Here is a 57,671-nt window from a genome sequence, read left to right on the forward strand (position 1 = left end):
ACACCACAGCACCGGCAGCGCCAACACTAATTGAAGATAGTGCTGATCATAAATTACTTGCTGGAGAAGCAGATACTATTAAAGGCACTGCAGGAAGAGATGCTACTAAAGCGGTATTATTTGATCAAAATGGAGATCAAATAGAAGAGGTTGATATTAATGATGGTAGTTTCCAAATTGGTAGTGCAGCTTTACTAGATGGTACTTATCAAGTCAAAGTTAAAGATGCTGCGGGCAATCTTAGTGATGCGACATCTATTACGATTGATAAGAGTGTTCCAACAGGCAAACCAGTAGTAACAATTGTTGGTGATGGTAATGATGCGGATACGGTTATTGATCGTGACGAATTAGGTGTGGGCGCTGATGGGCAGTTAAATCCGGTTACTGTTGAAGTGAGTTTAGCTGGTATGCAAAACGTGAAACCGGGTGATAAGTTAAGTGGCGTGATTCTCTTAGGTAGAACACCTTCTTATTTGGGTGGTGATAAATTGGGTTATAGCTTAACTGAAAATGATATCACTAACGGCAAAGTATCATTCACTGTGCCAGTAACAGATGGGTTCACTGGAAAATTAGTGGTTCAAGGCGTAAAAGTTCAGGATGCGGAAAAACAATCTTCAGCGACTGCGGATAGAAAAGAAGCTGCTCTTGATCTTGGAGCTGATCCGACTGTTGGTATGAGTTTTAGATCCGATACAGGTATTTCAAGAAGCGATAATATTACGACTAATGGTGAATTAGTATTGGCTGCACCGCAGGGATATACGATTGATCGAGTAGTGGTTAATAACGCAGAAGTGAGTCTGACAGGCAATAGTATCACCTTGTCTGAGGGAACTTATACGGCAGGTAATATTCAAGTTACGGTGCGTAATACCACAACAGGTCGTATGGAAACAGTTTCTAATACAGATACTTATGTAGTGGATACGACAGCGCCGGATGCCCCTCGTATTAATGTTGAAGCAGGTCGTGATAGTTCTATTTCTTTACCAGAGAATGCCGTCATTGGCGATGTGGTTGATGTTAATATCACGCAGTCAGGTAAACAACAAGCGATTTATGTGCAATATCGTAAGACTGATTCAGGTTGGGAAGTGGCAACATTTAAACCGGCTGATTCTGGTTTAAGTAGCGCACCAGCAGCGAGTGGTAATACGATTACTATTTCACAAACTGTAGCACCAGCTGGCTCAACAATTGCGGCAAAAGTAACTGATTTGGCAGGTAATGGTTCAGCGGGTAAAGATGGTAGCAATTCATTTGTGGAAGCAGAGGTTCCATCATCGGATTCGGATAATGATGGTTACACTAATGAGGAAGAAAGTCGAGCGGGGTCAGATCCTGATCAGGCTAGTTCAACACCAAAAACGTTAGCAGAAGATGCTTATAACAAGGCAAAAGCAACTTATGATGCATTTGAAGCGAAAAAAGCAGGATTTGAGAAAGGTGGTTTTACTAAGGATGAGGTTAGTGAGTTAGAAAAATTGCTATTCCCATTAGACGGTGAAAAAGATAAAGCATTAGCTGCGGCTAATTATGTTCACGATAATCATGGCAAAGCTAATTTAATAGATAAAATCAACAAATTAACAGATACTGTGCCTGAAGTAACCAATGATGCTGATTCTACTTGGTCAAATAATAGAACAGAAATAATTTATAATTATCGTAAAGACAGTCCTAATAATACAGAACATTTAACTTTAGATGATTTGGCTAAAAAAGATGGCGGTGTGTTTGTTATTCCGGCATCTCAGTTAGTGATTAAAGATCCTGATGTGGAACCAGGTTATACACCGAAACTGAAACCAATGAAAGATTGGGTTCACACTCTGCCGGGTAATACTTCTGTGGGTTTCTCTGAGTATAGAGTGGATGAGAATGGTAATCTTGAAATTAAGATTGATGCAGAAAAAGTAAAAAATATCAGTAAGACTCAAAATGAAACGTATAATCTTACTGCGGAAGATGGTACACCATTAACATTGTATGTTTCCTTTGAGAACGAAAATAAGTCTGGTACATCAGTTCGCTTATTCTCGGTTAATGTGAAGGATGATGTGTTTCCAATAGAAGGCTATGTAGCAAGTAATGGTGTTACAGATGATACTCAATGGAAGGACATTTCAGTCGCATTGGCAGCAACAGGTAATGATCTTGCAAGCTGGAAAGTCAAATTGGAAATCTTTGATGATCAGAATCCTGACAGTCCAGTATGGACACAAGAAAAAGGTGGTATTACTTCAAGCTCTAAGGAGGTGAGCTTTGATGCAAGTGGTGCTCCTATTAAGGATGGTGGTAGCTATACCTTAAAAGCAACAGCATTGAGTAATAGCGAGAAAGCGAATACTGTTAAAGAACATATAACAGTAGATACTACGCCACCGGAAGTAACATCTAATTTGACAACAGATTCAGGAGGCAATTTAAAACTTCATGTTGAGTTAAAAGAGCCGGTGAAATATTTTATTTACGATGGTAAGGTTGAATCTGATCAGATTTCGTTTGCTGGAAAGCAAAATTATAGTAGTGCAAAAGATTTACCTTCGATGGATGTAACCTTTGATCTAGGTTCAACACCGAAAACTTATATCTTCTATGATCAAGCTGGTAATGCAACAGGTGTGGTAGCACCAGAAGTGAAAGTAAAACGTTTAGGTCGTTTAACCACTAATATGAATCAAAATGAAGGTCCACGAAACAATATGAGTGATGATAATGAAGACCAATGGAAGGATACCGGTCCAGACGGCTTAACAACGTCAGCAGGCGATAATATCATTATTGTAGCGAAGCAACCTAATGGTAATTTCTTCAGTGGCTTTATTGATGGTGGAACGGGCGATGGTTATAAAGCGACGTTACAAACCTATGATGGTAATGACTATATTTATGCTTTCGGTATCGGAGGTCATACTGATGTGATTACCGGAGGGGGTAACGATAGATTTGAATTGCGTTATGGTCTTTCAGGTTGGGGACAAAAAGGGAATTTCTCTACTGGTTCATTTGATGGGGCTCAACGTATTTTGATGGGTGAGGGAAATGACACTTTCAAAATTCGTGGTTCAATGATCGACCTACATTCTGATTATGGTGATAATTCATTCGCATTAACTACAGCTAAAGTAGATATGGGCACAGGGCATGACACTATTGAAGTTGAAAGCACGATCAAGGGCGATGGTGATGCTGGGCGCAATTACTCTAACTATTTCAATCTTGGTAGTGGGGATGATGTGATGCGAGTTGGTAAGAATATTACAGACACGCAAACTTCTGCTACACCAAGCACAACTCACGCTTCAAATATTATTGATTTAGGTACTGGAAATGATACTTTGATAGTAAAAGGAAGTGTTGAACAACATACTCTTATCCTTTCTGAAGGAGGAAATAATAATATTTCTATTGGTTCAGGGGGATCGTTAGCGAGAAAATCTATTGGTGGCAATACTGCTATTGTGTTAGGTGATGGTAACGACACTTTAACGGTGAATACAGCGGTAAACTATGAAGATGCGGATAGAAAGTCTGCTTTCTATCGAGCTTATAAAGATAGTATAAGCGGTAGCGATGTTGAACGTGCTTGGTATGCTGAAAGTGCTACACAAATAGATAAAGTAATAGAGGATGTAAAACAACCTAAGATCGATCTTGGTAATGGTAATAATACGGCAATCTTCGGTGGAAATGTGTGGCATGCAAAAATTATCACTGGAGATGGTCAGGATACTATTACTATCAAGGGTGCGCTTTCACAAACATCATTAGATACAGGTGGCAAGGATGATACTGTTACCATTAATGAATGGACGTTGAACAATAACTCAGTGATATTAGGAAACGGAAACGATACTCTGAATCTTGGTGGTGTATCACAGACATTATCATATGAAGGAACTTCACTGATTCATGGGGGCGCTGGTATGGATACCATTAATATTACTGGTAAATCGTCAGTATCAACAAGGTTAGAAATCTTTGGTAATACTGGTGGTAATAATATTGATGTTTCAGGCGTTGATGTCTTGAACTTAAATGGACACGGCACAGAAGTGATTATTGGTACTAATAATGTAGGTAATCCTAATAATGAGTTAGAACGTAATGTAATCACTATTCATGGGAATAACACTGATGCTGTGAAACTTCAAAGTGATTGGAGAGAAATTGGTTCAACGACCGGTATGAAACAGTATCAATATGGTGATATTATCATTTATATTGATGATACGATTCAAGTAACCACATTTAGTTAGTGTGTAAAATTACTATAGATTCGTATTTTTGAACTTAATGTTAAACCCATCAAACACTGTTTGATGGGTTTTTTCTTGTGTAAGAAAATAGGGAAGCCATCGCTTCCCTACAATGTTTGCTAATACTTAATTAGGCAACGGTTTTCAATAGTTCTTCTGCTGCTAAAATACCAAGTGCATTCGAAGCTAATGGGCTATCACCGGTTAATAATTTACGATCTTTATGTACTTGACCGGTAATGCCTTTGTTTAAAACTTTAACCCCTAATTTTTCTAAATTTTCTGCCACTAACCATTGTAATTTACCCGGCATATAACCGATATCCTGGTTCGCACCTTCATCTAATGCATCAGGGAATACACAAATTTCATAACCTTTAAACGGATAATCTTCCGCTTTTTCATCAACGCTTGCCGCCAATAATGATGCCGGACCGTGACATAAAGTAATAATGTGTTTATCTTGATTTAATGCCCAATTTAAAACGGATTTCACCTCTTTGCTGTGAGGAATGCCAGCTAAAACACCGTGTCCACCCGGAATAAAGACCGCAATATAAGGTGAATTTTCAGATAAGACTTCAGGCAAAATATCTGCCAGTTTTTTCGGGTTGACCAATTTTGGTAAATATTGGTTATATAAATCCATTACAGCTTTATCTTCTTCCGGCATTGCCCAAATTTCAAGTTTTACTGGATTGCCGGATAATGTTGCAACATCAATTTCAAAGCCGGCGTGGTGCATATGCAACATTGGTAATAACATTTCTACCGGATGATTTCCGGTTGAGAATAATTTACCGTTTTTCATCTCGATATAACGCTCATCGGTAGCAATCATCAACACTTTATGTTTACCACCGCTGTAGGATTTATCAAATTTAAAACCGTCAAAGTCGGTAACTTTGCTGGTGTATTGCGTTAAAAAGTAATCTGATGGGAAAAATGCGTTATGTTCCGCACGGTCAGCAACAGGTTTTTTGCTTAATTCAGTCATAATAAATCTCCAAAATAAAGTGAAATCGTTAATACTAAACAACAGTATCGTTTTGATGGTGCGTATTTTATCGTTGTATTAAGTAATAAAAAAGGAATAAAATTGGAATAAACTATTCTAAAAAAGGGAATAATAATGAATAAATTGGAAGCACTGCGTTATTTTTGTGTTGCCAGTGAAACCCTGAATTTTAGGGAAACGGCGCAACGATTGGCGGTATCGCCGCAGGTGGTGACCAGAATGATTGCTGAATTGGAAAGTTTGTTGGGCGAAAGTCTGTTTAAACGCAACACTAGAAATATTCGTTTAACCGAGTTTGGCGAACAGTTTTTGCCGCAGGCACAGCAGTTTTTATTGGAAGAAGAACGCTTGTTTTCGAACAATAAGTTGAATAAAAAAGCGATGCAGGGAATGGTGCGCATTACACTGCCGCCGTTGCCACTTAATCAGAGGTTATTAAGCGAACTGTTGGCAGCATTGGAGCCTTATCCGGACATTGTGCTGGATTGGCAGCAATCTGTTGATAAAGTAAAAGCCATTGATCATAAAATCGACATCGGTTTACGTATCTGTTTGGAACCGGAGCCGCATTGGATTGCACAGCATATTTGTACTTTTCACGAGAAAATTGTTGCTTCGCCTAAATTAATTGAACGTTTGGGAATGCCGAAAGATGTTGCTGATTTGGCACAAAATTATCCATTAAGTGGATTAATAAACCCGAAATTACAACGGATTTGGGATTGGCGAGTGAATAATGACATTCATTTTTTTCCGGCACAGACCAGATTCATCAGTAGCGATGCCGTTTATGAATTGCAAGCTGCTTTAGCCGGCAGAACTTGTACACAAATTATTTCTCCATTTTGTCAACCTTATTTGCAACAAGGGCAGTTGGTAGAATTATTCCCAGAAATAGAAAAACAGCAGTGGCATTTATACCTTTATCGTCCCTATCAAAGTTTGGTAACTGATCGTGTTACATTTGTGTTTGAGCAGTTAAAACAGAGTTTGCAACGATTATATGATAATAATGAAATTTAACTGTTTTTTAAACTATAGGCTTCGCCATTTAAGCGAAGCCCGATTGTACAGTTTATGCCATTCCTTGAGCGATATTTAAGAATAAAGTAATAATCAATGCATTGCTGATATTACTAATAAAACCGCCGATTAACGGCACAACAAAGAAAGCAATTTTTGAGTAATGATAACTTGAACAAACAGCCGTCATTGTTGCCATTGAAACCGGCACTGCACCTAAGCCGAAGCCGGAATGACCGGTGGCAATAATTGCCGCATCATAGTTTTTGCCGCAAAGACGGAACGTAATAAAGACGCAGAACAAATAACAAAGCACAACTTGCAAAGTTAAAATAATGATGAGTGGCAAGGCAAGATCCGCCAATTTCCATAATTGCATTGTAACAATGACGATAGAAACGAAAATCGCAAGTGAAATTTCACCGATAATACCAATGTTTTCATAAAGTGCTTGGTGATCACGTTTGGTAGAGTCTAACACTAAGCGTAGCACTAAACCGCCTAACATACTCATCACGTGAATAGGAATATTCACTTGTGGGAATATAGCCTTACAAAGGAAAAAGAGTGTTTGTCCAATACCGCACGCTAATAGTAGTAAAAAAGCGGCTTGACTGGAACGGCGATAACTAATGTGTGGCAATTTGCTGTTATCTTCTTGATTGATTACTTGTTCTTGGCTGATTTGCTCATTAAGTTTATGTTTTTGAATAAGTCGTCTGCCTAATGGCCCACCTAGAATACAGCCAGCGACTAAACCAAATGTGGCGGCTGCAATTGCGACTTCAATCGCACCGTTTGCCCCCATTTGTTCCGCTATTGGTGCAAAGGCAGCGGCGTTACCGTGTCCGCCGGTTAATGGAATCGAACCGGACATCAGTGCAATCAGCGGATCCATATTTAATAAAACACCTAGCCCGAGAGATAACACATTTTGCAAAATTGCCAGTATTGCAGCTAAGATACTGAAAATAAGTACTAATTTTCCCCCTTTCTTCAGCAAGGCAAAACTGGCGGCGAAGCCCATTGCGGCGAAAAAGACGTTATAAAAGAAAGTGTTGATTGTTTTATAATCAAATTTAAAGGTGAGTAGATCAAGTGAATATAAACAGGTTGTAATAATCGCAAATAATGTTCCGCCAATAACCGGTGCCGGAATACAGTATTTCTTCCAAATTGGAAATTGTTGACGGATAAATTCACCGACATAAATGGCGACCACCGATAAAGCAAGTGTCTGGAACATACCAACATTAATAGTTACCATAGAAAAGCATCTCCTTTAAAGGAATATAAGTAAAAGGAAAAATATTAATGTTAATTAAATGTAATTCAAGTGTTAATTTTAAAAAGTGTGAACTATGCCAAAAAATTTTTGAAGTTGGTCCGCTAAAATAAAGTAGAGCGACTTTCGTTCAGTCTTGGAACAGCTATTTTGATAAAGAAGGATGGAATTATGAGAAAAATTGGTGTTATCGGTTTAGGAAATGTTGGTGCTACGGTGGCTTATACGATAGTTACTAAAGGGCTGGCGGATGAATTGGTATTGATAGATAGTAAGCAGGAAAAGTGTACGGCTGAATATTATGATTTGTTGGACAGTCTGGGCAGATTGGAAAATTACACCAAATTGATAATGCAGGATTATCAGGCGTTGGCAGATGCGGATGTGGTGATTACTGCCTTTGGTGATATTAAAGCATTGGCTGAGGGAGGTGATCGTTTTCTTGAATATCATTTTAATAAAGAGCAGGCGAAACAGGTGGGTATTGCATTAAAACAGGTCGGTTTTAACGGCGTGATTATCAATATTTCTAATCCGTGCGATGTGATTACCGGATTGTTGCAATATCATAGCGGTTTATCAAAACAACAGGTTTTTGGCACTGGCACTTTTTTGGATACGGCTCGAATGCAACGTGCGGTTTCTCAAGCGTTGAGACAAAATCCGCATAATATTGAAGGTTATGTATTGGGAGAGCACGGAGAATCACAATTTGCTGCTTGGTCAACCATAACGGTGCAAGGTGAACCGATTGTAGAAATTGCTGAAAAATTATCGCTCAATTTAGCTGATTTGGATAAAGCGGCACGGGAAGGCGGATGGTTGGTTTTTAATGGTAAAAAATATACGAGCTATGCGATTGCCACCTGTGCGGTAAAATTAGCCCAAGCAGTTATTTCAGACGCTTATTTAGCTTGTCCAGTATCAGTTTATCTTGAACAGTATCAATGTTATGTCGGTTATCCAGCGGTAGTAGCGAGATCTGGGATTGTTGGGATCAGATCGCTTGCATTGACTGCAAATGAACAACAATTACTGGCAACTTCCGCTAAAATGATTGCGGAAAAAACAAGGGAAGCGTTATAAAAATAATTTAATATTAAGGATTTAAGGGGCAATTTGTGGTCTGCCCCTCAATAGCTTATAAAGTGATTTATAACGCTAAACGCAAAATCTCTTCTGCGGCTTTAATATCAATATTTTTATGTTCACCGAGATTTTCTGTTTTGTGTTCTTTGAGTTTGCTTAACACGTTTGGGAATTGGCTGTCATCAATGCCGTAAGCTGATAAGCGAGTCGGTGTTCCCATTTGTTCAAAGAACGCGCGTGTTTTCTCAATTGCGATACGAATTGCTTGTTCGCTGTCGTTGCCTTGATAACCCCAAACACGTTGAGCAAATTGTACCAATTTTTCTTTTTTAAATTCGCGTTGATGCCACATAATTGCCGGCACCACAATCGCTAATGTTTGACCGTGATCCAAACCATATTGTGCTGTCAGTTCGTGACCAATGCCGTGTGAAGCCCAATCTTGCGGCACACCGACACCAAGAATGCCGTTTAATGCCATTGTTGCTGCCCACATAATATTGGCACGCACATCATAATTTTCTGGCTCAAGTAATGCTTTTGGGCCTTCTTCAATCAAGGTTAAGAACACGCCTTCGGCGAAACGATCTTGAACTCTGGCATCGACCGGATAGGTCATATATTGTTCAAAAGTGTGAACGAAAGCATCAACAACACCGTTCGCAGTTTGTCTTGGCGGCAAAGAGAATGTTGTGGTCGGATCAAGTACAGAAAATTGTGGTTTTACAAATGGCGAGAAAAAGCCGAGTTTATCCTGCGTTTCTTTACGGCTGACCACCGCATTGCCGTTCATTTCCGAACCGGTTGCCGGCAGTGTAAGGATTGCGCCGATTGGTAATGCGCTTTTAATGACTGTGCCGTGGCTTTTCACGATCTCCCATTCATCACCTTGGAAGTTAATTGCAGAAGCAATAAATTTTGTGCCATCCAACACGGAGCCGCCACCGACAGCAAGCAGAAAATCGACTTTTTCACGGCGACCAAGCTCAACCGCTTTCATTAATGTTGAAAATTGTGGATTAGGTTCAATGCCGGAAAATTCAACAATTTCAAAACCTTTTAATGCGTCCAGTACCTGATCATAAACACCGTTTCTTTTAATGCTGCCGCCGCCATAAGTCATTAAGATTTTTGCGCCGGTAGGAATTTGGTTTTTAATTTCGGCAATTTGACCTTTGCCGAATAACACTTTAGTTGGGAGGTGTAATGTAAAATTATTCATAAATACTCCTTGATTATTAGCATCCTTGTTAGAGGAATTGAATCATAATTCTATATTATTTGTGATGAGGCTAAATTTATTACGTCTTGTGTTTGTTATGCAAGTTATAGTAACTTAAGTTTATTAGATTGCTGTTGGGAATTGAGTGAGAATGGGCGGAAAAGCGGAGCGATTGCCCCGCTTTAACAGTTATTTTCTTACGGCGATCGCTTCAATTTCCAAGCCAACATCTTTCGGTAAACGCGCTACTTCAACACAAGAACGTGCCGGAAAACTTGGGTGATTATTTTGTTGGAAGAAACGTTCGTATTCCGCATTGATAACGGCAAATTGGTTTAAATCTTTAACAAATACGGTTGTTTTCACAATATCAGACACTTTTAAACCTGCCTGTTCAACAATCGCTTTAATATTTTCCAATGATTGGCGAGCCTGCGCCACAATATCGCTTGGAATTTCGCCGGTGAGCGGATTAACCGGAATTTGTCCTGAAGTAAGCACAAGATTACCTAAATCAACCGCTTGTACATAAGGGCCAATCGCCGCCGGTGCTTTTTCTGTGTGAATAATTTTAGTCATCGTTTTTTCCTTTTTTCATTGTTAAGCTAAAGTTGCTACCATTACCGCTTTGATGGTGTGCATTCTGTTTTCTGCTTCATCAAAGACGATCGAAGCTGCGGATTCAAAAACCTCATCTGTTACTTCTAAGCCGTTCATTCCATATTTTTCTGCCATTTTCTTGCCGATAACGGTATTTTCATCGTGGAATGACGGCAAGCAATGCATAAATTTCACATTAGGATTGCCAGTGAGCGCCATTAATTTGGCATTAACCTGATATGGCTTCATTAGCTCAATGCGTTCTGCCCACGCACTTTCCGGTTCGCCCATCGAAACCCAAATATCGGTGTAGATAAAATCAACATCTTTTACGCCGGCTTCAACATCTTCAGTACAGGTAATTTTCGCTCCTGTCTGTTTAGCCATTTCAGCTACTTCATCAAGCAGCTTCTGTTCCGGAAAGAACTGCTTCGGACCGACTAAACGTAAATCCAATCCCATTAACGCTGCGCCTTCCACAAAAGAGTTTCCCATATTATTGCGGGCATCACCGAGATAGGCGAGTTTCATTTGATCAAGACGTTTACCTTTGCCGTGTTCCAACATCGTTAAGAAATCTGCCAAAATTTGTGTTGGGTGGAATTCATCGGTTAAGCCGTTCCAAACCGGCACGCCGGAATAATTTGCCAATGTTTCGACCAATTCTTGACCATAACCACGATATTGAATGGCATCATACATTCTGCCCAACACGCGCGCGGTGTCTTTCATACTCTCTTTATGTCCGATTTGTGAACCGCTTGGACCGATATAAGAAACATTGGCACCTTGATCAAACGCACTTACTTCAAATGCGGAACGGGTGCGGGTTGAGGTCTTCTCAAACACCAATGCGATATTTTTACCTTTTAAGCGCGGCTGTTCGGTGCCGGCATATTTTGCTTTTTTTAGTTCGGCGGCTAAATCAAGCAAAAACTGGATCTCTTGTGGTGTGAAATCCATTAAGCGTAAAAAATGACGTTGGCGTAAATTGATTGGCATAACGTTTCCCTCTGTTGTGTTAAATGGTTAAGATTGTTGTAATTTTTTAAGCTGATATAACATTGCCAGTGCCTGTTTCGGCGTTAAATCGTCCGGATCAATCTGTGCTAATTGTTGCAAAATCGCTTCGCTGTTTGCATCAAATTCCGGTTCCGGATTGAAATCCAGCTCGGTTTGGTAATCATTGATTTGGCTGTTCTGCAACGAAAGTTTTTCTAACTGTTTTAATTTCTGTTTCGCCAGTTGGATCACCGGTCTTGGCACACCGGCAAGTTGTGCCACCGCAATACCGTAGCTTTTATTGGCTGCGCCTTCCTGCACCGAATGCATAAATGCAATCGTATCATTATGCTCTTTAGCGTCAAGGTGAATATTGATGCAACCCGGCAACTGTTGCGGTAAAGAGGTCAATTCAAAATAGTGGGTGGCGAACAGCGTTAAGGATTTGAGCTGTGTTGCCAACCATTCCGCACACGCCCACGCAAGGGAAAGACCGTCATAAGTGGAAGTGCCGCGCCCAATTTCATCAATTAACACCAAACTTTGTGGTGTGGCTTGATGAAGAATATTCGCCATTTCGCTCATTTCCACCATAAAAGTGGAGCGACCGGAGGCTAAATCATCAGAGGCACCGATGCGAGTAAAAATACGATCTATCGGGCCAATAACTGCCTGTTGTGCCGGCACAAAACTGCCGATATATGCCATTAAGGTGATCAATGCGGTTTGGCGCATATAGGTACTTTTACCGCCCATATTCGGCCCGGTAATAATCAACAGATGACGTTTTTGATTGAGATCGAGCGGATTGGCAATAAATGGGTCTTGCAAAACGGTTTCCACCACCGGATGTCGCCCTGCTTCAATGCTGATTAATGTTTGTTCGCTAAAGGTCGGAGCAACATAATTCAACGTTTCCGCACGCTCCGCTAAATTCGCCAATACATCCAATTCGGCTAATGACAGACTGGTGGTTTGCAATGCGGAAAGATGCGGCAATAACAAATCGAAAAGCTCATCGTAAAGCTGTTTTTCCAGTGCTAAGGCAGCACCTTTTGCTTTTAAGACTTTATCTTCGTAATCTTTTAATTCCGGAATAATAAAACGTTCCGCATTTTTTAATGTTTGGCGGCGAATATAGTGCGTTGGTGCACGTTCTGCCTGACCTCGGCTGATTTGAATATAATAACCGTGAACGGCGTTATAACCGATTTTGAGGGTATCAATGCCGGTTTGTTGCCGTTCTCTTATTTCTAAATTTTCCAGATATTGCGTTGCACCGGTCGCCAACTCACGCCACTCATCCAACTCTTGATGATAACCGGGGGCAATTACACCGCCGTCACGAATTAATAATGGCGGTGTTTCAATGATTGCTCGTGTTAACAAGGCAAATAATTCACTAAAATCCTGCAACTTCGACAACAGCATATCAAACTGCTGATGTTGATTATGTTGTTGTAAAAGCTGGATAATTTGCGGTAATTGCCCTAATGCCTGACGTAAACGGGTTAAATCACGCGGACGCGCAGAACGCAAGGCAATACGCGCTAAAATGCGTTCCATATCACCGATCTGTTGCAACAGCGGTTTAAAATCAGAATAGCGTTCCTGTTGAATCAGATTTTTAACCGCATTTTGACGGTTTAATAATGTTTGTTTGTGGCGCAACGGCTGATGAATCCAGCGTTTAAGCAAGCGGCTGCCCATTGGCGTGCTGCAATAATCAAGTACAGAAGCCAATGTGTTTTCTGTACCGCCGGCAAGGTTTTGCGTTAATTCCAAGTTACGGCGGGAAGCGACATCAATCACAATAAAGTCACGCTCTTGAGAAAGTGAAATCGCATTAATATGCGGCAATGCGGTGCGTTGAGTTTCTTTCGCATATTGCAATAAACAACCAGCAGCGCATAAGGCAACAATCGCTTTATCCACGCCAAAACCTTTAAGATCCTGAGTGCCGAATTGTTTAGTCAATAATTTGATTGCGGTAACCAGTTCAAATTCCCAAGTTGGACGTCGGCGTAATCCTTTGTAAGGTTCAAGCAGTCTGATATAAGCAAAATCTTCCGGATAGAGAATTTCAACCGGCATAATGCGTTGCAACTCGGTGGTGAGGGCAGCTTCGTCCGCAAGTTCACTAATTTGAAAGCGACCGGAACTCATATCAAGCGTGGCTAAACCAAAAATTTTCTTTTCGTAGTAAACACAGGCAATAAGGTTATCTTGTCTTTCCGGCAACAATGCCTCATCACTGATTGTTCCCGGTGTGACAATGCGGACAATTTTGCGTTCAACCGGCCCTTTACTGGTTGCCGGATCACCAATCTGTTCACAAATCGCAACCGACTCGCCTAATTGCACCAGTTTTGCTAAATAGCCTTCTACAGCGTGATAAGGTACACCCGCCATTGGGATTGGATCGCCATCGGTTTTGCCGCGTTTGGTTAATGAAATATCTAAAAGTTGTGATGCTCGTTTGGCATCATCAAAAAACAGTTCATAAAAGTCACCCATACGATAAAACAGCAAAATATCGGGATGTTCCGCTTTAATTTTTAAATATTGCTGCATCATCGGGGTAAAAGAAGAAAGATTGCTCTCTAAAGTCATAATTATTATCCTTTTTGCCGGATGAATAGTATAAAAGATGATGAAACAAAGCGAAAGTTACAAACAGTCAGCGCTATAATATGTGTAAAATTTGGAAGCAAGTTCACAGTTTTAATTATTGGTAACATAAAATGCTTGATACTGTATAACTATACAGTATAATAAGCGGAAAATTTCCTCGTAGTTTATGAATAAAAGGGCAATGAATATGACAACAAACAATGAAGATAAAGAAAGAGCATTGGCAGCAGCATTAGGGCAAATTGAAAAACAATTCGGTAAAGGTTCAATTATGCGCCTTGGTGATACACAAACATTGGATGTGGAAGCGGTTTCTACCGGTTCATTGGCATTAGATGTGGCGTTAGGTATCGGTGGTTTGCCAATGGGGCGCATCGTTGAGATTTTTGGGCCTGAATCTTCCGGTAAAACCACATTAACTTTATCTGTGATTGCGCAAGCACAAAAAGAGGGTAAAACCTGTGCCTTTATTGATGCGGAACACGCATTGGATCCTATTTATGCCTCTAAATTAGGGGTTGATGTACAATCACTTTTAGTTTCGCAACCGGATAACGGCGAACAGGCGTTGGAAATTTGTGATGCTTTAGTACGTTCCGGAGCGGTGGATGTCATTATTATTGACTCTGTAGCAGCATTAACACCGAAAGCGGAAATTGAGGGTGATATGGGAGATTCTCATATGGGGTTACAGGCTCGTTTAATGTCTCAAGCATTGCGTAAACTTACCGGTCATATCAAAACAGCAAACTGTTTAGTGGTATTTATTAACCAAATTCGTATGAAAATTGGTGTTATGTTTGGTAATCCTGAAACAACAACCGGTGGTAATGCCTTAAAATTCTATGCTTCAGTGCGTTTAGATATTCGCCGCACAGGTTCAATTACTGATGGCGATGAGGTAATTGGTAATGATACTAGAGTTAAAGTAGTGAAAAATAAAGTAGCAGCACCATTTAGACAAGCTGAATTCCAAATTCTCTACGGAGAAGGTATTTCTAAAAACGGTGAGTTAATCGAATTGGGTGTAAAACATAAATTGCTCAATAAATCAGGTGCTTGGTACTCTTACAATGATGAAAAGATTGGACAAGGTCGTACCAATGCAATGAAGTGGCTTGCTGAACATCCAGATGTGGCTGTCGAGTTGGAACGTAAATTACGTGAAGAGTTGCTTTCCAATCCGGAGCAGTTATTAGTTGCGGATGATACAGAAAAACAACCGGAAGATGACGCATTAAATTTCGGTGAATAATACCCTCAATATCCCTGCCTAAAATCAAAAGTTTGATCGGCAGGGATTTTTTCAATTATAGATAACATCTGAACAGCTCGGTTATTTTAACTATTTATTTTATTGTCTGTTCATTATGATTATGTTCTCTATTCAATAAATTAACAGCGATTGAATTATGGAAAATATTGCCCTTAATTATGTGTTGAAATTGTTGGCAATTCGAGATTACAGCGAGTATGAATTACGTTGTAAGATGCAAGCAAAAGCCTTTTCGGAACAGGAAATAGAACAAACTATTGCAAAATGCCAAGAGAAAAATTGGCAAAATGATTTTCGCTTCTGTGAGAATTTCTTACTTTCGAGAGTACACAAAGGTTATGGATTACAACGTATTAAACAGGAGTTACAACAAAAAGGCATTCAAAATGAAGTGATGCAACACGCACTGGAACAAGCCGATATTGATTGGTATGCGTTAGCACAGCAGACGTTGGCAAAAAAATTTCCTGATTACTCCACAGTTTCCGATTTTAAAACCAAGCAAAAAATGTGGCGTTTTTTATTATCACGCGGTTTTTCTCAAGAAGAAATTTCAGAAGCGTTCAAAGCGCAGGATTAGCGTTGAAATCCATTCGCGACTTCCCTATTTGTGCGGTAGAATAGACCGATTTTTTAACCTAGATAGAAGGGAAAAGATAAGAGATGAATTTTATCGGTAAGTTAATCGGGATCATTGTCGGTTTTAAATTCGGCGGCTTTTTTGGCGCAATTTTCGGCGCTATTTTAGGGCATTTAGCCGATAAAAAATTATATGAGTTGGGCAGCGTACGTTCCTCTTTATTCGGGCGTTCCGTTTCACGCCAATCTCTATTTATGCAGACCACTTTTGCGGTGATGGGGCATTTGAGCAAGTCTAAAGGTCGGGTTACGGCAGAAGACATTCAATTAGCCAATATGTTTATGGATCGTATGCAGCTTGATGAAGCGCATCGACAATTAGCAAAAGCGGCATTTACACGAGGAAAAGAGGCTGATTTCCCTATTCGTCAAGCCATCAGAGAGTTTAGAGCCGGATGTGGACAGCGTACAGACCTGTTGCGTATGTTTTTGGAAATTCAAATTCAAACGGCGCTGGCAGATCAAGAATTGCATCCGAATGAAAAAGAGGTATTGTTCATTGTTGCCGAAGAATTGGGTTATTCAAGAATGCAATTTGAGCAGATGTTGGCGATGATTTATGCAGCACGTCAATTTTCTCAAGGCGGTTTTTATCGTCAATACCAACAACAAAATGGCGATTATCAATATCAACAATCCTACGGCGGATACCAAAATACGGCGCAAAGTTCTTCCGGGCCGACACTTGAAGATGCTTATCGTGTGTTAGGTGTATCGGAAGAAGATGATCGAACCGCAGTGAAAAGAGCTTATCGTAAATTAATGAATGAACATCATCCAGATAAATTGATTGCGAAAGGATTGCCGGAACAGATGATGGAGATGGCAAAAGAGAAAGCCCAACAAATTCAAGCTGCCTATGATTTGATCTGTAAGGTCAAAGGCTGGAAGAAATAAAATAGAATGCGTTTAATTTTAGCACCTATGCAAGGGGTGCTTGATCCGTTTATGCGTCAGCTTTTAACCTCTTGTAATAATTATGATCTTTGTGTGTCTGAATTTGTTCGTGTCGTTGACCAGTTATTACCAAAGAAGGTTTTTTATCGGCTTTGTCCTGAATTGTATCAGCAGGGTTACACAGATAGTGCCACACCGGTAAGAGTTCAGTTGTTAGGGCAACATCCGCAATGGTTGGCAGAAAATGCTAACTTGGCGATTGAATTGGGATCTCACGGCATTGATCTTAATTGCGGTTGTCCTTCAAAAACTGTTAATGGTAGTTGTGGCGGAGCGAGTTTGTTAAAACAGCCAGAACTGATTTATCAAGCGACCAAAGCAATTCGTCAAGCGGTAAGTTCTGAAAAAATAGTTAGTGTGAAAGTGCGTTTAGGCTGGGACGATAAACAAAAAGCACTGGAAATTGCCGATGCTGTACAGCAGGGGGGAGCTGATGAGATTGCAATTCACGGTAGAACAAAAATGGATGGTTATCGTGCTGATAAAATTGATTGGCAGAAAATTGGAGAAGTAAGACAAAAATTATCTATTCCGGTGATTGCTAATGGTGAAATTTTTAATGCGCAACAGGCACAGGAATGTCTTGCCGTTACCGGTTGTGAAGATTTAATGGTGGCTCGCGGTGCATTGCAAATTCCCAATTTGAGCTATGTCATTAAAGACAATAACGAGGTAATGTCGTGGCAGAACACTTTGATTTTATTGCAATATTATAGTCGTGTTGATAATCAATGGGATAGCGGTTGGTATCATTTATCCCGTATTAAGCAGTGGCTTAGATTTTTATCGAATCATTTTATTGAAGCGGAACAGCTATTTGCAAAATTGAAATATTGTCAAAACAATGTGGAATTGCAAACTTTATTGGATAAGGAATGTGATGAAATATAACTGGATTCTTTTTGATGCGGATGAAACCTTATTCTCTTTTGACTCTTTTTCAGGGTTGAAACGACTTTTCACTCACTATGATGTTGATTTTACACAAGAAGATTTTATTGAATATCAACAACTTAATAAACCTCTTTGGGTAGCTTATCAAGATGGAAAAATAGATGCAAAAACCTTACAGGAACAACGTTTTAGTGAGTGGGGCAGGCGTTTGTCAGTGAAACCGGCGGAATTGAATCACGGCTTTTTATTGACAATGGCGGAAGTTTGTCGCCCGTTGGAAGGCGTGGTGGATTTGTTACAACAATTACAGCATCGTGCTAAATTAGCCATTATTACCAATGGTTTTACTGCGATGCAGAAATTGCGTTTGCAGAAAACAGGGTTAAGCGATTATTTTGAATTTGTCGTGGTTTCTGAAGAGATCGGCGTTTCTAAGCCGAATCCTGATTTTTTTTATCACGCTTTGCAGTTGGCAAAACCACGACATAGTGAGGAAGTGTTAGTTGTGGGGGATACGTTGGAATCAGATATTCTTGGCGGTAATAATGCTGGATTGGATACTTGCTGGTTGCATTATGGCAGAGACAACCAAACTGCTATATCACCGACTTATCAAATAGAAACGATTGCTGAATTGTTACCTTTAGTGGAAAAATCGTAAACTTTTCTTTACGCTTTCTTTATTTCTATACGAACTATCAGGTATTATAGCCGATAGTATAAAAATATGAGGAGATAAAAGATGCGTTTTGCGATAACCTGTATTGATAGAATCGGGGTGGCTAAAGAAGTTCTGGATTTATTGGCTAAAGAGCAAATTAATTTAGAAGGGATTGAACTAAAAAAGATAGATCAAAATGGGATTATTTATCTGAAATTTGAAAAAATTGCCAATTTTCAAATTGATTATCTTAGCGATAAATTGCGCAGGATTGATGGTGTAAAGGCGGTGACGAAATTGGATTATTTGCCTTATGAGCGTAAAACCATAGAACTTAATGCGTTGTTTGAAGCTCTTCCTCACCCTATCTTGTCCATTGATTTTTTAGGAAAAATCGAATTTGCCAATCAGCACGCCACTCAATTATTGTTACCTTATCTACAAGAAAAAAAGCCTAGAGTCAGCTCACTACAAAATCAATTTTTGCTTGATGCTATTCCAGCATTACAACAGGCAAGTTGGTATCAATCATTTTTGAAACAGTTAAAGCAACATTCCACACCATTGGCAATTTCTCATCATATTCAGCTGGACGAACAGCATTGGCGTTTTGATTTATTGCCGTTAACACTGGCAGAAAATGAACAGCGATTTATTGGTAGTGTGGTTACATTACAATCTTTCGATATGTTGCGTATCGATGCTCAACAATTCAATATTTATCACAGCAATACTTTTGATGAAGTGGTGGCAAAAAGTAAAAGAATGGCAGAAATGGTTTCGATGGCAAAAAAATTCGCTTTTTCTGATGCACCATTATTGATTCAAGGTGAAACTGGAACAGGAAAGGAATTTATTGCTAAAGCGTGCCATCAATTAGGTAATCGACGTGATCAACAGTTTATTGCGGTAAATTGTGCAGGATTACCTCCGGAAGACACAGAAGCGGAAATGTTTGGTTATAACACTAATGGTCATAAAACCATTGGTTTTTTTGAGTATGCTAATCACGGTACGGTGTTGTTGGATAATATTGCTGAACTCTCTTTGCCGATGCAGGCTAAATTATTACGCTTTTTAAATGATGGTTCTTTTCGCCGAGTAGGTGAGGAACAGGAACATTATGTTAATGTGCGTGTTATTTGTACTACTCAGGAACCTTTATCTTCATATGTAGAACAGGGAAAACTACGAGAAGATCTTTATCACCGTTTAAATGTGCTGACATTAAATATTCCACCTTTACGAGAACGACAAGAGGATATCCCTCTGTTGGTACAGCAGTTTGTGAAACAGATTTCCGCCCGTTTAGGCATTCCTCAGCCATACTATGATAATGATTTTATTACATTTTTGCAGAAACACGTTTGGTCAGGTAATGTTCGTGAATTGTATAATGCTTTATATCGTGCTTGTTCATTGGTAGAGAATGGAAAGTTAACCATTAGTGGCTTGCATTTGCAACAGCAATGGTGTTCTCAGTTTAATCTTGAACAGTTACAAGGCGCAACGTTGGAAGAGATGTTGGGATATTTTGAAGCAGCAATTTTGCAGAAATTCTATGCCGAATATCCAAGCACGCGAAAATTGGCACAACATTTAGGTATTTCACATACTGCGGTGGCTAATAAATTACGTCACTATGGAATTACAAAATAAAATCTTTATAGATTAAATAGTTACATTCAATTTTTTTAAATTTATAACAGTATGACGGCAAGATGTGCTACAATCACCGGTCAAATTTTTAAATTATTATTCGGGTAACTGGCTTATACCCACTTTTTAGCGGAGGAATAAATGACGATAGCAGCCAATAGACGCTCAATTATGACACTTTTTACCGACAAAAACGATATTTACTGTCACCAAGTGAAAATTGTGTTGGCTGAAAAAGGTGTCGCCTATGAAACTGAAAATATCGAGCCGGGAGAAATTTCAGAAGATTTATTGGAACTGAATCCAACCGGAAGTTTGCCGACATTAGTGGATAGAGATTTAGTTTTATTTAATTCTAGAATTATTATGGAATATTTAGATGAGCGCTTCCCTCACCCACCTTTGATGCCGGTATATCCGGTTGCAAGAGCAGAGTGCCGTTTGTTAATGCAACGTATTGAAAATGACTGGTATCCTGTTTTTGCGAAAGCAGTGGATGAAAACAATCCAGATTCGATGTCTGCTCGCAAACAGCTACGTGAAGAATTATTAGCAGTTGCACCGATATTCACTCAATATGAATATTTTATGAGCAATGAATTCAGTTTAGTTGATTGCTATTTAGCACCTTTATTATGGCGAATTCAATTATTAGGAATTGAGTTCAGCGGTGCCGGTAGTAAAGCTATTAAAAATTATATGAATAAAGTGTTTTCACGTGATAGCTTTGCTAAATCATTAGGTAATAGTAGTGCGTTAAATATTATGGATGACAAATAAGGATAAATAATGACAGTATTAGCACCGAAACGTCCTTATCTGCTAAGAGCTTATTTTGATTGGTTAGTCGATAATGAGCTTACGCCTTATTTAGTTGTGAATGCCGATTATCCAAATGTTGATGTGCCGGTTGAATATGTAAGAGATGGTCAGATTGTGCTGAATTTATCACCAAATGCAGTAGGTAATCTTTCACTTGGTAATGAAGAAATTCGTTTTAGTGCCAGATTTAATGGAGTTATTCGGCATATTGTGATTCCATTGGGTGCAGCGTTAGCAATTTATGCGCGTGAAAATGGCGATGGTGTGATGTTTGAAGAGGAAGAAGCGTATGAAATCGCTGAAATCAATGATGATCAGCCGAACGGTTTTACCGATATTGTAGACACGCCACCTGACGAAAATAAAGAGAAGTCTAAAGAACAAAGCCAAGCTCAGAAAAAAACTTCTCATCTTAGAATTCTAGATTAATCCTCCATTGTGCCGCACCTGATGCGGCACTTTTTTATTTTAATTTTCTTTTTTCGATCCTGATCGCAAAAAACAAGCACTATTTTTCTCATTGTTATTAGAAACAATTAATCTCATTCAAAAAAGTGTTTTGGATTTTTGTAATGTCTAAATATCAACCGGGATTTACTTTGATTGAATTGTTAGTCGTGATCTTTATTTTCTCTTTTTCGTTGTTATGGGTTGCACCTGATTGGCGTAATATTCAGCAACAATTTCTACTTTATGTGGAACAGAATCGATTGCAACGCTATTTGGCATTGGTACAACAACGTATAAACCATTCTTTGGAGAGCTGGCAGTTAATCGGCAACAAATCAGCGCATAATTGGTGTTTAATCGCACAACCAAAAAGTGTGGCAATTTGTAATTGTCTGTATTTACAAGGCTGCGAGAAACACCAAGAAAGATTAGTCTATATGCCATATTCACCGGGAAGAGTTACTTTTATCGCTAAAGATTACTATCCAAAAGAGTTGACTACGTTTAAACCGGAACGTAACACGATGAAAAAGAAGTGTTTTCTATTGCAGGCAGGGCAGCAAAGAATATTGTTTAAATATAGTGGCATTGGTGAGGTAAGAATCAATGAAAATATATCAGAGAGTGCCTGTTTACAATATGAAGATTAAGCATAAAACCTATTTTGTCGGGGCAACACTGCCTGAAATGTTAATTGTATTGATGATCTCGATGTTAATTGTATCCATCTTAGTTTCATTGTTGATGAGAATTCATCAATATCGCCAGCAACAACAGCAGCAGTTACAACTGCAAAATCAGGTACATAAAGCGTTGCAGCTGATGAGTAAAGATTTACGCCGTGCCGGCTATCACGCTGTGAAACAGGAAAATAACCTCGCATTGTTTCAGATAGATGGTAAGAGTATTCAATTAAATCAGGAAAAATCCAGTTATTATCAATGTGTTATGTTTTTTTATGATCTAAATATGGATGGTTGTATAGGTAGTCAACGGAAAAATCAAGCTTGTATTGAAAATGGACGCAATAGCAGTACCAAATTGAACGAAGAACTGTTCGGTTATCGTTATGGCAATAATAATATTGAAATGTTGTTGATGGAAAAAAATAGTTTTGTCGAAGAATGTCGTGCTGAGGAGTGCCAACGACATCTTAATAATTCGGCTTGTACTGCTAAACGTTGGTATAAACTACTACCGGAAAGTTACATTGTGGAAATGTTGAAATTTAATTGGCTACCTGAGAAAAAAGGGGTTCAGATAACGTTAAAAGTATATTTAAATGAGCAAAAACAGATCGCCTATCAAGCCACCGCACTAGTGCCATTACTCAATGAGGTACAAAATGCAGCATTACCATAGTGGTTATCTCAATTTATTAACCTTGTTATTTATTAACGCTATTGTGCTGTTATTGTTGTTGGTGGCAGAAGATGATTTATCACTTTATCGTCAAAATCTATCAATAAGACAAGATTATGCCTTGCAACAAGCACAGTTATATCAACAGTATCAACAACAATATTCTGTTTTTTGTCAATCTAATCATATAGATAGTTTAAATTATACTGAAAGATTAACCTCAGAAAAATATAAATTTGGTAGTGGAATAAACCATTTTATTGATTGTGAGTTACAACAGATTTTTGTTCAGGAACCGAAAAAAAATTTAAATTCGCCATTAAAAAAATATTTCAATATCAACTATCCGTTCTCTACATCATCGATGGAACCCACTTCAGCTGTGCAGCCGCAAATATGGAAAGTGGAGCAGAATGTAATTACCTTAGAACAGGATTTTTATGGTGTGATTGTTGCTCTCAATGATGTAGAAATTTTAGGAAAAGGCACTATTTTTGGTGCAATTATTTATGAAAGAGAATTGCGTTATGGTGAAAATATTAAAATTGTATTTGATGCAGAGATTATCCGGAAGTTATCAAAACGATATTCAAGTTGGAAAATGAGGGGTGGTTGGCGTGATTTTGACGCAATATAATTTGAAGGGTGGCACTATTATTAGCGTATTGACAGCATTGATTTTTTTGTCACTGTTATTGTTATCAGTACAGCATTGGGTTAATCGACAGCAACATCAAACAGCAATGTTGTGGCAGGAGACACAGGCTTTACAAGTTGCTGAAAACCAATGGAATTTAAGAGTAATCGGTGAAAATTGTGAAAAAAATGTGCAACAAAATGGCATTATTTTTAATATTCAATGCAGTGGTAATCAGGTGATTGTGTATTATCCATTGGGGAAAATTGTGTTGTAAGATTGTTAATAATCAAATGAAATTCTGTATAATATCGGCTCATTTTTATGGGGGAATTTATGGCAGAAACTTTTCAAGAAATTGATGTGCAAACTGCGTGGCAACTGGTTCAGGAGCGACAAGCATTTCTGGTCGATGTACGCGATATACAACGATTTGCTTATAGCCATCCGCAAGCAGCATTTCACTTAACTAATCAAAGTTATGGTGAATTTTGCCAATGCTGTGATTTTGAAGATCCGATAGTCGTCATTTGCTATCACGGTAACAGTAGCCGTAATGTGGCTCAATTTTTAGTCGAGCAAGGTTTTGATGAGGTTTATAGTGTTCGTGGCGGTTTCGATGCTTGGTGCAAAGCGGAGTTACCAATAGAGTCGGGCTTGTGAATCTAAAGATCATATTTAAAAGTATGTGAAATTGAACATAATAATGAACAACTTGATTCTGAAAGAAGTTAATTTTGATTGATTGATATTGTACTATTTAGAGGGGATTACCCCCTTGTTTTTTTATAATTATTGGTAGATGAATTTATGAAAATTGCACTCATTGTAGGAAGTTTAAGCAAGCGATCATTAAATCGTCATATTGCAAATCAAATTCTGAAATTTGCACCAGAGAATGTTGAAATTGAAGAGATTGATATTAGTAATTTGCCCTTGTATAACCAGGATTTAGATGAAATAGACATTCCATCCTATAATCGTATGAGAGAACAGATAAAGTGTGCCGATGCTATTCTAATTGCGTCTCCAGAACATAATCGAACCATTCCTGCCGCATTAAAAAATGTGATTGATATTGCTACTCGCCCTTATGGAAAAAATATGTGGATAAATAAAAAGGTTGCTATTATAACAGCCTCTCCAGGGGTTTATGGTGGTATTAATGCCGGTTTGGATCTGCGAAAAGTGCTGACTTTTGTTGGTGCCAATGTTTTATCTCAACCAGAAGTTTATTTGAGTAAAGCAAGTTTTGATCTAGATGAACGTACTACTAATTTCTTAAAACAGTTTGCGGAACATTTTTTTCAGTGGGTAGAAAATAAATGAGTATTGATAAATTTTTGGCTAAAACTAAAGATGTTGGCGGTATTCCTGTCGCTCGTCTTTTGCCTCAACATAAGCATAGAACCGTAGGAGCATGGTGTTTTCTTGATCACGCTGGCCCAGCAACATTCAGTCAAGAAAATAAAGGAATGCAGGTTGGTTTGCATCCTCATACCAATTTGCAAACATTCACTTGGATGTTGGAAGGAGAAGTGTGGCATCAGGATAGTCTAGGTAATCGCCAATTAATTCGTCCGAAACAGGTAAATTTGATGACCGCCGGAACCGGTAATCATCGTGGTATCAGTCATACGGAACAGACGCCATCCGGTGTCAAAAATCTGCACGCGGTGCAGTTATGGATTGCTTTGCCGATGGATAAAGAGATCGAGCCTAATTTTGAGCATTATCCGCAGTTGCCGGAATGGTCGGATCAGGGTATTGATTACATTTTAACAACCGGTAGTTATCAAGGTCATCAAGCACCGACTAGTCAATTTAGTCCGTTAGTGGGTGTTGATATGCGTTTTCAACAGGCTCAAACATTTGAAATTGAGCGTCAGGATAAATTTGAATATGCCATTTTAGTGATAAACGGCACAATTAAAATTAATGGAGAGAGCTATGCCAAGGATGAAATTGCGATTTTATCTGATTGCATATCTGCTCAGGGAGAATTAAAGATGTGGGCAGAGCAGGGAACGCATATTATGTTATTGGGCGGTGAGCCGTTGTCGCATCCAACAGTGATTTGGTGGAATTTTGTTGCCGATAATGTGCAGGATCTGGAACAGGCAGTTAATGATTGGAATAACCATCATCCTCGATTTGGTTCGATTGATTTGCAAGGGACGGAGTTATCGCGCCTTGTCGCCCCAGCAATTCCAGCAGGATTAAAAAGATAATTCATTGGAATTATCAATCGATTAAGATACGAAAGAATTGAAATGCATAAGGGTACAGATCAGAGAAAAGTACCCTTATATTTTTATTGGTAATTAAAAATGATCCCCAAAGAGGCAAGGAATTTTTGTTCTTGTTGAAGATCGTTATTTAACAGTGGATTATTTTTAAGATAACGATTCGGAAAAGTTAATTGCCACTGTTGAGCGTGTTTGTTTTGCAATCCAGTTTCCGTCTGTTCCGTTGCTTGTCGTGCTTTATTAAAAATAACGGCTAAACGTAATAATAAAATCAGCGATATTACATCGTCATTGTTGTAACGATAACAGTCTGGGATATCGGCAATACGGAAAATTCCGGTATGAAAACGTGCTAAAATCGCTAATAAACGTTGTTGTTCATTATCAAAACCGGGCAATTCGGTGTTTTGTAAAATATAGGCAGAATGTTTTTGTACATTGCGATGGTTAATGACAATACCAACTTCGTGAGTTAATGCGGCATAGTATAAAATTTGTTTCATTTCTTCGCTGTATTGTGTGTCTTTCCATAATTTAAACTGTTTTGCCAACATCTGTGCAGTTTGTGCAACTCGCTGTGCCTGTTGCCGATCCAGATTAAATTGTTGGTTCAAGCTGTTTACCGTACGTTCACGAATATTACCGACACGGAATTTATCTTCAAAATTGTACATTACGCCTTCACGCACTGCGCCATCTGAATAACGCATACTTTTTATTTGGAATGTTTCAAATAGTGCTACTAAAATTGCCAGTCCCGGCACAAAGACATCAATGCGATTGTGGTGTAATCCTGGCAAATGCAGTTGTGTAAAATGAGTTACTTTGAGGGTACGTTCGATTAGATCATTAAGACGATTAAGGGTGATTAGCCCATCTTTAAAATGCAGAGCCAATAGAACTTCACCGACGGTTTTTATTGTACCGGATGAGCCGAGAGTTGATTCCCAGCCAAGTTGACGATATTCCCAAGTGAGATCTTCAATTTTTTCTAAAGCGCATTGTTTAGCCTGTTGAAAACGTTGTTTACTGATAACGCCGTCTTTGAAAAAACGTTTAGCAAAGCTGACGCAACCCATATGACGACTTTCGGCAATTAACGGTGTGAAGTCGTCACCGATTACCATTTCCGTAGAACCGCCACCAATATCTATAACCAGTTTTCGACCTTTTTCTGGTTGGGTATGTGACACGCCAGCGTAAATTAATTTTGCTTCCTGTTGACCAGAAATAATATTGATTTTATAAGGGAAAACCCGCGCTGCTTGCTGCAAGAACTGATCACTGTTTAATGCTCGACGTAAAGTATAAGTGCCGATAACTTGTACATTTTCCTCAGGAAATCCCTGTAAACGTTCAGAGAAAAGTGCTAAACAAGCAATACCACGATCTATTGCTGACTGACTAAGGATTTGATTTTGATCGAGTCCTTCGGCTAATTGTACTTTTTGTTTAAGACGAGAGAGTATCTGGATTGAACCGTTCACAATACGGGCAACAATCATATGAAAACTGTTTGATCCAAGATCGACGACAGCAATTTCTTTCATAGTAACTATCCTTTAACGTTCAAATTGATATAAGAGATCAACAGCTTGAGATGTCCCTGATACGGATTGTAAATATAATTTCGGTAATAAGCGATAGCGAAGTGTTAATTCAGCTAATGGTTCAAATAATCCTACACCATATTTTACCTGTAAACGAGGTGTCAAATAACCACTAACTACAACTTGTGATTGATCTCCTAGACCTTGTGTTTCCAAGTTTAAATTACGGATACCGAATGTCTCGCCGATCTGCCCAACAATTTTTCCGGTTTTGGATAAACTCATACTGATTAATGCAGCACCTAGCGAAGCTCCTGAGTTCCCACCGTCAGAAGAGAGCGATCTACCTGTGAGTAAATAGGAAAGAGCATTATCTTGTGACATTGAGGGTTCGGAGAACACTTGAATGGTAGGCGATTCTGCTAAACCAGTAACACGAATGCCTGCAGTAATATTACTATTTTCCATTGCGGTTGGGTTACGAATTGCCTCAATATTTAAAGTTGGTTGTGATGGTAATCCAGAGAAGATAATTTCACCTTTACGCACGAGCAAATCTTGTCCATAAGAAGCAAAACGCCCGTTCAGTAATTTAATTTGACCATAAAGACCGAGCTGGTTGTCTTGTTGACGTAAATTCAGTACACCATCTAAACGGCTTTTTAAGCCATAAGCTTTTATTAAAACGCGTTCTCCTAAACTGATATTAATATTAGTGGATAAAAATGCATTTGTTTTTTGATTGAAACTATTTAAACGCTGATCCGCAGAAAGTTTAGGTTTCTGTTCTAAAATCACTTCATCGTTGCTAACTGTAATCGCACTTTCCGGTAATTGTTCAATGTCAATATTAGCTCGAGGTATATCGATTTTGCCTTCAATATTCAAGTGTTGTGGTTGCGCGTGCAGATGAATATCGGGAACTACGGTCAATTTTGCAATTTCTGGAATATTGAGTGACAGCCCGTCGGATTTCGCATTTAAATTAGCTTGCCAGTGATCTAACATTTGCCAACTGCTATCGCCTTTTAAGTGCAATGTACCCTCTTGAGTGATGATTTCACCCTTCATTGTGGAGCGGTTGCCGTTAAAGTTCAGATTGGCAAAACCATCCTTAATATTAAACGGCAATGCCGGCATTGAACTGGTTAATTGCGTCAATGCCAGTCTGCCGTGTAATTGTGGTGAGTAAGCCGTTCCTGCCAGACTCAAATCCGCATTAATTCTGCCGTCAAGCTGATCTCCAGAATTTAACAACTGCTTAATCAGTGCTAATTGTAAGGCTTTGAATTGCACCTTCCCGCCCAATTTTTTGCTGTCCAACAGATCGGTTAAGGTGAGTTCGGTACTGATTTCGCCGTTATTACGAATTTTTATATCGCTGTTCAGTTTCAAATTGTTATCTTTGATCGTGCTTTTCAGCAATATTCTGTCCAAATTCAATGCAAAACGGCGATAATCCAGTTTTTGCACTAATGACAAGCTATTACTGTCTAAATTCAGTTTGGCATCAAATGGTTTATCCTGATACCAATTTACCTCACCATCAAGATTGAAACGAGAATTCAGCTGCGTATTGTCGCCAAGAAATGGTTTTAGGAAGCGTAAATCCGCCTGTTGCAATTTAAACGGAAGATGACCGTTCACTCCAGCGGTAAAGGTTTGCGGAAAACAGAGCGGTAAACTGCTGTTATTCCAACAATGTGCGGAAATGGTTGCCTGCTGTTTTTGATTGAGGTAATCGACATTAATGGTTTTATCGGCATTGAATTGTCCGATGAGTGTGTCGATTTTGCCGTTTTTAAGATTGACTTGCCAGCGTTCGGCATTGCGATCAAAACTACCTTGTAAATCAACATTTAACGCAGCCGGTTTGCCTTGAGAACGCAAATTGAGCTGATGATTTTTTTCATCACCTTTAGCATTGAGTTGTAATTGCGTCAGTTGCACGGCATCTCCCAACTTAAATTGCGCCAGTTTTAACGCAAGATTGCCGCGAATATTTTGTTGATCGCTTTGGATTTTACCTTTGATATCAGCATTTTGTAGTAAAAGCGTATCAAATTTGAGCTTCGCAATATCAAGGTTGAGATCCAGTTCCGGCTGCTGAATATCACCGCTGATCCGGATCTCACCTTGTGCGGCAAGATCTAAACTTCGATAAAGTCCGCTAAAATCAGGTGCATTAAGCGTTAAATCAAATTGTGAATCTTGCGCCAATTTGCCTTTTAAAAGCAGATGATTTTGCCCATAATCGAATTGAAATCCTTTACTAAGAAGCGGAATTTGATTGCTGAGGGCAAGATCGCCTTGAATGTTAATTGGGCGATTATTGGCACTGCCGGTGAGATTGATAACCGGAATATCCACTTGCCAGCCTTGAGCATCGACTTTGCCGGAAGAAGCCAACTCGCCGGAGAGGGTTGCCAACCAATCTACACTGTGAAAATAGCGGTAAACATTAAGGTTTTTTAATTGTAGCCGGCTATCCCAAATGACTTCATTTTGCCAAGAGGTGTAACCTTGCAAATCAACACTGCCGCCTAAACCGGACAGATGTGCGGATTGGATACGAAAATCACCAATCGAACCCTCACCGTTCAATTCCAGATCAACCGTTGGCGAATGCATCCCCTCAACGTTGCCTTGTAGAGTCGCCTGATAGTGCAACAGATCACCGACAACATTCAATTTCGTTTTTACTAAACGGATCTGATCGGTTGCTGGATTTTCACTTTTACTTAAGAATAGTGGATATTTTGCCTGTTGAATCGCTAAATCCAAGCTAAACGGTGTTTTTGCTGCGGTTAATTCAAGCTGTGATGATAGCGTAGCATCCACCACGCCGCTAATGCTGGTGTTAATGTTGGTTTTAGCGTACAGTTCACCGTTGGCAGTGACAGTTAAATGGCTGTTTGGAAATGTGGGTTGTTCACCTTTTTCATCGAGGATTTTTTGTTGATGAAATTCTCCTTTCAGCGTGAATTGAAGCGGATAATTATCACGCCATTGTAGCTGCCCCTGACCATCAAGATCGACAATAGTGCTACGTAAATAGAGCTTAGTTAAATTGAATTGTTGATCATCGCTGTTTGCTTTCAACACTAATTCACTGAGTTTCTGTTCTGATAAATTTTTTCCTTTGGTATTTTGTTGGCGATAAAGCCAATTCTGGGCGGAAATGATATCGATTTCAACACTAAAAGGCAGTTTTAGTGTTTGCTTTTTATCCAATAATGGTTGATTTAAAGATTGTTTTAACGCTTGCCAATCCATTGGTTTTTCAACTTCTTTTTCTTGTGTTGGCTTATCTGTAACATCAAGTTGTTCCAATTTTTGCAAAAGCTGATTTTCCACTGTTTCGATAACGCTTAAACCATTGATTTTTGTCGGCAACAGATGAAAATGGTTGTTACGGTTTGCTTGCAAGCCGGTAGAAAAATGATCAAGTGTGATCAAGCGATTATCGATTTTAAGTGCAAGTTGATTTATCTCAATTTGTGGCAAATTTAAGCTAATCGGCATTGCTATGCTGCTATTGGATTGCTTGTTATCTTGTGCGCTTGGTGGCAACAATGCCGTATCAATTTCAATTTGTGGCTGTTGTAGGCTGAATTGATTAATGCAAATCGTCATTTGCCATAAACATTGTGGTGTAAGTTGTAACTGCGTTTTTGGCAGGATAAGTATAATGCCGTCAGTATGATAAGTAAGATTAGATAGTGTTAATCCTTGTTTTAAATTCCCTTTTACTTCAGTAATTTGTATTTGTTCTATTTTCTGATCAAGTAGTGTGAGTAGTTTGTGTTGTAAGGTTTCACTGTTTAGAAATGAGATAATTGTAGTAAACAGTAAAATCACAACCGCACTTAAGCTAATTGCAAACCATTTGATAATCTTCTTGGATGTTTTTTTCTTTATCGCAATTGAAGCAGTTTGTGCGTTGTCAGTAGCTTGTTCTGTTTCGGGATTTTTTGGATTATCTGTCACAATTCTGCTCCTATGCCAATATAAAATTGGATATTTTTACTGTCGTCTTTATCATTAATCGGGGTCGCAATATCAAATTTCACTGCTCCGATAGGCGAGTTCCATCGCACACCGATGCCTGTTCCTTTACGTAAATCATTGAAGGCAAAGCGATCAGAAGCAAAACCGGTGTCATAAAAAATAGCTGCCCACCACTTTGGTTTCACCTGATATTGATACTCTAGGCTGGCGGTAAAAAGGCGATTTGCGCCTGTTAATTCACCATTTTTATCTTTCGGTGAAATTTTATGATAACCATAACCGCGGATACTTCTATCACCGCCTGCAAAAAAACGTAGTGCCGGTGGAATTTTGTCAAATTGATTGGTTGAGAGATAGCCAATTTCTGCTCGAGTTAAAAAACGATGATTTTCTGCATAAGTTCGAATCCAAGAAGTGGAGGCAATAGCGGAATAAAAATTGACATCTGAGCCTACTGTTTTATTCCCCCAATTAAGCGTGATTTTCTGTGCATCTCCCCAATAAGGAAATAATCCCCCACGAACACGGGTACGGTTAAAACCGGCAGTTGGATAAATTAATACAGTACGATTGGAAACATTCGCTTGGGTAAAGTTATCATAACGAGCTCTTACGCCGAAAGAATTTTGCCAACCTGTCTCTCTGTTCCAATAGCGAAGAATGGCTAAGGTTAAACCGGAGGTATCAGTGTCGTTTTTCTTTTCTTCTTCATAACCGGTAGAAATTTCATAATAATAGTTAAGCGGTTGTTTTAATAAGGGAATTTTATAGGTTGCTTCAATGGTTTTTTTAGGATCGGAGATATAGAAATTGGAAGAAAAACTTTGTCCACGACTATTAATCCAAGGTTTGTTCCAACCGAACTGTAAACGAGGACCAACATCGGTACTGTAACCGATCCCGATTTCATAACTATTTTTTAGGCGGGGTTGAACTAAAACATCAAGATCGACTTTTTTATTTTGTTTATCAATATTAGGCTGAACTAAAACAGATTTAAACCAGTTGCTGGCAGAGAGGTCTGTACTTAATTCAGAAAGATCATTGATTAAATAAGGATCTCCACTTTGAATAGCAAGAATATTATGCAAATAATCGTCTCTAATTTGTGAACCTTGAAAACGAATTTTACCGTAATGGTAACGTTTACCACTGTCGAAGGTAAGTTGCCAATAGGCTTCGTGAGCAGAAGGTAGGATCGCTAAACGATGCGTTAAAAATTGGTAATCGAAAAAACCTTTAGCAAGAGCTACTTTTTCTAATTCCCCTTTATAGTCATCATAAACGCCTTGATTAAGGACGCTACCTAATTTAGGAACCTGTTTTTGTAATGCAAGAAAATTCTCATCTTTTCTCGCATCACCCAATAGATGTACCTGAATTTCGGCAATTTTAACAGGTTCATCTAACATAACGGTAGCAATTAGAATATCCTGTTTAGCATTAGGCTGTGGCACAAATTGATAATCAATTTTGCTGTTAAAATAACCAACAGCACGTAATGCCTCATCAATCGTTTTACTTGCCAAATAATAATAACGATCTGAATTTTCCACAGGGATAGTTTTTAGTGAAGAGAGATGTACCATCACATTATTATAGGCGGTTTTATTTTTGATACCTTCCACTTTTAAGGTTATCGGCTTATCGGCAAAAGCAGATAGGGCGGCAAATAAAATTGTAAGAGAGAAAGATATTTTTTGCCATTTCATCATTACCGAACCTCTGGATTATTGTTCACTATCGAAATTAATTTCTTACTATTAGTATCATTAAATGAAAATTTAAAAATAGCGTAAACGGTAACAATATATGACTGAATTTTCAAGAATTAAACCTAATTTTACTGCGGAATTCCTCGTAAATTTTCTTGAAAATAGAATGGTGGCTTTGATGTTGGTGCAGGAATATCACTAAACCAGAAATTAAATGGCTGTAGTAATTGAGGAGATTGTTGCCAAAGTTGGCTGATCTTGATTAATTCAATGTCTGCTGGAAGATGGGATAACTGTTGCTGTAACACGGCAATAGTATTTTTTCTAGGGTGTCCGATAACAATAGCAGTTTGATGTTTTCTTGCATATTGAATGGCTCGTTGGAATTGGCGCTGTATATTGTCATATTCATTATTATCATCAAGAAAAATATTACGCTCTAACGCACTAACACCATATTGTTTGGCAATTTTGACAGCAACACTATTACCTATGGTTTTACTGTCCAGAAATGATAATCCTCTTTGTGCTAATTGTTGCATTAAAATATGCATTAAACCGCTATCGGAAGTGGCGGCACTTCCCATATGATTATTCATTCCGATAGCATTGGGAATAATATTTTGTGCTAAATCAATACGATATGAAACTTGAGATGGTGTTAGCCCAAGCACTAAGCCATTGGCTTCTAGTTTTATATTGCTTTTAGCTTGCATTGGCATATGTATTAAAGTATCACGACCTTGCTGATGAGCCTGTTTTGCACGTTGTTGTGCATAAGGTGCGGAAGGGATAATAGCAACATTGACGGCTAAAGGTAGTGCAAAAATAGCATTGTCCTCGTGCTGACGATAACCAATATCATCGATCACAATAGCTAATTGAGCAGCATTAGGTGACAAACTGAACAGCATTAATAACGCAAGAAGACATTTTATGCAATATTTCACTGTTAACTCCGCTATTACTTTAACCAATGTGATGGATTTACTGGTTCACCCTGACGGCGAATTTCAAAGTAGAGTGCTGCACGACCGTCTTCATTTTGCCCAACTTGAGCAATAGTTTCACCGGCACTGACCACATCGCCGTTTCGGACTTGCAATGTACTGTTATAACCGTAGATGCTCATATCACCTCGACCGTGATCAATCACAATGACCAAACCATAACCTTGAAGACGATTAGCTAAAATCACTTTGCCCGGAGCAATGGCTCTCACATTTGCACCACGATTGGCTTGAATAACAATGCCTTTCCAGCGGATTTCTCCCATTTGAATTGAGCCGTAGCGGTTACTTACTCGTCCGGAAACCGGCATTATATATTGACGGCGTGCCGCTCCGAGACCATTTCCTCTCCCAACCAACTGTTGCTCTTTTTCTGTCGGTTTATAAGTTTGATGTTCCTGTTCCGCTTTTTTCTGTTTTTTCTGTAAAGAGACCAGTTCCTGTTGTTCTCGTTGTTTAGCAGCTCGTTCCGCCGCAGCGATTTCTTGGCGTAGTCGGTTTTCGTTCTCTTTTAATTGCGTTAATTTATTTTGATTGGCGGTTAGGCTGCGATTTAATTTGGCTAATGTGGATTGGTGTTCGTTCTTAACTTGCTGTAATGAACGCTGTTGCTGGCGTTGCTTGTTAATTTCCTGTTGTTGCTGTTGTTGCTGTTCTTTAACTAGCTGTTGTTGCTGCTTTAGCTGTTCTTGAGTCTGTTTAAGATCCTGAATCAATGCGATTTTTTGTTGATTAATGTATTTCACATAGGTATTCATTCGATCACTGTCGCGTGCTTCTTGAGAGAACATTTTCTCAATTTCGTGTTGTTGTAAATTTTTACGGTAAGCAGAATCAAGCAAATGTGCCAGCTGTTGCTTTTGTTCGCGTTCTTGTTGTTGTAATCGGCGAATTTGTTTTTGCCCGTTTTGAATATTGCGTTGAATTGTTTTTAGTTCATCTCTACTTTGTTGCAGTTGATCACTAATTTTTTCAATCTTTTGTTGTTGATATTTTAGTTGTGACTGTAACTGGCTTTTTTCTTGCTGTTGCTGAGCAATCTTTTGTTCTTGTTGTTTTATTTGTTGCTGAATTGATGCAAGATCATTTACTGCATAGCCGATATTGCTGTTCATTAGTAATAATGAACACAATATTAGGTGGCATAAAGACTGAACAGTAAAACGGGTATTGAACATAATTCAAACAATGATAATGATAAAAAACAGAATAATTTGGTGCTATTTTAGAATTTTTTTTGTTAAAGATCAGCAATTCTAATAAAAGCGAAGCCGTTCTATTTTAAAAGTAATCAAATTTTGTTATAAAGAGTGCAGTTTTTTGATCTAATTTTTAGGAGAATCATTATGCAATTAGTGTTTATTCGTCATGGTTTAAGTGAATGGAATGCATTGAATCTTTTCACCGGCTGGCGCGATGTTAATTTAAGTGAAAAAGGGGTTGAAGAAGCAAAAGCGGCAGGTCGTAAATTAAAAGAAGCTGGTTTTGAATTTGACATCGCATTTACTTCCGTATTAACTCGTGCGATTAAAACTTGTAACCTTGTTTTGGAAGAATCTAATCAGTTATGGGTTCCACAAATTAAAACTTGGCGTTTAAATGAACGTCACTATGGTGGTTTACAAGGCTTAAATAAGAAAGAAGCTGCGGAAGAGTTTGGTGATGAACAAGTTCACATTTGGCGTCGTTCTTATGATGTATTGCCGCCTGAATTAGCAAAAGATGATCCTAATTCAGCACATAATGACCGCCGTTATAAACATTTGCCGGCGGATGTAGTGCCTGATTGTGAAAATTTAAAAGTAACTTTAGATCGTGTGTTACCTTTCTGGGAAGATCAAATTGCACCAGCATTATTATCCGGTAAGAAAGTATTGGTTGCGGCTCACGGTAACTCACTTCGCGCTTTGGCGAAACACATAGAAGGTATTTCTGATGAAGGCATTATGGATTTAGAGATCCCAACTGGACAGCCTTTAGTTTATGAATTAAGCGATGATTTGAAAGTAATTAAAAAATATTATCTTTAATGCTTAATTAAAAGAAATAGGCACTTTTCTGCATAATGTAGAGAAGTGCTTTATTTTTGTTGAGATTTTTTCCGGAAAAATGATGTTTCGATTGTTTAATTCTATAGAGTAAGGTTATACTTATTCAACTTTTTAACCATTAATAAGATAAGAGATCAAAATAAATGGAAGAATTTATGCCGAAGGCAATAGCGTTTGCCTCTCAACATACGGTGATGGTTATTGCGTGGATTGTCGTATTTATCGGGACAATTTATGTTTTTGTAAAAAGTGCCGTTTCTGGTGCAAAGGAGATTGATCAAGCGACTTTGTCACAATTAGTTAATAAACAGAATGCCGTTATTATTGATTTACGTAGTATTGAAGAGTTTTTGCGTGGCCATATCGCAGGCAGTCAAAATGTGTTACCAAGCGATATTAAACAGCATAATCTTGGTAAATTGGAGCAGTACAAAGAGCAACCGGTCATTGTTGTTTGTGCTTCAGGAATGACTTCACGCGGTTCAGCAGAGCAGTTGTATAAACAAGGTTTTAAGCAGGTTTATTCATTAAAAGAGGGAATCCAAGGTTGGCGAGCAGCGAATTTACCTCTTGTTAAAAAAAGTTGATTAGATAAAAAAGGAAATTAGTGATGGCAGAAGAAAATAAAACAGCAGAACAAGGTTCAGAACAACAAGCACAACCAATGTTGCAGATTCAACGCATTTATGTAAAAGATGTCTCATTTGAAGCACCGAATTTACCTCATTTATTCCAACAGGAATGGAAACCGGTCTTAAAATTCGATTTGGATACAGAAACAAATGTATTAGCAGAAAATCTTTATGAAGTGGTACTTAATGTTTCTATTGAAACCAAACTGGAAGGTACTGATACTGTTGCCTTTATTTGTGAAGCAAAACAGGCAGGTATTTTCGCTATCAGCGGTTTAGAAGAGATGCAGTTAGCTCACGCATTAACTTCACAATGTCCGAATATGTTGTTTCCATATGTTCGAGAATTAGTTTCAAATTTAGTTAATCGAGGCACATTCCCTGCATTAAATTTGGCACCGGTTAATTTTGATGCTTTATTTGTTGAATATTTGCAACGTCAACAAGCAGCGCAGGCGGAGACTGCTCAAGAACAAAAAACGGAAACTGTAAATTAATTTCTGAAAAGCGTCTCTTCGGAGATGCTTTTTCACCTCTTTTCTAAAATCTTATTGAAATCCTCTCTCTTTCGTCTATCCTTTGTTTAACACTAATCAAATAAAAGCGATAGTTATGACAGAATTTTTACCCATTACCGTAATTGGTGCTGGTTCTTACGGAACAGCATTAGCGATAGCACTTTCGAGAAATGGCTTGCCAACAATATTATGGGGGCGAAATACGGTAGAAATGAGAAAATTGGCACAACAACGGCAAAATGAACGTTTTTTGCCCGGTGTTACTTTTCCGAAAGCATTACAAATTGAAACTGAATTGGATACAGCAGTTGCAAACAGCCGAGATATATTGATCGTTGTGCCGAGTCACGTTTTTGCCGATGTTTTAAAGCAGATTAAGCCCTTATTAAAACCGCAACATCGTATTATTTGGGCAAGTAAAGGTTTGGAACATAATAGCGGACGCTTGTTACATCAGGTAGCGAAAGATATTTTAGGAAATAATATGCCATTGGCTGTTTTATCAGGGCCGACATTTGCTAAAGAACTGGCTTCAGGCTTGCCGACTGCTATTGTGCTGTCTTCAACAGAAGAGGCTTTTGCCAAAGCGTTACAGGAACGTATTCATTGCAGTAAACATTTCCGCGTTTATCTGAATCCGGATATGATTGGTGTGCAGTTGGGTGGAGCGATTAAAAATGTGATCGCAATTGGTGCTGGTATTTCAGATGGTATCGGTTATGGAGCGAATGCAAGAACAGCATTGATCACGCGTGGTTTAGCAGAAATTTCACGTTTAGGATTGTCTTTAGGTGCAGAACCACACACATTTATGGGAATGGCCTGTTTAGGTGATTTAGTTTTAACGTGTACCGACAATCAATCTCGTAATCGCCGTTTTGGAATGATGTTAGGCAAAGGTTATTCTGTAGAACAAGCGATGCAGGAAATTGGGCAAGTTGTAGAAGGATATTTCAACACACAGGAGGCCTATCGATTAGCACAACAACAGCAGGTAGAAATGCCGATTGTTGAGCAAATTTATCAAATGCTATTCTGTGGGTTAACTGCAACTGAAGCAGCAGCAAATTTATTATCAAGAGAAAAGAAAAGTGAATAGGGGTATCTATGTCGGTACTATTACAACGGATTTGGCAAAGCATTCGAGATGAAGCAAAATTACTCGCAGAACAAGAACCTTCATTGGCAAGTTTTTTCCATTCAACAATTTTAACGCATCAACATTTGGGTACGGCGCTAAGTTATATTTTAGCGAATAAGTTATCTAGCTCGACAATGCCAGCGATCTCATTGCGTGAAATTATTGATGAAGTTTATCGGGAAAATCCAAAAATTATTGAAAGTGCTGCTCACGATATTGAAGCTGTACGAGTTCGCGATCCGGCAGTGGAACTTTATTCTACACCATTACTTTATTTAAAAGGATTTCACGCGTTGCAAAGTTATCGTATCACTCACCACTTATGGCAGAAACAACGGAAAGCATTAGCAATTTATCTACAAAATCAAATTTCTGTTGCGTTTGATGTTGATATTCATCCGGCAGCAAAAATTGGTTACGGTATTATGTTAGATCACGCTACAGGTATTGTTATTGGGGAAACATCTGTGATAGAGAATGATGTTTCTATTTTGCAAGATGTGACATTGGGCGGTACAGGAAAAGAAGTTGGTGATCGCCACCCTAAAGTGCGTAAAGGGGTGATGATTGGTGCTGGTGCAAAAATTTTAGGAAATATCGAAGTAGGTGAATATGCCAAAATTGGCGCCTGCTCGGTAGTGTTACATCCGGTTGTAGCTTATTCTACGGTAGCGGGCGTGCCTGCAAAACAGATAGGGCAAGATAAAAAAGCAAAACCGGCGTTAGAAATGAATCAATATTTTAATTGTGAATAAAAGCAATAAATAAAACAAAAAATTAAGGAGACATTAATGCAATATCAAGATCCTCATTATAGCGAGGAAGCTGAAAGATATGAAAATCCAATTCCAAGTCGTGAATTGATCCTTACGGTTATTCGAGATCATAATAAACCGATGAGTCGGGAATCTATTTTACAAGCGTTAGCAATTACCGATCCGGAGCAGCAGGAGGGAATGCGTCGCCGTTTACGAGCAATGGAAAATGATGGGCAGTTGGTTTTTACTAAGCGCAAATGTTATGCCTTGCCTGAACGATTGGATCTTTTGAAGGGAACGGTGATTGGTCATAAAGATGGTTATGGCTTTTTGCAGGTTGATGGCGTAAAGGATGATTGGTTTATCCCTAATAGCCAAATGCAAAAAGTGTTACACGATGATTATGTATTGGCACAGCCGAACGGCGTAGATCGTCGCGGACGCAAAGAGGTGCGAATTGTCCGGGTACTAGAATGTCGCAAGAAGCAGATTGTCGGTCGTTTTTTCTTAGAAGAGGGCATCGGTTATGTAGTGCCGGATGATAGCCGGATTAATCACGATATTTTAATTCCGAATGAATATCGTGCCGGAGCAAGAATGGGGCAAGTTGTGGTGGTGGAACTGAAACCTAAAGAAAAAGGGCTTTCCCGTTTAACCGGCAGAATCACCGAAGTGTTGGGCGACAATATGGCGAAAGGAATGGAAGTGGAAATTGCTATTCGCAATTACGATATTCCGCACGTTTGGCCGGAAGAGGTGGCACAGCAGATTCAAGGATTGAGTGAAATCGTTGATGACAAGGATAAACAAGGGCGTGTCGATTTGCGACAACTACCTTTGGTTACGATTGATGGTGAAGATGCCCGTGATTTTGATGATGCAGTATTTTGTCAAAAATGCGAGCACGGCGGTTGGAAATTATGGGTGGCGATTGCGGATGTCAGTTACTATGTGCGTCCAAAAAGTGCGCTAGATAAAGAAGCCTATCAAAGAGGAAATTCCGTCTATTTTCCAAGTCGGGTTGTGCCTATGTTACCGGAAGTGCTATCGAATGGCTTGTGTTCACTTAATCCACAGGTAGATCGCCTTTGTATGGTGTGTGAAATTCAACTGTCTGCAAAAGGTAGAATTGAACAGTACCAATTCTACGAAGCGGTAATGAATTCACACGCACGTTTAACATACAGCAAAGTATGGCGAATTTTGCAGGGAGACGAAGAATTAACCGAACGTTATCAAGATTTAGTGCCACATTTACAAGAACTGTATGCAATGTTTAAAGTGCTATTGAATGCACGACATAAACGAGGCGCAATTGATTTTGAAACAGTAGAAACCAAATTTATTTTTAATGATCAAGGCAGAATTGAAAGAATTGAGCCGATACAACGCAATGACGCCCATAAAATTATTGAAGAGTGTATGATTTTGGCGAATATTTGTGCAGCACATTTTATGGAGCAACATCAAGAGCCGGCACTATTCCGCATTCACGCCTTGCCGAGCGAGGAAAAACTCACCTCTTTCCGTACTTTCTTAAGAGAATGCGGTTTAACTCTGGAAGGCGGATTAAAGCCGACACCGGCGGATTATGCCAAATTAATGTTAAAAGTGAATGAACGCCCTGATAAAGAATTAATTCAGACAATGTTATTGCGCTCATTAAGCCAAGCGATATACAGTGGTGATAATATTGGACACTTCGGTTTGGCTTTGACAGAATATGCGCATTTTACTTCACCGATTCGCCGTTATCCCGATTTATCTTTACACCGAGGCATCAAGTATTTATTGTCAAAACAGCACGGTTTAACCAAACGCACTACTAAGAGTGGTGGCTATCATTATAAATTGGATGAGATTGATCTGTTAGGTGATCACTGTTCAATGACAGAACGCCGTGCAGATGAAGCAACAAGAGATGTTGCGGATTGGCTTAAATGTGAATTTATGCAGGATCACGTTGGTGAAGTGTTTGAGGGAACTATTTCCAGTGTTACCGGATTCGGTTTTTTTGTCAGATTGAATGATCTTTTCATTGATGGTTTAGTCCATATTTCTACGCTAGATAACGATTATTATCGTTTTGATCCGAATGGTCAGCGCTTAATTGGTGAGAACAGTGGAATGCTGTATCGTATCGGTGACAAGGTTACGGTCAGAGTTGAAGCGGTGAGTTTGGAAGAAAAGACATTGGATTTTACGCTGATTTCAAGTGAACGTAAGCCACAACGATTAGGTAAAACAGAAAAAGATCGTATTAAAAAGAGTTTGCGTTATAGTGAAAGCTTGCAAAAACGTTTACGGAAACAAGCTAATACTGATGAGAAAAAACGTAAAGAGAAAAAGAAAAAAACTAAGCGAAACAAGAATAAAAAACGAAAATAATTAGAGAGTGTGTATGAGCGAACAAATTTACGGTATTCACGCAGTTTCGGCAGTGTTATCAACTACGCCGGAGCGTTTCATTGAAGTATTTGTGTTAAAAGGGCGTGAAGATAAACGTTTACAGCCTTTATTAAATGAATTACACCAATGGGGCATTTCAGTACAGTTTTTAACACGTCAAGCATTGGATAAAAAAGCGAATGGTGAAACACATCAGGGCATTATTGCCAAAGTACAACCACCAAAAGAGCAGACAGAAAATGATCTATATGTTTTATTGCAACAGAAGAAATATCCATTATTATTGGTGCTTGATGGGGTAACGGATCCACATAATTTAGGCGCTTGTTTGCGTACTGCCGATGCAGCTGGAGTGGATGCGGTTATTATACCGAGAGATAAATCCGCACAATTAACTTCTGTGGCAAGAAAAGTGGCGTGTGGTGCGGCTGAGGTAGTGCCATTAATTAGGGTAACAAATTTAGCTCGCACTTTAAAAACGCTACAACAAGATTATAATGTCTGGGTTGTGGGGACAGCCGGTGAAGCCAATAGCTCAATTTATCAGAATAAGTTAACTGGGGCATTAGCGTTAGTGATGGGGGCAGAAGGCGATGGTATGCGCCGTTTGACACGAGAACATTGTGATCAGTTAGTGAGTATTCCAATGCAAGGTTCTGTTTCTTCATTGAATGTTTCTGTTGCAACTGGTGTTTGTTTATTTGAAATTGTCAGACAGCGATTAGCTTAATGGAAAAAGATGATGATAAAAAAACTAATTTTTTCAATAACAATCCTATTTCTTGCAGGATGCAGTTCAAATATTGATCCTTATCCAGCAGAATATGCTAATGCTGATTATGAGTTAAGTGATAATGATGCACGGCGTTGGGTAGTGGCGAGTCATCAGGCAGAACAATGCATCTATCCAAACTTAACACGTATTCAGCAAGAGCATTTTTCTAAAGAAGATGCTTATATTCATTCACAATATGTATTCTTTTATCCTCTGGAAGACATTATTGGCGCAGATTATGTAAAGATGATCCAACAGGATGAAAAATCAATGGGGTATGCACAATATCAATATAAAAAATTCAAACAAACTGAATTTGAACCAATGTCGGCGGCGGAATGTGCAACATTGAGAATTAAAGCACGTGATGATTTAAAAGTGGTGAAAGGACAGTATCAAAGCGGAATGGCTGTGGATGAATCTAAAAGCAATTCAGTGGACAGTAAAAATAGTAATCCGGATGGGATTGCGACCAATGAAAATAAATTTTTCTTTGATATCATCAAATGGGGTTCGGCTTTATTGTTGTAATTTTAAAAGCGGTTAATGAAACAGAAAATTGCACGACAAAGTGCAGTTTCTTATTTAAATACAATTAGTTAGAGAATATTTGTTGAAAATTTCTTTAATAATTCGCTCGTTTCAAACAACGGTAAGCCCATCACACCCGAATAACTGCCACTTAAATGCCTGATAAAACTTGCAGCCAATCCTTGTATTGCATATGCTCCTGCCTTATCAAAAGGCTCTCCACTGGCAATATAAGAGTGAATTTCTTCTGTCGAAAGCGATTTAAAAATGACTTCGCTAGATTGCAGACAATAATGTTGTTTGATGGGTGTTGAAACGCAAATAGCTGTTAATACGTGATGAGTATTGCCGGACAACATTGAAAGCATTGCAAAAGCCTCTTCTTCTGTATGGGGTTTGCCTAAAATTTGATTATTAAATGCAATACAGGTATCGGCAGTGAGAAGTGGATATTTTCTTTTGTTAGGGAAAAGATAGCGAATTTGCTGATTTTTACTGATTGCCATTCGTAAAACATAATCACTTGCTGTTTCATTTTCACCAACCGTTTCGTCAATTTCACCCTTTAATACCTCGACAGATAAACCCAGTTGTTGTAATAGTTGAAAACGGCGTGGACTGTTAGATCCTAGATAAATTTTTTTCATAATAGATTCCTATATTCAGTTTGGCTAATATTGTAATGATTACGGGATTTCAGATCAGCATTTGTTATACTGAATCAGTCAATTTGTTTTTTGAGGAGAAGTTATGGATTTTGTACTTTATATTGTTATGTTGTTATTAGCTTTGACCAGTGTTGTGTTTATCTTATTGAATTTGCAGAAACAAAAATCATTGCAGGCGTTACAACAGCAACAAGCACAAACGGTGGAACAGTATAATGCGCTGTTGCAGAAATCAGAGTTATTAACAGAGCAATATCAATTGGCGTTACAAGAAAAAATCCGTAGCCAAACGGAAAAACAGGGAATTGAGTCGTTGCTACAGGAGAAAAATCGACAACACCAAGAACTGGAACAGCTAAATGTATCGGCGCAACAACAAATTATGCAATTATCGCAACAATTAACAGCATTACGCACCAGTTTAGCGGAAAAAGAGACGCATTTTGCTGAACAACAGCAGTTGTTAGAAAATAATAAAAAACAATTAACGTTAGAGTTTCAACAGCTTGCCAATCAGATCTTGGAAGAGAAAAGTCGTAGTTTTTCACAATCCAATCAAGTAGCGTTGGATAGTTTATTAAAACCATTTAAAGAGCAGATTGAGGGCTTTCAAAAACGTGTTAATGAAGTGCATTCTGAAACGGTAAAAGGGAATGCCAGTTTGGAAGCAGAACTTAAAAAGGTGTTGGAAATTGGATTAAATATGTCGAAAGAGGCAAATAATTTGACAACAGCATTGAAAGGGCAGAAAAAAACATTGGGAAACTGGGGTGAAGTGCAGTTGGAAAATGCTTTGCAATCTGCTGGCTTAGTAGCGGATGAGCAGTATGTTGCCCAAGCTCATTTTAAAGATAATGAGGGTAATCATCGCTATCCTGACTTTTTAATTAAATTGCCTGATAACAAGCATATTGTGATTGATTGTAAAGTGTCACTAGTGGCTTATGAACAAGCGGTTTCTGCTACTGATGAAGCTAAAATTCAGTTACATTTAAAAGAACATATTCAAGCTATTAGACAGCATATTAAATCGTTATCGGAAAAGGATTATAGTCATTTAGAGGGTATTCAAAGTCCCGATTTTGTGTTGATGTTTATTCCGATTGAACCGGCATATATCGAAGCATTAAAACAAGATCCGACATTGTTTAATAATGCTTATGAAAAAAATGTTATTTTAGTGTCATATACTACATTAATGCCGATTTTACGCACTGTTGCTAGCTTATGGCGCATTGAAAAAGGAAATCGAGAGGCTCGAGAAATCAGTGAAAAAGCGGGAGATATTTATAACCAAGTTTGCGTGGTGGCGGAGCGACTACAAAAATTAGGTAATGGTTTAAATAGTGTGGTTAAACAATATAATGATTCGGTTACTTCGCTTTCTGGACAACGAGGTTTATATGGTAAAGTCGAGCGTTTTCAGACACTTTCCAATAAAGCCAGTAAACAGCTGCCACAAATGGAACCATTAACAGCTGATGTTGAAATAGAACGCTTAAATGTGATTGTTGAGGCGTAGTTATGCGATAAAAAAGCGATCCGAAGATCGCTTTTTCAATGTGATTTTTTTTAAATTTATTTCTTTTGTGTGGTTTCAATTTGAGCTTTTAAATCAGCAAGTGCTTTTTCAGCATCGGTAAGTGATTGTGTGGTCTTGACTTGAAGTTCGGTATAAGCCTTAATTTGTTCCGGTGTAGGTTGTTGAGTAACATAATCGGAAGATTGTTGCATTAAATCAATAAAAGATTTTAAACCGGCATCATATTGTGCTTGTACTTTTTTTGCTTCTTCGGTTTTGATTTTGAGTTCACTGATAGATTTCACTACCATTTTGTAATTATCAATAATTGCTGCATATGCTTTGGTTTTATCCTCAGCAGTTTGAGCTGATTCCAATTGCTGGATTAATGCAGAACCGCTTTCCTGTTTTAACACAGTATTCAATGTTTGTTGAAGCAAATCAACATCTGCTTTCATATCAGCAGTTTTATCACCACAAGCGGCTAAAAAGAGAGAAAATAGAGCAATTAATAGAAAATTTTTTAACTGTTTCATAAATATGTCCTTATTAAATAAAAATTAATCTGCAGAATAATAAAGTTTGCCGATCTCAATTTTAGCTCTGCCTTGAGATTCACGCCACTTATTAGTATCACGCAAAGAGTAAACACAACCGCAATACTCTTGTTGATAAAATTTCTCACGTTTACTAATTTCAATCATTCGTTGTGAACCACCGCCTTTACGCCAGTTATAGTCCCAATAAATGACATCATCATATTTTTCAGCAGCACGATGACCGCAGCCGTTAATTTGATTCATATCTTTCCAACGAGAAATGCCGAGGCTACTGGTAAACACAGGAAAACCGTGTTCGTGTGCATATTGAGCCGCTTTTTCAAAGCGCATATCAAAGCACATTGTGCAACGAATGCCACGTTCTGGCTCATCTTCCATCCCTTTTGCCCGTTCAAACCATTCAGCACGATCATAATCAGCATCAATAAATGGGATGTTATATTTTTCAGCAAACCGAATATTTTCTTCTTTGCGAATTAAATACTCTTTTTGAGGATGAATATTAGGATTATAAAAATAGATAGTGAAATCGATTTCCGAAGCAAGTAAAGCCTCCATTACCTCACCTGAACAAGGTGCACAGCAGGAGTGGAGCAATAGTTTGTTATGTCCGTCAGGCAAAGTTAATTTTGGACGAACAAAGGGGGCATTCGGATCTTTAGTAATTTTCTTTTTTCTCCCTCTAGAAATAGGAGGTATTTGTTGAATATCTGACATATTGTTTTCTTAATAATTACGTTCTACAGAAATTTTTGCAAGAGAAATTAATGCTTCTTTATATAGGCTATCATCAATAACAGAGAGTGCATCAATTGCTTTTTGGGCTTCCTGTTTTGCTTTTTCTATCGTATAGGTAAGAGATTTATATTTATCCATCATTGACTGAATTTTAGTAAGATATTTACGCCCGTGACCGTGTTCAATAATGGAGCGAATTAATTGTCGTTCATTTTCGCTGGCGTGTTGCATAGCGTGAAGTAGCGGCAATGTTGGCTTGCCTTCTTCCAAATCATCGCCAAGGTTTTTACCTAATTTATCCGCATCAGCACAATAATCCAATACGTCATCAATCAGTTGGAATGCTGTTCCTAAATAACGACCATATAATTTCATTGCTCGTACTTGTTCTTCAGTTGCTTCGGATAATAGTGCCGAACATTCAGCTGCGACTTCAAAGAGACGTGCGGTTTTACTGTAAATAACCTGCATATAGCTCTGTTCAGTAGTATCAGGATCGTTACAGTTCATTAATTGCAACACTTCACCAGCAGCAATAACATTCACTGCATCCGACATTACTTGCATAACAGGCAATGAACCTAAACGAGCCATTAATTGAAATGCACGAGTATAGATAAAGTCACCGACTAAAACACTGGCAGCATTGCCGAAAATAGCATTTGCAGTATCTTTACCACGGCGCAAAGTTGATTCATCAACAACATCATCATGTAATAAAGTAGCCGTATGGATAAACTCAATAAATGTTGCACAGGTAATATGCCGATTACCTTGATAATTCAAGGCATTAGCTACTAACACAGCAATTAATGGTCGAATACGTTTGCCGCCACCGTTAATAATATAGAAGCTAAGTTGATTGATTAAGGCTACATCAGATTGCAATTGTTGTGAAATCATTGCGTTGACGGCTTGCATATCCTTAGCAGACAGCGCTTGAATTTCGTTTAAATCCATACTTCCCTTCATAATTGTTGTGCAAGAATTGTTAATACTATTAATGAATTCCCAATTCTACCTTAAAAATTTAATTTCTAAAATTAAACTGTGAAATTAAGCAGATTTTTTTATTTTGTTTAAAATCCGTGCTTGCTATTTTGTTTTTTTTTCCGTAAAATCCGCCACCTATTATGTGAATTTTACAAGTGCCAAGTTAGATAACTTTCGAGTTTGATTTGATGGTACTATTTTATTTAGCGGAGTTTTCTTCTATGTACGCGGTTTTCCAAAGTGGCGGCAAGCAACACAGAGTAAGCGAAGGTCAAGTTGTTCGTTTAGAAAAACTTGAAGTGGCAACGGGTGAATCAGTTGAATTTGATTCAGTGTTGATGGTCGTTAATGGTGAAGATGTTAAAATCGGCGCTCCGGTTGTTACTGGTGCGAAAGTAGTGGCTGAAGTTGTAGCACACGGTCGTGGCGAAAAAGTTAAAATCGTTAAGTTCCGTCGTCGTAAACACAGCCGTAAGCAACAAGGTCATCGTCAGTGGTTCACAGAAGTGAAAATCACTGGGATTCAAGCATAATTTCAGAGGAGATCAAGTAGATGGCAACTAAAAAAGCTGGCGGTTCAACTCGTAACGGTCGTGATTCTGAAGCTAAACGCCTTGGTGTTAAACGCTTCGGTGGCGAGTCTGTATTAGCAGGCAATATCATTGTTCGTCAACGTGGTACTAAATTCCACGCAGGTAATAACGTTGGTATGGGACGTGACCACACTTTATTTGCAACAGCTGATGGTAAAGTGAAGTTTGAAGTGAAAGGTGACAAGGGTCGCAAATACGTAAGTATTGTCACTGAATAATTTGCTTATCAGTTTAATGAGAGTTTATAAACTGCACCCTTTTTAGGGTGCAGTTTTTTTATTTGTAGATTTTGATATTGGAGTGCTAAAGATGCCTGAATTACCGGAAGTTGAAACTACGAGAAAGGGGATTCAGCCTTATACCAAACATCAACGAATTGTTAAGTTGATTATTAGAACAGAAAAATTACGTTGGATTGTCAGTAAAGAGCTTTATCAAATTGAGAATGAAGAAATTTTGGATGTGCAACGTCGTGCAAAATACCTAATTTTTCAATTGGAGTGTGGATATATCATTGTGCATTTAGGAATGTCAGGATCGTTAAGAATTGTAACAGCAAAAGATGAGATAGATAAACACGATCATATTGATATGATTCTGTCGAATGGAAAAATTCTGCGTTATAACGATCCACGTAAATTTGGTGCTTGGCTATGGGTGGATTCAATACAGCATTTCTCTTTATTTTCAAAATTGGCGCCCGAACCGTTAAGTGATGATTTTAATGGAGATTATCTTTATCAAAAGAGCCGTAATCGGCATACTGCAGTTAAATCTTGGTTGATGAATAATGCAGTAGTTGTGGGTGTTGGTAATATTTATGCTAATGAGGTGTTGTTTAATTGTGGAATTTATCCTAACGCTTCGGTTAGTTCTTTGAGTAAAGAAGATTGTGAACGCTTAGTAGCTAATATTAAACAGACATTACAGCAAGCGATTAAACAGGGTGGCACAACATTGCAAGATTTTATCCAGCCAGATGGTCGCCCTGGATATTTCCAACAATCACTCAATGTTTATGGCAGAAAGGGGGAAAATTGCCCAACCTGCGGACATTTGATTGAAATGGTAACTATCGGACAACGCAGTAGTTTTTATTGCCCTATTTGTCAGCCAGTCCGAATCTCTAAAAACTCAACAAAAATTGAAAAAATCAAAAAAAAATAACTATCTTGAGGGAGTGAATCACGGAAATTTGATCTAGATAACGTTTTTTTTTTCGAAAAAGGATTAGAATACAAAGTATGATTTTTTTATATTCAATTTGAAGGAAAATATTATGTCAGACTTAAAAGCCTATCTAGATTCAATTGGTATTCACAATGTTGCTGAAATTATTCATAACCCAAGTTATGAACAATTATTTGCAGAAGAAACCAAAGCAGATTTACAAGGTTATGAAAAAGGTCAAGTGACTGAGCTTGGCGCAGTTAATGTAATGACAGGTGTTTACACCGGTCGTTCTCCAAAAGACAAATTCTTCGTAAAAGATGATACAACAAAAGACACTATTTGGTGGACATCAGACGAATACAAAAATGATAACAAGCCTGTTACTCCTGAAGCTTGGAAAACTATCAAAAAATTGGCAACAGATGAATTAAGTGGTAAACGTCTATTTGTTGTTGACGCGTTCTGTGGTGCAAATGAAAGCTCACGCTTAAAATTACGTTTTGTAATGGAAGTTGCATGGCAGGCTCACTTTGTAACCAATATGTTCATTCGTCCAACTAAAGAAGAGTTAGCAAACTTCGGTGAACCTGATTTTGTTATTATGAACGCATCTAAAGCGAAAGTAGAAAACTACAAAGAATTAGGTTTAAATTCTGAAACTGCAGTTGTATTCAACTTGACTGAAAAAGTACAAGTTATTTTGAATACTTGGTATGGTGGTGAAATGAAGAAAGGTATGTTCTCTTATATGAACTACTTGCTTCCATTAAGAGGAATGGCGTCAATGCACTGTTCCGCAAACACCAGCAAAGATGGTAAAGAAACAGCTATCTTCTTCGGTTTATCAGGAACAGGTAAAACTACATTATCAACTGATCCGAACCGCTTATTAATCGGTGATGATGAACACGGTTGGGATGATGATGGTATCTTTAACTTTGAAGGTGGTTGCTATGCTAAAGTTATCAACCTTTCTAAAGAAAATGAACCTGATATTTATAATGCAATCCGTCGTGATGCATTATTAGAAAACGTCACTGTTGATGCAAACGGTAAAATTGATTTCGCAGATAAGAGCGTAACAGAAAATACTCGTGTTTCTTATCCAATTTATCACATTGAAAATATTGTTAAACCAGTTTCAAAAGCTGGCCCGGCAAATAAAGTAATCTTTTTGTCAGCTGATGCATTCGGTGTATTGCCGCCGGTATCTATCTTAACTCCTGAACAAACTAAATACTACTTCTTGTCAGGCTTTACTGCAAAATTAGCTGGTACAGAACGCGGTGTTACAGAACCAACTCCTACATTCTCTGCTTGTTTCGGTGCTGCATTCTTAAGTTTACACCCAACTAAATATGCAGAAGAGTTAGTGAAGAAAATGGAAGCTAATGGTGCGAAAGCATACTTGGTTAATACAGGTTGGAACGGTTCTGGTAAACGTATCTCTATTAAAGATACTCGTGGTATTATCAATGCGATTCTTGATGGTTCTATTGATAAAGCACCAACAAAAACAATTCCAGTGTTCAACTTTGAAGTTCCAACTGAATTACCTGGCGTAAACCCTGCAATCTTAGATCCTCGTGATACTTATGCAGAAAAAGGTGAATGGGAAAAACGTGCTGATGATTTAGCAGATCGTTTCACTAAGAACTTTGTGAAATATACTGGTAATGAAGCAGGTAAAGCACTTGTTGCAGCAGGTCCAAAAAAATAATTTAATTAAATGATGAAATAAAGGAAACACCTTGCCATAATGGTAAGGTGTTTTTTTATGAAAGTATTTTAGTACAGGAGGAGATCAAATGCGCCGAGTTAGAAGAAGTTCACTTAAAAATTTCAAAACATTAAGAATTCGTCGCTTGATGTTATTAAAGCGAATTCAAAAACGTAAACAATATATTCAAGCTCGCCATAGAATTCGTTTCTTGAAGGAACAAGAGTAATTTTATACTGTTTTTAATTTAGTCTTAACTGGAGCGATAAAGCCATTGATAGCCAATACTAATAATGCGCTCCAGATAAGTCCATAACTAATATAGGCTTCTGCCGGCATTACGGTTCCTAAGATTGTTATCGAAAGAATAAATAAAAGTGAAGGCTCAATATAACTCAATAAGCCGAATAACTTCATTGGTAAAATAGCACTGGAACGAATATTAAATGTCATAGATAAGGCACTTACAGCACCTAATAATGGCAGTAATAACCAATAACGAGGTTCAGAATATATTAATTGCCAAATATCTTGTTGAGGCAATAAGTAGAGCAATGCGAAAGGTGCGATAAAGGTTAAATCAAAAGTAAGACCGAGCAACGCAGGAATATTAAGAATTCTTCTTGAGAGATAATAAGGAGGATAAAGCAAAACTACCCATAATGTTGTCCAAGAAAAGGCGTGAGTATGGTAAAGCTGATTTAAAATTCCGCAGACAGCAAGTATTAAGGCAAGTAGTTGCAATTTCGTCAGTTGTTCTTTCCAAATTAATTTCCCGAAAAAAACCATCATTAATGGAAATAAGAAGTAACCTATTGCAACATTTAATCCTTCCCCGTTAATCGGAGCCCACATAAATAAGCATAGCTGGCTTGCCAAAATAGCAGTACCTATTAACATAATTACCCAGTTTTTGAATGAGGAACCAAGTTTTTGCAAAATAAATGGTAAGATTTCTTTCCGATTTGAACTTAAAAGTGTTAATAACCAGAAGCCGAAAAAAGTAACAACAATACGCAAGGCAAAGATAGAGACACCGGAAAGTGGCTGCATTGCATAGCTGAATAAAAACAAGGAGCTAAATAGGATTTGAGATAAAATGCAAAGCATAATTCCGATAATTAATGGGTTCATTAACATCTCCTTAGTGATTAGTTGTTATACGACAACTGTTCTCAAATTTAGCAATTTATCAAGCAAATTTAAAGATGAAAGAGTTGGAAAGACTGATACGATTTGTATGTGTTATTATCAATTCTTCTTTAAATCAAACTAAAAATCTTAATATAACAAAAAGGATTACCTCAAAGAGATAATCCTTTTTCATCAAAAACTCTACTGAAATTATTGGTTGCTTTGAACGTAATCGATAGCAGATTGAACCGTAGTAATTTTTTCAGCTTCTTCATCAGGAATTTCGATATCAAATTCTTCTTCTAAAGCCATTACTAATTCAACAGTATCTAAAGAATCAGCACCTAAATCTTCAACAAAAGATGCTTCTGGTTTCACTTCTTCTTCTTTAACGCCTAATTGTTCAACAATAATTTTTTTTACGCGTTCTTCAATACTCATTTGTTAATTCCCTATTTATTTGTTCTGCAAAAGGAGAAATTGTATGCATAATAAATTAAGTTGCAACTGCTAAATTAAAGGTCTAATTTTACCTCTAACAAGAAGGTCAAAATCTGTATGCATACATTGACCAAAGTTACATACTCAATGGCAATTCTAACATTAAGCGAACTTGATTGCTATGCTTTTTGTTTAACCTAATATATCGTATTGCCGGAATATGTTTTTCTGTTACAAAAGTATAACAGCAGGTTAATTCATATACATACCACCGTTTACATGTAATGTTTCGCCGGTAATATAACTCGCATCATCAGAAGCTAAGAAAGCAACTGCTTTAGCAATATCCTTCGGATCACCTAAACGACCTGCTGGCACTTGTGCTAACGTTGCTGCTTTTTGTTCTTCGGTAAGTGCATCCGTCATATCGGTAGCAATAAAACCTGGTGCTACAACATTCACTGTAATGCCACGAGAAGCAACTTCTTTTGATAAGGCTTTAGAGAAGCCGATGATACCGGCTTTAGCCGCACAATAGTTGGCTTGCCCAGGATTTCCCATTGAGCCGACAACAGAACCGATACTAATAATACGACCGAAGCGTTTTTTCATCATACTGCGTAAAACAGCTTTTGAGAGATGGAAAACGGAACTTAAATTAGTTTGCAAAATAATATCCCAATCTTCTTCTTTCATTCGCATCATTAGATTATCACGGGTAATGCCAGCATTATTGACGAGAACATCTATCTCGCCGAACTGTTGCTTAACTTGATCTAATAATGCGTTGATAGATTCTAAAGAGGTAACATTTAATACCAATCCTTTCCCATTCTTGCCTAAATAGTCGGAAATAGCGTCAGCACCTTTTTCACTGGTTGCGGTACCAATAACGGTAAACCCTTTGCTGACTAACTCTTCAGCTATTGCTTTCCCGATTCCTCGGCTAGCGCCTGTTACTAAAGCGATTTTCTGCATAATTTCTCCTTTCATTTTTTATGCATTTTTTAAGTTTTCCACTTCGGTAAGGGAAGTAGTATCATTGACGGCATAGGATTGAATATTGGCACTAATACGTTTATTTAATCCAGTAAGAACTTTATTTGGTCCGATTTCAAATGTAATTTCAATACCTTGCTGATCCATTTTTTCTACGGTTTCAGTCCAACGCACAGGATTATAAAGTTGGCGTACCAATGCGTGACGAATTGCATTAGGATCATTTTCTGCTTTTACATCAACATTATTAATCACAGCAATTTGAGGCTGCTTAAATGAGATAGATTCCAATGCTACAGCTAATTGATCTGCTGCTGGCTTCATTAATGCACAGTGTGAAGGTACGCTTACCGCTAATGGTAATGCTCGTTTAGCTCCAGTTTCTTTGCATAAAGTTGCTGCACGTTCAACAGCAGCTTTATTGCCTGCAATCACTACTTGTCCCGGAGAATTAAAATTCACAGCGGAAACTACTTCTCCCTCAGCGGCTTGTTGGCAAGCAGAAATAATTTTTTCATTATCTAAACCGATAATGGCATACATTGCTCCAGTTCCTTCAGGCACAGCTTGTTGCATCAATTTACCGCGTAATTGCACTAATTTGATCGCATCTTGAAAATCAATCACTCCAGCGCAAACTAAAGCAGAATATTCTCCTAAACTGTGTCCTGCCATTACTGTGGGTTGTAAATCCGGATATTGTTGTTGCCATACACGGAAAATAGCGACTGAGGCAGCTAATAGTGCCGGCTGAGTCTGCCACGTTTTATTCAGTTCTTCAGCTGGGCCTTGCTGTACTAATTCCCAAAGATCGTAATCTAACACCTCTGAAGCTTGTTTAAATGTTTCTTCCACTACCGGATATTGTGTAGCCAATTCGGCTAACATTCCTACAGATTGAGAACCCTGTCCAGGGAAAACCATTGCAAATTTTTTCATTTAATAACCTTTTTGTAATTATAAAAACTTAATAACGGACTAATGCAGAACCCCAAGTCCAGCCACCACCGAATGCTTCTAATAATAATAGTTGTCCTCGCTTGATACGACCATCGCGAATCGCTTCGTCCAGTGCTGTTGGCACAGTTGCGGCACTAGTATTAGCATAACGATCAAGCGTTATCACAACTTGAGACATATCCATATCTAATTTTTTTGCGGTAGCGCTAATAATGCGTAAATTGGCTTGATGAGGAACCAACCAATCAATATCTTTCTTATCAAGATGATGAGAACTTAGCGTTTCTTCAACTACATTGGATAGTTGGCTTACTGCTAATTTGAATGTGGCATTACCTTGCATAGAGATATAACCAGATTTTTCATCGTGATGTTGAGTTTGTGATAAGGTTAACATTCCATCCATATCAGAGGAAGCGTGTAGATGGGTTGAGATAATGCCTTCATTTTCACTTGCTTCCAAAATAACGGCACCAGCACCATCACCAAACAGGACGACAGTGCTGCGATCAGTTTCATCGAGATGACGAGAATTTAAATCTGCACCGATAACTAAAGCTTTTTTTACCTGATTATTACGCACAAACTGATCTGCTATGCTTAATGAGTAAATAAAACCAGTACAAGCTGCCGCAACATCGAAAGCAATAGCATCTTTAATGCCGAGAATACCTTGGATCTGGCAAGCCGCACTTGGGTAAGAATGTGAGTTTGTAGTTGTCCCTACTACGATCAGATCAATCTCTTGTGGATCAATATTTGCTGTTTGTAATGCCTGCTTTGCTGCATTTGCCCCCATAGTAGCAACGGTTTCGTCTTCTGCTGCAATACGGCGTTCTTTGATACCGGAACGAGTTGTGATCCATTCATCAGAAGTGTCAACCATTTTTTCTAAATCAGCATTTGTTCTAATTTTTTGCGGAAGGTAACTACCTGTCGCTAATATTCTGCTATACATAGTTATCTCATTTTATTGTTTGAAAAGTGGCATAATCATAATGTGTTACACCAATATATTTTTAATCAAAAACCGGTTCACAATTTACAAGAAAATTGAGTGAATTAGCAATAAACAGGCTTCGTGATCTTGATAATATAATTACTTTACACATTCAATATCAGTATAAGTTAATACGCTATTGCTGCGATTTTTGCCCCAACGAAACCTTGCTTGATAATGATGCTGTTTATCTGCTATCCTCACTGTTCCTGCACTTAAACTATCTGATTAAAATCGTTGGAAATATTATCGCACTTTTATAGATAATCAAAAGTTTTGTTAACGTTTAATGTAATTCGTTGAGTATTTTTTCCGGAATATTTTTGTTTACTTGGGTAATAGCGTGTTTAATTGCTGTAGCAAAAGCATTACTGTTTGAACTTCCGTGGCTTTTTACAATAACAGACTGTAAGCCTAATAATGACGCACCGCTATGTTTATCTGGGTTGAAAGATTGTAATTGCTGATATTTTTCTTTCAGCATATGGCGAAGAATCTGTTTAAACCAACTTGCACACCATATTGGATGAGTGGATTGATTCTGTTTCAATAGCTGAATAATATTTTTAGCCGTACCTTCCAGTGTTTTCAAGGCAATGTTACCGTTAAACCCATCTGATACGATCACATCAGCATAGTGGTTAAGCAGCTGATCACCCTCAATAAAACCGATGTAATTAATGTTAATGTCTTTCTCAAGCAAAGTAGCTGCTTCACGAATTGCAGGCAAGCCTTTGATTGCCTCAATGCCTATATTTAGCAATGAAACGCGTGGATAAACCAGATCCAACATATTTTCTGCAAAAATTGCCCCTATTCTAGCAAATTGATATAGCTGTTCGGCATTGGTTTCAATATTAGCACCTAAATCCAACATCACAGTATGGCGACCGTTCATTGTTGGTAATAATGAAACTAATGCCGGACGTTGGATTCCCGGAATAGGTTGAATCAAAATCTTTGATAACCCCATTAATGCACCGGTATTACCGGCACTAACGCAAGCAGCAGCACTATTTTTTTGCACGGCTTCGATTGCCAACCGCAGTGAAGTGCCTTTGCTATAGCGTAATGCTTGAGTAATGGAGGTGTCTGAAAAAATTTGACGATCGCAATGATGAACAATAATACGTTGTGAAAGCGATTTATCAATTTGAGGAAGATATTGTTGGATGGCGTTATGATCACCAAAAAACAAAAAACGAAGCGTTGGATGTTCTTCCAACACTTGAATTGCGGCTGGGACAGTGATACGGGGACCAAAGTCCCCGCCCATCATATCTAACGCAATGGTTAGACTCAATGTATTACCTTTAGACGAAAATTATTTGATTTTACGACCACGGTAATAACCATCAGCAGTAACGTGATGGCGTAAATGAGTCGCACCAGTTTCTTTATCGATAGAAACCGCAGCAGTAGTTAACGCATCGTGAGAACGACGCATATCACGTCTTGAACGAGATTTTTTATTCTGTTGAACAGCCATTGGCTATACTCCTAACTATTTTTGCTTCTTTAAACTAGCTAACACAGCGAACGGGTTCGGTTTCTTTGCCAACTCTTCAGGCAATTCACCAAAAACCTGTTCGTCCTCGGACACTTCACAGTGTTCTGGTTCATGCATTGGAACCAACGGAAGTGAAAGGAGAAGTTCATCCTCAATCACTGCCAATAAATCTATTTCCCCAAAATCGTTTAGTTCGATTGGTTCATAAATTTCAGGTAACACATCAGCCTGATCCAAATTAGACACTGGACTGTAACTAAAAGTGCAAGATAAATGATAAGGAAACGGTTGTCCGCAGCGTTGACATATCAACATTACATCAACCTCCGCTTTGCCCTGCATTACAACTAATTTTTGCGGATCAATTGTAAAGCTTAACTTCGCCTCAACATCACTCAGCACTTGATTAACCGCTTCCGCCAAACGCACGAGCTGATTACGAGAATAATAACCCTCATAATTCAAACGTCTTTGTGCAGATTTAACCGGATCAACGGTTAAGGGTAGTTTTACCTTTTTCATAGGGTGCAAATATTAACGTTAGATACAACAATAGTCAAAGGAAATACAGATTTTTTCTTAGTTTTTGTGATTAAAAGCTATATTTTCAAGTTGAAAAAATAAACATCTTTGCTTGAAAATTGCAGAATAGACCCAAATTGTTATAATCCGCTATTTACCGAATAGCGGAGTTATATTTATTTTCTATTTAAGAGGGAAAGCAAATTGAACAAGACGATCAGCTACTTTGATAAATTAAAAGTCGCCTTTCATTATTTATTGCCACAACTGTCAATAACACGTGCTGCCGG

The 57,671-nt window shown here is 38.3% G+C and carries 56 protein-coding genes and 1 pseudogene (1 of these 57 running past the window's edge); 34 read left to right on the forward strand and 23 right to left on the reverse strand.

What is annotated here, in order from left to right:
* Positions 1-4,268: hypothetical protein (locus tag QV04_RS11595; protein ID WP_197494786.1), on the forward strand; the 4,268-nt coding region annotated here is incomplete at its 5' end.
* Positions 4,269-4,398: 130 nt separating this feature from the next.
* On the opposite strand, the gene hchA is transcribed toward QV04_RS11595, so the two are convergent.
* A complete protein-coding gene (hchA, locus tag QV04_RS03570) occupies positions 4,399-5,265 on the reverse strand; it encodes a glyoxalase III HchA (RefSeq protein WP_065231386.1) in 867 nt (288 codons plus the stop codon).
* Positions 5,266-5,400: 135 nt separating this feature from the next.
* Here hchA and QV04_RS03575 point away from each other — a divergent pair, with 135 nt between their 5' ends.
* A complete protein-coding gene (locus tag QV04_RS03575; protein WP_065231387.1) occupies positions 5,401-6,309 on the forward strand; it encodes a LysR family transcriptional regulator in 909 nt (302 codons plus the stop codon).
* A 52-nt stretch (positions 6,310-6,361) separates the two neighbouring features.
* On the opposite strand, the gene QV04_RS03580 is transcribed toward QV04_RS03575, so the two are convergent.
* Complete coding sequence (locus QV04_RS03580) at positions 6,362-7,576, reverse strand: sodium/glutamate symporter (protein WP_065231388.1); 1,215 nt, start codon at positions 7,574-7,576, stop codon at positions 6,362-6,364.
* Positions 7,577-7,765: 189 nt separating this feature from the next.
* Here QV04_RS03580 and QV04_RS03585 point away from each other — a divergent pair, with 189 nt between their 5' ends.
* Entirely contained in the window at positions 7,766-8,680 is a 915-nt protein-coding gene (locus QV04_RS03585) for a lactate/malate family dehydrogenase (RefSeq protein ID WP_065231389.1), read from the forward strand.
* A gap of 67 nt (positions 8,681-8,747) precedes the next feature.
* Here the strand turns inward: QV04_RS03585 and QV04_RS03590 are convergent, their stop codons facing one another.
* The 4 genes from QV04_RS03590 to mutS all read right to left on the reverse strand — a co-directional run bounded on the left by QV04_RS03590 (position 8,748) and on the right by mutS (position 14,120).
* Positions 8,748-9,905, reverse strand: coding sequence for an iron-containing alcohol dehydrogenase (locus tag QV04_RS03590; protein WP_065231390.1), 1,158 nt, complete (start codon positions 9,903-9,905; stop codon positions 8,748-8,750).
* A gap of 189 nt (positions 9,906-10,094) precedes the next feature.
* On the reverse strand, positions 10,095-10,484 hold the full coding sequence (locus QV04_RS03595) for a RidA family protein (RefSeq protein ID WP_018345719.1): 390 nt from the start codon (positions 10,482-10,484) through the stop codon (positions 10,095-10,097).
* Positions 10,485-10,505: 21 nt separating this feature from the next.
* Positions 10,506-11,507 (reverse strand): ornithine carbamoyltransferase, encoded by a 1,002-nt coding sequence (gene argF, locus QV04_RS03600; RefSeq protein ID WP_039085368.1) that lies wholly within the window; start codon positions 11,505-11,507, stop codon positions 10,506-10,508.
* 27 nt (positions 11,508-11,534) lie between these two features.
* Complete coding sequence (gene mutS, locus QV04_RS03605) at positions 11,535-14,120, reverse strand: DNA mismatch repair protein MutS (protein WP_065231391.1); 2,586 nt, start codon at positions 14,118-14,120, stop codon at positions 11,535-11,537.
* Positions 14,121-14,328: 208 nt separating this feature from the next.
* Here mutS and recA point away from each other — a divergent pair, with 208 nt between their 5' ends.
* The 16 genes and pseudogenes from recA (at position 14,329) to QV04_RS03680 (ending at position 25,729) form a co-directional block, all read left to right on the forward strand.
* Positions 14,329-15,396: a recombinase RecA gene (gene recA, locus QV04_RS03610; RefSeq protein WP_039149605.1), complete on the forward strand. Its 1,068-nt coding sequence runs from the start codon at positions 14,329-14,331 to the stop codon at positions 15,394-15,396.
* 157 nt (positions 15,397-15,553) lie between these two features.
* On the forward strand, positions 15,554-15,997 hold the full coding sequence (recX, locus tag QV04_RS03615; RefSeq protein ID WP_065231392.1) for a recombination regulator RecX: 444 nt from the start codon (positions 15,554-15,556) through the stop codon (positions 15,995-15,997).
* 83 nt (positions 15,998-16,080) lie between these two features.
* On the forward strand, positions 16,081-16,953 hold the full coding sequence (gene djlA / locus QV04_RS03620; protein WP_065231393.1) for a co-chaperone DjlA: 873 nt from the start codon (positions 16,081-16,083) through the stop codon (positions 16,951-16,953).
* A 6-nt stretch (positions 16,954-16,959) separates the two neighbouring features.
* Complete coding sequence (gene dusC, locus QV04_RS03625) at positions 16,960-17,904, forward strand: tRNA dihydrouridine(16) synthase DusC (protein WP_065233156.1); 945 nt, start codon at positions 16,960-16,962, stop codon at positions 17,902-17,904.
* Positions 17,894-18,568, forward strand: coding sequence for a pyrimidine 5'-nucleotidase (yjjG, locus tag QV04_RS03630; RefSeq protein WP_065233157.1), 675 nt, complete (start codon positions 17,894-17,896; stop codon positions 18,566-18,568). Before dusC ends, yjjG begins: the two co-directional genes overlap by 11 nt.
* A gap of 81 nt (positions 18,569-18,649) precedes the next feature.
* Positions 18,650-18,847 (forward strand): annotated as a pseudogene (locus tag QV04_RS11955) (ACT domain-containing protein); the annotation flags it as partial.
* 408 nt (positions 18,848-19,255) lie between these two features.
* Positions 19,256-20,227 carry a sigma 54-interacting transcriptional regulator gene (locus QV04_RS11600; RefSeq protein ID WP_197494788.1) on the forward strand — a complete coding sequence of 324 codons (972 nt, stop codon included), beginning with the start codon at positions 19,256-19,258 and terminating at the stop codon, positions 20,225-20,227.
* Between the two features lie 141 nt (positions 20,228-20,368).
* Positions 20,369-21,007, forward strand: coding sequence for a stringent starvation protein SspA (gene sspA, locus QV04_RS03640; RefSeq protein ID WP_039173354.1), 639 nt, complete (start codon positions 20,369-20,371; stop codon positions 21,005-21,007).
* Positions 21,008-21,016: 9 nt separating this feature from the next.
* The gene (locus tag QV04_RS03645) at positions 21,017-21,478 is read left to right on the forward strand and encodes a ClpXP protease specificity-enhancing factor (RefSeq protein WP_039173356.1); all 462 of its coding nucleotides are present in this window, start codon (positions 21,017-21,019) and stop codon (positions 21,476-21,478) included.
* Between the two features lie 143 nt (positions 21,479-21,621).
* A complete protein-coding gene (locus QV04_RS03650; RefSeq protein ID WP_065233159.1) occupies positions 21,622-22,149 on the forward strand; it encodes a prepilin-type N-terminal cleavage/methylation domain-containing protein in 528 nt (175 codons plus the stop codon).
* The gene (locus QV04_RS03655) at positions 22,106-22,861 is read left to right on the forward strand and encodes a PulJ/GspJ family protein (protein ID WP_231924851.1); all 756 of its coding nucleotides are present in this window, start codon (positions 22,106-22,108) and stop codon (positions 22,859-22,861) included. Before QV04_RS03650 ends, QV04_RS03655 begins: the two co-directional genes overlap by 44 nt.
* On the forward strand, positions 22,845-23,498 hold the full coding sequence (locus QV04_RS03660; RefSeq protein WP_065233161.1) for a DUF2572 family protein: 654 nt from the start codon (positions 22,845-22,847) through the stop codon (positions 23,496-23,498). The genes QV04_RS03655 and QV04_RS03660 overlap by 17 nt, the downstream gene beginning before the upstream one ends.
* On the forward strand, positions 23,479-23,775 hold the full coding sequence (locus tag QV04_RS03665; protein WP_065231400.1) for a DUF5374 domain-containing protein: 297 nt from the start codon (positions 23,479-23,481) through the stop codon (positions 23,773-23,775). The genes QV04_RS03660 and QV04_RS03665 overlap by 20 nt, the downstream gene beginning before the upstream one ends.
* A gap of 59 nt (positions 23,776-23,834) precedes the next feature.
* Positions 23,835-24,161, forward strand: a complete 327-nt coding sequence (gene glpE / locus QV04_RS03670) for a thiosulfate sulfurtransferase GlpE (RefSeq protein ID WP_065231401.1) — start codon at positions 23,835-23,837, stop codon at positions 24,159-24,161.
* Positions 24,162-24,308: 147 nt separating this feature from the next.
* Positions 24,309-24,827: an NADPH-dependent FMN reductase gene (locus QV04_RS03675; RefSeq protein ID WP_065231402.1), complete on the forward strand. Its 519-nt coding sequence runs from the start codon at positions 24,309-24,311 to the stop codon at positions 24,825-24,827.
* Positions 24,824-25,729 (forward strand): pirin family protein, encoded by a 906-nt coding sequence (locus QV04_RS03680; protein WP_065231403.1) that lies wholly within the window; start codon positions 24,824-24,826, stop codon positions 25,727-25,729. The genes QV04_RS03675 and QV04_RS03680 overlap by 4 nt, the downstream gene beginning before the upstream one ends.
* An 83-nt stretch (positions 25,730-25,812) precedes the next feature.
* On the opposite strand, the gene ppx is transcribed toward QV04_RS03680, so the two are convergent.
* From ppx to envC, 5 genes are all read right to left on the reverse strand, one after another.
* Entirely contained in the window at positions 25,813-27,297 is a 1,485-nt protein-coding gene (gene ppx / locus QV04_RS11460; RefSeq protein ID WP_065233162.1) for an exopolyphosphatase, read from the reverse strand.
* A 12-nt stretch (positions 27,298-27,309) separates the two neighbouring features.
* Positions 27,310-31,287, reverse strand: a complete 3,978-nt coding sequence (locus QV04_RS11465; protein WP_065231405.1) for a translocation/assembly module TamB domain-containing protein — start codon at positions 31,285-31,287, stop codon at positions 27,310-27,312.
* Complete coding sequence (locus tag QV04_RS03695; protein WP_082985564.1) at positions 31,284-33,023, reverse strand: autotransporter assembly complex protein TamA; 1,740 nt, start codon at positions 33,021-33,023, stop codon at positions 31,284-31,286. Before QV04_RS03695 ends, QV04_RS11465 begins: the two co-directional genes overlap by 4 nt.
* 128 nt (positions 33,024-33,151) lie before the next feature.
* The gene (locus tag QV04_RS03700) at positions 33,152-33,973 is read right to left on the reverse strand and encodes a divergent polysaccharide deacetylase family protein (RefSeq protein WP_039133580.1); all 822 of its coding nucleotides are present in this window, start codon (positions 33,971-33,973) and stop codon (positions 33,152-33,154) included.
* A 14-nt stretch (positions 33,974-33,987) separates the two neighbouring features.
* Positions 33,988-35,211 carry a murein hydrolase activator EnvC gene (gene envC / locus QV04_RS03705; RefSeq protein ID WP_065231406.1) on the reverse strand — a complete coding sequence of 408 codons (1,224 nt, stop codon included), beginning with the start codon at positions 35,209-35,211 and terminating at the stop codon, positions 33,988-33,990.
* Positions 35,212-35,379: 168 nt separating this feature from the next.
* Here envC and QV04_RS03710 point away from each other — a divergent pair, with 168 nt between their 5' ends.
* From QV04_RS03710 to QV04_RS03745, 8 genes are all read left to right on the forward strand, one after another.
* Positions 35,380-36,063 (forward strand): 2,3-diphosphoglycerate-dependent phosphoglycerate mutase, encoded by a 684-nt coding sequence (locus QV04_RS03710; protein ID WP_039094662.1) that lies wholly within the window; start codon positions 35,380-35,382, stop codon positions 36,061-36,063.
* A gap of 164 nt (positions 36,064-36,227) precedes the next feature.
* On the forward strand, positions 36,228-36,671 hold the full coding sequence (locus QV04_RS03715) for a rhodanese-like domain-containing protein (RefSeq protein WP_039133573.1): 444 nt from the start codon (positions 36,228-36,230) through the stop codon (positions 36,669-36,671).
* 23 nt (positions 36,672-36,694) lie between these two features.
* Positions 36,695-37,213, forward strand: a complete 519-nt coding sequence (gene secB, locus QV04_RS03720; RefSeq protein WP_039133570.1) for a protein-export chaperone SecB — start codon at positions 36,695-36,697, stop codon at positions 37,211-37,213.
* 115 nt (positions 37,214-37,328) lie between these two features.
* Positions 37,329-38,333, forward strand: coding sequence for an NAD(P)H-dependent glycerol-3-phosphate dehydrogenase (gpsA, locus tag QV04_RS03725; RefSeq protein ID WP_039133567.1), 1,005 nt, complete (start codon positions 37,329-37,331; stop codon positions 38,331-38,333).
* 8 nt (positions 38,334-38,341) lie between these two features.
* Positions 38,342-39,130: a serine O-acetyltransferase gene (gene cysE / locus QV04_RS03730; RefSeq protein ID WP_039173383.1), complete on the forward strand. Its 789-nt coding sequence runs from the start codon at positions 38,342-38,344 to the stop codon at positions 39,128-39,130.
* A gap of 36 nt (positions 39,131-39,166) precedes the next feature.
* Entirely contained in the window at positions 39,167-41,521 is a 2,355-nt protein-coding gene (gene rnr / locus QV04_RS03735) for a ribonuclease R (RefSeq protein WP_065231407.1), read from the forward strand.
* 13 nt (positions 41,522-41,534) lie between these two features.
* The gene (gene rlmB / locus QV04_RS03740) at positions 41,535-42,272 is read left to right on the forward strand and encodes a 23S rRNA (guanosine(2251)-2'-O)-methyltransferase RlmB (RefSeq protein WP_065231408.1); all 738 of its coding nucleotides are present in this window, start codon (positions 41,535-41,537) and stop codon (positions 42,270-42,272) included.
* Positions 42,273-42,284: 12 nt separating this feature from the next.
* Positions 42,285-42,848 carry a DUF5358 domain-containing protein gene (locus tag QV04_RS03745; protein WP_197494787.1) on the forward strand — a complete coding sequence of 188 codons (564 nt, stop codon included), beginning with the start codon at positions 42,285-42,287 and terminating at the stop codon, positions 42,846-42,848.
* Positions 42,849-42,916: 68 nt separating this feature from the next.
* On the opposite strand, the gene QV04_RS03750 is transcribed toward QV04_RS03745, so the two are convergent.
* Positions 42,917-43,495 (reverse strand): Maf family protein, encoded by a 579-nt coding sequence (locus QV04_RS03750; protein WP_018345693.1) that lies wholly within the window; start codon positions 43,493-43,495, stop codon positions 42,917-42,919.
* 103 nt (positions 43,496-43,598) lie between these two features.
* Between QV04_RS03750 and QV04_RS03755 the strand changes: the two genes are divergently transcribed.
* Positions 43,599-45,038: a DNA recombination protein RmuC gene (locus QV04_RS03755; protein WP_065231410.1), complete on the forward strand. Its 1,440-nt coding sequence runs from the start codon at positions 43,599-43,601 to the stop codon at positions 45,036-45,038.
* Positions 45,039-45,094: 56 nt separating this feature from the next.
* Here the strand turns inward: QV04_RS03755 and QV04_RS03760 are convergent, their stop codons facing one another.
* Genes QV04_RS03760 through ispB form a run of 3 tightly spaced genes read right to left on the reverse strand, consistent with a single transcriptional unit; the run spans position 45,095 to position 47,296 of the window.
* Positions 45,095-45,574 carry a hypothetical protein gene (locus tag QV04_RS03760; RefSeq protein WP_065231411.1) on the reverse strand — a complete coding sequence of 160 codons (480 nt, stop codon included), beginning with the start codon at positions 45,572-45,574 and terminating at the stop codon, positions 45,095-45,097.
* Positions 45,575-45,598: 24 nt separating this feature from the next.
* Entirely contained in the window at positions 45,599-46,315 is a 717-nt protein-coding gene (locus tag QV04_RS03765; RefSeq protein ID WP_039133468.1) for an epoxyqueuosine reductase QueH, read from the reverse strand.
* 9 nt (positions 46,316-46,324) lie between these two features.
* A complete protein-coding gene (gene ispB, locus QV04_RS03770) occupies positions 46,325-47,296 on the reverse strand; it encodes an octaprenyl diphosphate synthase (protein ID WP_065231412.1) in 972 nt (323 codons plus the stop codon).
* A gap of 254 nt (positions 47,297-47,550) precedes the next feature.
* Here ispB and rplU point away from each other — a divergent pair, with 254 nt between their 5' ends.
* From rplU to QV04_RS11605, 5 genes are all read left to right on the forward strand, one after another.
* Positions 47,551-47,862, forward strand: a complete 312-nt coding sequence (gene rplU / locus QV04_RS03775; RefSeq protein ID WP_065231413.1) for a 50S ribosomal protein L21 — start codon at positions 47,551-47,553, stop codon at positions 47,860-47,862.
* Between the two features lie 20 nt (positions 47,863-47,882).
* Complete coding sequence (gene rpmA / locus QV04_RS03780) at positions 47,883-48,140, forward strand: 50S ribosomal protein L27 (RefSeq protein WP_013745795.1); 258 nt, start codon at positions 47,883-47,885, stop codon at positions 48,138-48,140.
* Between the two features lie 91 nt (positions 48,141-48,231).
* A complete protein-coding gene (mutM, locus tag QV04_RS03785) occupies positions 48,232-49,089 on the forward strand; it encodes a bifunctional DNA-formamidopyrimidine glycosylase/DNA-(apurinic or apyrimidinic site) lyase (RefSeq protein ID WP_039173397.1) in 858 nt (285 codons plus the stop codon).
* A 112-nt stretch (positions 49,090-49,201) separates the two neighbouring features.
* Positions 49,202-50,815 carry a phosphoenolpyruvate carboxykinase (ATP) gene (gene pckA, locus QV04_RS03790; RefSeq protein WP_039133458.1) on the forward strand — a complete coding sequence of 538 codons (1,614 nt, stop codon included), beginning with the start codon at positions 49,202-49,204 and terminating at the stop codon, positions 50,813-50,815.
* Between the two features lie 88 nt (positions 50,816-50,903).
* Positions 50,904-51,044: a hypothetical protein gene (locus tag QV04_RS11605; RefSeq protein WP_021461129.1), complete on the forward strand. Its 141-nt coding sequence runs from the start codon at positions 50,904-50,906 to the stop codon at positions 51,042-51,044.
* 2 nt (positions 51,045-51,046) lie between these two features.
* On the opposite strand, the gene rarD is transcribed toward QV04_RS11605, so the two are convergent.
* The 8 genes from rarD to yceD form a co-directional block, all read right to left on the reverse strand.
* Positions 51,047-51,949 (reverse strand): EamA family transporter RarD, encoded by a 903-nt coding sequence (gene rarD / locus QV04_RS03795; protein ID WP_039173401.1) that lies wholly within the window; start codon positions 51,947-51,949, stop codon positions 51,047-51,049.
* Between the two features lie 210 nt (positions 51,950-52,159).
* The gene (gene acpP / locus QV04_RS03800; protein WP_013745789.1) at positions 52,160-52,390 is read right to left on the reverse strand and encodes an acyl carrier protein; all 231 of its coding nucleotides are present in this window, start codon (positions 52,388-52,390) and stop codon (positions 52,160-52,162) included.
* 252 nt (positions 52,391-52,642) lie between these two features.
* Entirely contained in the window at positions 52,643-53,371 is a 729-nt protein-coding gene (fabG, locus tag QV04_RS03805) for a 3-oxoacyl-ACP reductase FabG (RefSeq protein WP_156106929.1), read from the reverse strand.
* A 15-nt stretch (positions 53,372-53,386) separates the two neighbouring features.
* On the reverse strand, positions 53,387-54,328 hold the full coding sequence (fabD, locus tag QV04_RS03810) for an ACP S-malonyltransferase (protein ID WP_039173404.1): 942 nt from the start codon (positions 54,326-54,328) through the stop codon (positions 53,387-53,389).
* Between the two features lie 28 nt (positions 54,329-54,356).
* Complete coding sequence (locus QV04_RS03815) at positions 54,357-55,307, reverse strand: beta-ketoacyl-ACP synthase III (RefSeq protein ID WP_039173407.1); 951 nt, start codon at positions 55,305-55,307, stop codon at positions 54,357-54,359.
* Between the two features lie 328 nt (positions 55,308-55,635).
* Positions 55,636-56,628: a phosphate acyltransferase PlsX gene (plsX, locus tag QV04_RS03820; RefSeq protein ID WP_039173492.1), complete on the reverse strand. Its 993-nt coding sequence runs from the start codon at positions 56,626-56,628 to the stop codon at positions 55,636-55,638.
* 45 nt (positions 56,629-56,673) lie between these two features.
* Entirely contained in the window at positions 56,674-56,838 is a 165-nt protein-coding gene (gene rpmF, locus QV04_RS03825; RefSeq protein WP_013745784.1) for a 50S ribosomal protein L32, read from the reverse strand.
* Between the two features lie 15 nt (positions 56,839-56,853).
* A complete protein-coding gene (yceD, locus tag QV04_RS03830) occupies positions 56,854-57,381 on the reverse strand; it encodes a 23S rRNA accumulation protein YceD (protein ID WP_065231416.1) in 528 nt (175 codons plus the stop codon).
* Positions 57,382-57,585: 204 nt separating this feature from the next.
* Between yceD and asd the strand changes: the two genes are divergently transcribed.
* Positions 57,586-57,671, forward strand: partial view of an archaetidylserine decarboxylase gene (gene asd, locus QV04_RS03835; RefSeq protein WP_065231417.1) — the beginning only. Its footprint extends 799 nt past the window's final position; the window shows 86 of its 885 coding nt (coding positions 1-86); it begins with the start codon at positions 57,586-57,588; the stop codon falls past the right edge of the window.

The organism is Gallibacterium genomosp. 1, from assembly GCF_001678575.1.
Lineage (GTDB): Bacteria > Pseudomonadota > Gammaproteobacteria > Enterobacterales > Pasteurellaceae > Gallibacterium.

Bases quoted from the DNA above. Each gene is read 5' to 3' on its own strand.
- hchA (WP_065231386.1), bottom strand. From the start codon at position 5,265: ATGACTGAATTAAGCAAAAAACCTGTTGCTGACCGTGCGGAACATAAC.
- QV04_RS03575 (WP_065231387.1), top strand. From the start codon at position 5,401: ATGAATAAATTGGAAGCACTGCGTTATTTTTGTGTTGCCAGTGAAACC.
- QV04_RS03580 (WP_065231388.1), bottom strand. From the start codon at position 7,576: ATGGTAACTATTAATGTTGGTATGTTCCAGACACTTGCTTTATCGGTG.
- QV04_RS03585 (WP_065231389.1), top strand. From the start codon at position 7,766: ATGAGAAAAATTGGTGTTATCGGTTTAGGAAATGTTGGTGCTACGGTG.
- QV04_RS03590 (WP_065231390.1), bottom strand. From the start codon at position 9,905: ATGAATAATTTTACATTACACCTCCCAACTAAAGTGTTATTCGGCAAA.
- QV04_RS03595 (WP_018345719.1), bottom strand. From the start codon at position 10,484: ATGACTAAAATTATTCACACAGAAAAAGCACCGGCGGCGATTGGCCCT.
- argF (WP_039085368.1), bottom strand. From the start codon at position 11,507: ATGCCAATCAATTTACGCCAACGTCATTTTTTACGCTTAATGGATTTC.
- mutS (WP_065231391.1), bottom strand. From the start codon at position 14,120: ATGACTTTAGAGAGCAATCTTTCTTCTTTTACCCCGATGATGCAGCAA.
- recA (WP_039149605.1), top strand. From the start codon at position 14,329: ATGACAACAAACAATGAAGATAAAGAAAGAGCATTGGCAGCAGCATTA.
- recX (WP_065231392.1), top strand. From the start codon at position 15,554: ATGGAAAATATTGCCCTTAATTATGTGTTGAAATTGTTGGCAATTCGA.
- djlA (WP_065231393.1), top strand. From the start codon at position 16,081: ATGAATTTTATCGGTAAGTTAATCGGGATCATTGTCGGTTTTAAATTC.
- dusC (WP_065233156.1), top strand. From the start codon at position 16,960: ATGCGTTTAATTTTAGCACCTATGCAAGGGGTGCTTGATCCGTTTATG.
- yjjG (WP_065233157.1), top strand. From the start codon at position 17,894: ATGAAATATAACTGGATTCTTTTTGATGCGGATGAAACCTTATTCTCT.
- QV04_RS11600 (WP_197494788.1), top strand. From the start codon at position 19,256: ATGTTGCGTATCGATGCTCAACAATTCAATATTTATCACAGCAATACT.
- sspA (WP_039173354.1), top strand. From the start codon at position 20,369: ATGACGATAGCAGCCAATAGACGCTCAATTATGACACTTTTTACCGAC.
- QV04_RS03645 (WP_039173356.1), top strand. From the start codon at position 21,017: ATGACAGTATTAGCACCGAAACGTCCTTATCTGCTAAGAGCTTATTTT.
- QV04_RS03650 (WP_065233159.1), top strand. From the start codon at position 21,622: ATGTCTAAATATCAACCGGGATTTACTTTGATTGAATTGTTAGTCGTG.
- QV04_RS03655 (WP_231924851.1), top strand. From the start codon at position 22,106: ATGAAAATATATCAGAGAGTGCCTGTTTACAATATGAAGATTAAGCAT.
- QV04_RS03660 (WP_065233161.1), top strand. From the start codon at position 22,845: ATGCAGCATTACCATAGTGGTTATCTCAATTTATTAACCTTGTTATTT.
- glpE (WP_065231401.1), top strand. From the start codon at position 23,835: ATGGCAGAAACTTTTCAAGAAATTGATGTGCAAACTGCGTGGCAACTG.
- QV04_RS03675 (WP_065231402.1), top strand. From the start codon at position 24,309: ATGAAAATTGCACTCATTGTAGGAAGTTTAAGCAAGCGATCATTAAAT.
- QV04_RS03680 (WP_065231403.1), top strand. From the start codon at position 24,824: ATGAGTATTGATAAATTTTTGGCTAAAACTAAAGATGTTGGCGGTATT.
- ppx (WP_065233162.1), bottom strand. From the start codon at position 27,297: ATGAAAGAAATTGCTGTCGTCGATCTTGGATCAAACAGTTTTCATATG.
- QV04_RS03695 (WP_082985564.1), bottom strand. From the start codon at position 33,023: ATGATGAAATGGCAAAAAATATCTTTCTCTCTTACAATTTTATTTGCC.
- envC (WP_065231406.1), bottom strand. From the start codon at position 35,211: ATGTTCAATACCCGTTTTACTGTTCAGTCTTTATGCCACCTAATATTG.
- QV04_RS03710 (WP_039094662.1), top strand. From the start codon at position 35,380: ATGCAATTAGTGTTTATTCGTCATGGTTTAAGTGAATGGAATGCATTG.
- QV04_RS03715 (WP_039133573.1), top strand. From the start codon at position 36,228: ATGGAAGAATTTATGCCGAAGGCAATAGCGTTTGCCTCTCAACATACG.
- secB (WP_039133570.1), top strand. From the start codon at position 36,695: ATGGCAGAAGAAAATAAAACAGCAGAACAAGGTTCAGAACAACAAGCA.
- gpsA (WP_039133567.1), top strand. From the start codon at position 37,329: ATGACAGAATTTTTACCCATTACCGTAATTGGTGCTGGTTCTTACGGA.
- cysE (WP_039173383.1), top strand. From the start codon at position 38,342: ATGTCGGTACTATTACAACGGATTTGGCAAAGCATTCGAGATGAAGCA.
- rnr (WP_065231407.1), top strand. From the start codon at position 39,167: ATGCAATATCAAGATCCTCATTATAGCGAGGAAGCTGAAAGATATGAA.
- rlmB (WP_065231408.1), top strand. From the start codon at position 41,535: ATGAGCGAACAAATTTACGGTATTCACGCAGTTTCGGCAGTGTTATCA.
- QV04_RS03745 (WP_197494787.1), top strand. From the start codon at position 42,285: ATGATAAAAAAACTAATTTTTTCAATAACAATCCTATTTCTTGCAGGA.
- QV04_RS03750 (WP_018345693.1), bottom strand. From the start codon at position 43,495: ATGAAAAAAATTTATCTAGGATCTAACAGTCCACGCCGTTTTCAACTA.
- QV04_RS03755 (WP_065231410.1), top strand. From the start codon at position 43,599: ATGGATTTTGTACTTTATATTGTTATGTTGTTATTAGCTTTGACCAGT.
- QV04_RS03760 (WP_065231411.1), bottom strand. From the start codon at position 45,574: ATGAAACAGTTAAAAAATTTTCTATTAATTGCTCTATTTTCTCTCTTT.
- QV04_RS03765 (WP_039133468.1), bottom strand. From the start codon at position 46,315: ATGTCAGATATTCAACAAATACCTCCTATTTCTAGAGGGAGAAAAAAG.
- ispB (WP_065231412.1), bottom strand. From the start codon at position 47,296: ATGGATTTAAACGAAATTCAAGCGCTGTCTGCTAAGGATATGCAAGCC.
- rplU (WP_065231413.1), top strand. From the start codon at position 47,551: ATGTACGCGGTTTTCCAAAGTGGCGGCAAGCAACACAGAGTAAGCGAA.
- rpmA (WP_013745795.1), top strand. From the start codon at position 47,883: ATGGCAACTAAAAAAGCTGGCGGTTCAACTCGTAACGGTCGTGATTCT.
- mutM (WP_039173397.1), top strand. From the start codon at position 48,232: ATGCCTGAATTACCGGAAGTTGAAACTACGAGAAAGGGGATTCAGCCT.
- pckA (WP_039133458.1), top strand. From the start codon at position 49,202: ATGTCAGACTTAAAAGCCTATCTAGATTCAATTGGTATTCACAATGTT.
- QV04_RS11605 (WP_021461129.1), top strand. From the start codon at position 50,904: ATGCGCCGAGTTAGAAGAAGTTCACTTAAAAATTTCAAAACATTAAGA.
- rarD (WP_039173401.1), bottom strand. From the start codon at position 51,949: ATGAACCCATTAATTATCGGAATTATGCTTTGCATTTTATCTCAAATC.
- acpP (WP_013745789.1), bottom strand. From the start codon at position 52,390: ATGAGTATTGAAGAACGCGTAAAAAAAATTATTGTTGAACAATTAGGC.
- fabD (WP_039173404.1), bottom strand. From the start codon at position 54,328: ATGAAAAAATTTGCAATGGTTTTCCCTGGACAGGGTTCTCAATCTGTA.
- QV04_RS03815 (WP_039173407.1), bottom strand. From the start codon at position 55,307: ATGTATAGCAGAATATTAGCGACAGGTAGTTACCTTCCGCAAAAAATT.
- plsX (WP_039173492.1), bottom strand. From the start codon at position 56,628: ATGATGGGCGGGGACTTTGGTCCCCGTATCACTGTCCCAGCCGCAATT.
- rpmF (WP_013745784.1), bottom strand. From the start codon at position 56,838: ATGGCTGTTCAACAGAATAAAAAATCTCGTTCAAGACGTGATATGCGT.
- yceD (WP_065231416.1), bottom strand. From the start codon at position 57,381: ATGAAAAAGGTAAAACTACCCTTAACCGTTGATCCGGTTAAATCTGCA.